The organism is Streptomyces sp. NPDC047072 (genome assembly GCF_040643855.1).
In the GTDB taxonomy this organism is placed as follows: domain Bacteria; phylum Actinomycetota; class Actinomycetes; order Streptomycetales; family Streptomycetaceae; genus Streptomyces.
The window spans coordinates 1-49,156 of the sequence record NZ_JBEYVC010000071.1; the positions used below are offsets into that span (position 1 = coordinate 1).

General features: G+C 70.1%; 46 protein-coding genes and 3 pseudogenes. 32 read left to right on the plus strand and 17 right to left on the minus strand.

Features of this window, described 5'->3' with window-relative positions:
- Positions 1-73: 73 nt before the first annotated feature.
- A pseudogene (locus ABZ896_RS27215) lies at positions 74-382 on the minus strand (helix-turn-helix domain-containing protein); the annotation flags it as partial.
- A gap of 234 nt (positions 383-616) precedes the next feature.
- On the opposite strand from ABZ896_RS27215, the gene ABZ896_RS27220 reads away from it, so the two are divergent.
- A complete protein-coding gene (locus ABZ896_RS27220; protein ID WP_360934402.1) occupies positions 617-886 on the plus strand; it encodes a DUF2637 domain-containing protein in 270 nt (89 codons plus the stop codon).
- A 325-nt stretch (positions 887-1,211) separates the two neighbouring features.
- On the opposite strand, the gene ABZ896_RS27225 is transcribed toward ABZ896_RS27220, so the two are convergent.
- A complete protein-coding gene (locus ABZ896_RS27225; RefSeq protein WP_360934405.1) occupies positions 1,212-2,021 on the minus strand; it encodes a DUF1932 domain-containing protein in 810 nt (269 codons plus the stop codon).
- A 76-nt stretch (positions 2,022-2,097) separates the two neighbouring features.
- On the opposite strand from ABZ896_RS27225, the gene ABZ896_RS27230 reads away from it, so the two are divergent.
- The 10 genes from ABZ896_RS27230 to ABZ896_RS27275 all read left to right on the plus strand — a co-directional run bounded on the left by ABZ896_RS27230 (position 2,098) and on the right by ABZ896_RS27275 (position 13,238).
- Entirely contained in the window at positions 2,098-2,769 is a 672-nt protein-coding gene (locus ABZ896_RS27230; protein WP_360934408.1) for a GntR family transcriptional regulator, read from the plus strand.
- Positions 2,770-2,868: 99 nt separating this feature from the next.
- Positions 2,869-3,819, plus strand: a complete 951-nt coding sequence (locus ABZ896_RS27235; RefSeq protein ID WP_360934411.1) for a DUF6282 family protein — start codon at positions 2,869-2,871, stop codon at positions 3,817-3,819.
- Positions 3,816-4,577 (plus strand): ABC transporter ATP-binding protein, encoded by a 762-nt coding sequence (locus tag ABZ896_RS27240; protein ID WP_360934414.1) that lies wholly within the window; start codon positions 3,816-3,818, stop codon positions 4,575-4,577. The genes ABZ896_RS27235 and ABZ896_RS27240 overlap by 4 nt, the downstream gene beginning before the upstream one ends.
- Positions 4,574-5,458 (plus strand): ABC transporter permease, encoded by an 885-nt coding sequence (locus tag ABZ896_RS27245; protein WP_360934416.1) that lies wholly within the window; start codon positions 4,574-4,576, stop codon positions 5,456-5,458. The genes ABZ896_RS27240 and ABZ896_RS27245 overlap by 4 nt, the downstream gene beginning before the upstream one ends.
- Positions 5,455-6,480 (plus strand): ABC transporter substrate-binding protein, encoded by a 1,026-nt coding sequence (locus ABZ896_RS27250; RefSeq protein ID WP_360934419.1) that lies wholly within the window; start codon positions 5,455-5,457, stop codon positions 6,478-6,480. Before ABZ896_RS27245 ends, ABZ896_RS27250 begins: the two co-directional genes overlap by 4 nt.
- Positions 6,477-7,874, plus strand: coding sequence for an FAD-dependent tricarballylate dehydrogenase TcuA (tcuA, locus tag ABZ896_RS27255; RefSeq protein WP_360934422.1), 1,398 nt, complete (start codon positions 6,477-6,479; stop codon positions 7,872-7,874). The genes ABZ896_RS27250 and tcuA overlap by 4 nt, the downstream gene beginning before the upstream one ends.
- Positions 7,861-8,856, plus strand: coding sequence for a tricarballylate utilization 4Fe-4S protein TcuB (gene tcuB, locus ABZ896_RS27260; protein ID WP_360934425.1), 996 nt, complete (start codon positions 7,861-7,863; stop codon positions 8,854-8,856). Before tcuA ends, tcuB begins: the two co-directional genes overlap by 14 nt.
- Position 8,857: 1 nt before the next feature.
- Positions 8,858-10,465, plus strand: coding sequence for a thiamine pyrophosphate-binding protein (locus ABZ896_RS27265; protein WP_360934428.1), 1,608 nt, complete (start codon positions 8,858-8,860; stop codon positions 10,463-10,465).
- A 15-nt stretch (positions 10,466-10,480) separates the two neighbouring features.
- Complete coding sequence (locus ABZ896_RS27270; RefSeq protein ID WP_360934431.1) at positions 10,481-11,809, plus strand: MmgE/PrpD family protein; 1,329 nt, start codon at positions 10,481-10,483, stop codon at positions 11,807-11,809.
- A gap of 4 nt (positions 11,810-11,813) precedes the next feature.
- Entirely contained in the window at positions 11,814-13,238 is a 1,425-nt protein-coding gene (locus ABZ896_RS27275; protein ID WP_360934434.1) for an aldehyde dehydrogenase family protein, read from the plus strand.
- Positions 13,239-13,965: 727 nt separating this feature from the next.
- On the opposite strand, the gene ABZ896_RS27280 is transcribed toward ABZ896_RS27275, so the two are convergent.
- A complete protein-coding gene (locus ABZ896_RS27280) occupies positions 13,966-14,451 on the minus strand; it encodes a hypothetical protein (protein ID WP_360934437.1) in 486 nt (161 codons plus the stop codon).
- A complete protein-coding gene (locus ABZ896_RS27285) occupies positions 14,342-14,686 on the minus strand; it encodes a hypothetical protein (protein WP_360934537.1) in 345 nt (114 codons plus the stop codon). Before ABZ896_RS27285 ends, ABZ896_RS27280 begins: the two co-directional genes overlap by 110 nt.
- Here ABZ896_RS27285 and ABZ896_RS27290 point away from each other — a divergent pair.
- A pseudogene (locus ABZ896_RS27290) lies at positions 14,625-15,071 on the plus strand (hypothetical protein); the annotation flags it as partial. The gene ABZ896_RS27285 and the pseudogene ABZ896_RS27290 overlap by 62 nt on opposite strands.
- A gap of 12 nt (positions 15,072-15,083) precedes the next feature.
- Here ABZ896_RS27290 and ABZ896_RS27295 read toward each other — a convergent pair.
- Positions 15,084-15,749 (minus strand): TetR/AcrR family transcriptional regulator, encoded by a 666-nt coding sequence (locus ABZ896_RS27295; protein WP_360934440.1) that lies wholly within the window; start codon positions 15,747-15,749, stop codon positions 15,084-15,086.
- Between the two features lie 146 nt (positions 15,750-15,895).
- On the opposite strand from ABZ896_RS27295, the gene ABZ896_RS27300 reads away from it, so the two are divergent.
- Positions 15,896-17,176, plus strand: a complete 1,281-nt coding sequence (locus ABZ896_RS27300) for an NADH:flavin oxidoreductase (RefSeq protein WP_360934444.1) — start codon at positions 15,896-15,898, stop codon at positions 17,174-17,176.
- 2 nt (positions 17,177-17,178) lie between these two features.
- Complete coding sequence (locus ABZ896_RS27305) at positions 17,179-18,042, plus strand: SDR family NAD(P)-dependent oxidoreductase (protein WP_360934447.1); 864 nt, start codon at positions 17,179-17,181, stop codon at positions 18,040-18,042.
- On the opposite strand, the gene ABZ896_RS27310 is transcribed toward ABZ896_RS27305, so the two are convergent.
- On the minus strand, positions 18,035-18,625 hold the full coding sequence (locus tag ABZ896_RS27310) for a TetR/AcrR family transcriptional regulator (RefSeq protein ID WP_360934450.1): 591 nt from the start codon (positions 18,623-18,625) through the stop codon (positions 18,035-18,037). The two genes, ABZ896_RS27305 and ABZ896_RS27310, sit on opposite strands and share 8 nt — an antisense overlap.
- Positions 18,626-18,756: 131 nt before the next feature.
- Here ABZ896_RS27310 and ABZ896_RS27315 point away from each other — a divergent pair, with 131 nt between their 5' ends.
- The 8 genes from ABZ896_RS27315 (at position 18,757) to ABZ896_RS27350 (ending at position 26,470) form a co-directional block, all read left to right on the plus strand.
- A complete protein-coding gene (locus tag ABZ896_RS27315; RefSeq protein ID WP_360934453.1) occupies positions 18,757-19,893 on the plus strand; it encodes a VOC family protein in 1,137 nt (378 codons plus the stop codon).
- The gene (locus ABZ896_RS27320; protein WP_360934456.1) at positions 19,890-20,837 is read left to right on the plus strand and encodes a fumarylacetoacetate hydrolase family protein; all 948 of its coding nucleotides are present in this window, start codon (positions 19,890-19,892) and stop codon (positions 20,835-20,837) included. The genes ABZ896_RS27315 and ABZ896_RS27320 overlap by 4 nt, the downstream gene beginning before the upstream one ends.
- Positions 20,834-22,714 carry an acyl-CoA synthetase gene (locus ABZ896_RS27325; protein ID WP_360934459.1) on the plus strand — a complete coding sequence of 627 codons (1,881 nt, stop codon included), beginning with the start codon at positions 20,834-20,836 and terminating at the stop codon, positions 22,712-22,714. The genes ABZ896_RS27320 and ABZ896_RS27325 overlap by 4 nt, the downstream gene beginning before the upstream one ends.
- Position 22,715: 1 nt before the next feature.
- Positions 22,716-23,066, plus strand: coding sequence for a DoxX family protein (locus ABZ896_RS27330; RefSeq protein WP_360934462.1), 351 nt, complete (start codon positions 22,716-22,718; stop codon positions 23,064-23,066).
- Between the two features lie 8 nt (positions 23,067-23,074).
- Positions 23,075-24,829, plus strand: coding sequence for an FAD-dependent monooxygenase (locus tag ABZ896_RS27335; RefSeq protein ID WP_360934465.1), 1,755 nt, complete (start codon positions 23,075-23,077; stop codon positions 24,827-24,829).
- Positions 24,830-24,915: 86 nt separating this feature from the next.
- Entirely contained in the window at positions 24,916-25,701 is a 786-nt protein-coding gene (locus ABZ896_RS27340) for a hypothetical protein (protein ID WP_360934468.1), read from the plus strand.
- Complete coding sequence (locus tag ABZ896_RS27345; RefSeq protein WP_360934471.1) at positions 25,698-26,090, plus strand: SDR family NAD(P)-dependent oxidoreductase; 393 nt, start codon at positions 25,698-25,700, stop codon at positions 26,088-26,090. Before ABZ896_RS27340 ends, ABZ896_RS27345 begins: the two co-directional genes overlap by 4 nt.
- Positions 26,087-26,470 (plus strand): SDR family NAD(P)-dependent oxidoreductase, encoded by a 384-nt coding sequence (locus ABZ896_RS27350; RefSeq protein WP_360934474.1) that lies wholly within the window; start codon positions 26,087-26,089, stop codon positions 26,468-26,470. The genes ABZ896_RS27345 and ABZ896_RS27350 overlap by 4 nt, the downstream gene beginning before the upstream one ends.
- A 7-nt stretch (positions 26,471-26,477) precedes the next feature.
- Here the strand turns inward: ABZ896_RS27350 and ABZ896_RS27355 are convergent, their stop codons facing one another.
- A complete protein-coding gene (locus ABZ896_RS27355) occupies positions 26,478-27,107 on the minus strand; it encodes a TetR/AcrR family transcriptional regulator (protein ID WP_360934477.1) in 630 nt (209 codons plus the stop codon).
- Positions 27,108-27,230: 123 nt separating this feature from the next.
- Here ABZ896_RS27355 and ABZ896_RS27360 point away from each other — a divergent pair, with 123 nt between their 5' ends.
- The 3 genes from ABZ896_RS27360 to ABZ896_RS27370 are packed head-to-tail and all read left to right on the plus strand — an operon-like array spanning position 27,231 to position 30,717.
- Positions 27,231-28,841 carry a bifunctional 3-(3-hydroxy-phenyl)propionate/3-hydroxycinnamic acid hydroxylase gene (locus tag ABZ896_RS27360; protein WP_360934480.1) on the plus strand — a complete coding sequence of 537 codons (1,611 nt, stop codon included), beginning with the start codon at positions 27,231-27,233 and terminating at the stop codon, positions 28,839-28,841.
- An 8-nt stretch (positions 28,842-28,849) separates the two neighbouring features.
- Positions 28,850-29,713 (plus strand): alpha/beta fold hydrolase, encoded by an 864-nt coding sequence (locus ABZ896_RS27365; RefSeq protein ID WP_360934484.1) that lies wholly within the window; start codon positions 28,850-28,852, stop codon positions 29,711-29,713.
- Positions 29,710-30,717 (plus strand): VOC family protein, encoded by a 1,008-nt coding sequence (locus ABZ896_RS27370; protein ID WP_360934487.1) that lies wholly within the window; start codon positions 29,710-29,712, stop codon positions 30,715-30,717. The genes ABZ896_RS27365 and ABZ896_RS27370 overlap by 4 nt, the downstream gene beginning before the upstream one ends.
- A 61-nt stretch (positions 30,718-30,778) precedes the next feature.
- Here ABZ896_RS27370 and dmpG read toward each other — a convergent pair whose 3' ends face one another.
- From dmpG to mhpD, 3 genes are read right to left on the minus strand one after another with little or no spacing between them, the layout of a single operon-like run.
- Positions 30,779-31,792, minus strand: coding sequence for a 4-hydroxy-2-oxovalerate aldolase (gene dmpG / locus ABZ896_RS27375; RefSeq protein WP_360934490.1), 1,014 nt, complete (start codon positions 31,790-31,792; stop codon positions 30,779-30,781).
- Positions 31,789-32,718: an acetaldehyde dehydrogenase (acetylating) gene (locus ABZ896_RS27380; protein WP_360934493.1), complete on the minus strand. Its 930-nt coding sequence runs from the start codon at positions 32,716-32,718 to the stop codon at positions 31,789-31,791. Before ABZ896_RS27380 ends, dmpG begins: the two co-directional genes overlap by 4 nt.
- On the minus strand, positions 32,715-33,524 hold the full coding sequence (gene mhpD / locus ABZ896_RS27385; protein WP_360934496.1) for a 2-keto-4-pentenoate hydratase: 810 nt from the start codon (positions 33,522-33,524) through the stop codon (positions 32,715-32,717). The genes ABZ896_RS27380 and mhpD overlap by 4 nt, the downstream gene beginning before the upstream one ends.
- A 99-nt stretch (positions 33,525-33,623) precedes the next feature.
- Here mhpD and ABZ896_RS27390 point away from each other — a divergent pair, with 99 nt between their 5' ends.
- A complete protein-coding gene (locus ABZ896_RS27390; RefSeq protein ID WP_360934534.1) occupies positions 33,624-34,346 on the plus strand; it encodes an IclR family transcriptional regulator in 723 nt (240 codons plus the stop codon).
- Positions 34,347-34,453: 107 nt separating this feature from the next.
- On the opposite strand, the pseudogene ABZ896_RS27395 reads toward ABZ896_RS27390, so the two are convergent.
- From ABZ896_RS27395 to ABZ896_RS27405, 3 genes and pseudogenes are all read right to left on the minus strand, one after another.
- Positions 34,454-35,014 (minus strand): annotated as a pseudogene (locus ABZ896_RS27395) (amidohydrolase family protein); the annotation flags it as partial.
- A 275-nt stretch (positions 35,015-35,289) separates the two neighbouring features.
- On the minus strand, positions 35,290-36,096 hold the full coding sequence (locus ABZ896_RS27400) for an SDR family oxidoreductase (protein ID WP_360934499.1): 807 nt from the start codon (positions 36,094-36,096) through the stop codon (positions 35,290-35,292).
- Between the two features lie 48 nt (positions 36,097-36,144).
- Positions 36,145-36,714, minus strand: a complete 570-nt coding sequence (locus tag ABZ896_RS27405) for a TetR family transcriptional regulator (protein ID WP_360934502.1) — start codon at positions 36,712-36,714, stop codon at positions 36,145-36,147.
- A gap of 119 nt (positions 36,715-36,833) precedes the next feature.
- On the opposite strand from ABZ896_RS27405, the gene ABZ896_RS27410 reads away from it, so the two are divergent.
- The gene (locus ABZ896_RS27410; RefSeq protein WP_360934505.1) at positions 36,834-39,056 is read left to right on the plus strand and encodes an MMPL family transporter; all 2,223 of its coding nucleotides are present in this window, start codon (positions 36,834-36,836) and stop codon (positions 39,054-39,056) included.
- 168 nt (positions 39,057-39,224) lie between these two features.
- Here the strand turns inward: ABZ896_RS27410 and ABZ896_RS27415 are convergent, their stop codons facing one another.
- Genes ABZ896_RS27415 through ABZ896_RS27425 form a run of 3 tightly spaced genes read right to left on the minus strand, consistent with a single transcriptional unit; the run spans position 39,225 to position 42,114 of the window.
- Positions 39,225-39,818: a TetR/AcrR family transcriptional regulator gene (locus tag ABZ896_RS27415; RefSeq protein ID WP_360934508.1), complete on the minus strand. Its 594-nt coding sequence runs from the start codon at positions 39,816-39,818 to the stop codon at positions 39,225-39,227.
- A gap of 29 nt (positions 39,819-39,847) precedes the next feature.
- Positions 39,848-40,939: a hypothetical protein gene (locus tag ABZ896_RS27420; protein ID WP_360934511.1), complete on the minus strand. Its 1,092-nt coding sequence runs from the start codon at positions 40,937-40,939 to the stop codon at positions 39,848-39,850.
- On the minus strand, positions 40,936-42,114 hold the full coding sequence (locus ABZ896_RS27425) for a DUF4331 family protein (protein ID WP_360934514.1): 1,179 nt from the start codon (positions 42,112-42,114) through the stop codon (positions 40,936-40,938). Before ABZ896_RS27425 ends, ABZ896_RS27420 begins: the two co-directional genes overlap by 4 nt.
- Positions 42,115-42,388: 274 nt before the next feature.
- Between ABZ896_RS27425 and ABZ896_RS27430 the strand changes: the two genes are divergently transcribed.
- The 5 genes from ABZ896_RS27430 to ABZ896_RS27450 all read left to right on the plus strand — a co-directional run bounded on the left by ABZ896_RS27430 (position 42,389) and on the right by ABZ896_RS27450 (position 48,213).
- Positions 42,389-42,997, plus strand: a complete 609-nt coding sequence (locus ABZ896_RS27430; protein WP_360934516.1) for a hypothetical protein — start codon at positions 42,389-42,391, stop codon at positions 42,995-42,997.
- An 11-nt stretch (positions 42,998-43,008) separates the two neighbouring features.
- Positions 43,009-44,349 (plus strand): peroxidase, encoded by a 1,341-nt coding sequence (locus tag ABZ896_RS27435; RefSeq protein ID WP_360934519.1) that lies wholly within the window; start codon positions 43,009-43,011, stop codon positions 44,347-44,349.
- A 24-nt stretch (positions 44,350-44,373) separates the two neighbouring features.
- Positions 44,374-45,462, plus strand: coding sequence for a catalase family protein (locus tag ABZ896_RS27440; protein ID WP_360934522.1), 1,089 nt, complete (start codon positions 44,374-44,376; stop codon positions 45,460-45,462).
- Between the two features lie 101 nt (positions 45,463-45,563).
- The gene (locus ABZ896_RS27445; RefSeq protein WP_360934525.1) at positions 45,564-46,190 is read left to right on the plus strand and encodes a TetR family transcriptional regulator; all 627 of its coding nucleotides are present in this window, start codon (positions 45,564-45,566) and stop codon (positions 46,188-46,190) included.
- 103 nt (positions 46,191-46,293) lie between these two features.
- A complete protein-coding gene (locus tag ABZ896_RS27450; protein WP_360934528.1) occupies positions 46,294-48,213 on the plus strand; it encodes a PASTA domain-containing protein in 1,920 nt (639 codons plus the stop codon).
- Positions 48,214-48,390: 177 nt separating this feature from the next.
- On the opposite strand, the gene ABZ896_RS27455 is transcribed toward ABZ896_RS27450, so the two are convergent.
- A complete protein-coding gene (locus tag ABZ896_RS27455) occupies positions 48,391-48,975 on the minus strand; it encodes a hypothetical protein (protein WP_360934531.1) in 585 nt (194 codons plus the stop codon).
- Positions 48,976-49,156: the final 181 nt, after the last annotated feature.

Genomic DNA, 49,156 nt, shown 5'->3' on the forward strand with positions numbered 1-49,156 from the left:
GCATTCGAGTAGCCACTCACGCTCGCCGAGGGCGGGTGGAGGAAGCTCTGCGAGAGGCCGGAACATGGTTGGGCTCCTGGAGGACCGCGATGTTGACCGTCTCGCCGATCTCCTCGGCGAGACGCTCGCAGACCGGGCGGCCCTGCTGGGTGATGTCGATCCGCCCGGTGACCGCACCGGCCAGGCGCACGATGCCGAAGCCGAGCCGGTACTTGCCCCGCTCCCCGGCCTGCTCCACCAGACCGCGCGCCTCCAGCGCGCCGAGCAGGCGGAACGCCGTCGACTTGTGAACATCGATCTCCGCCGCGACCTCACTGACGCCCGCCTCGCCACGCTGAGCGAGGATCTCCAGGACACTGATGGCACGGTCGACCGACTGCACTCCGCCGGCCTGCGAATGGGACGTCTCGTTGTCCGGACTGTAGTTGCTCACAGTGAAACTATACGCGTAGTACGGTACAAGCTGTTTACCTTTACGACCCTGACCAGCACTTTTCTGGTGATACGTGCTGGTTGGAGGTCCGGAAGGCGCACAGCTTCTACCTGGGAGTTCTCAGAAGTTCCCGCGAAAATGTGCACTGGCGCTGGGTGCTGTGTGGGCGGGGTGGTGGGCCCGATGAGAACGGCCGCACCTGCAAACACAGATGCAAACCAGAGGGAGTTCGCGCGCCAGGGCGGAGCGGACGCGGTTAGCGCCTCCTTGTGGCCGCTGTCGGTGGACGGGCTGTTGCTCCTGGCGACGGTCGGACTCCTCAAGTCGTCGGGACGAGGGTCGCGCCGAACTCGTGGTGTGGTCTGGTCGGCCTTTCTGCTGGGGATCGCCGTCTCACTGGCTGCGAACGTCGCGGCGGCACCGGTACTGGCGTTGCTGCCGAGGCGTACCTGAGGGACGGGGAGGACAACTTCCACGAGTTTGGCGACGCACTCTTTGAAAGGGCCCGGACGCTCGGGGCTGCCAGGTCGAGGGAGCTCGCGGCACAGGTCAGAGGGATCATCGGTAAAGGAGGGAGTTCATCTGGGTGGACAGGACTGAGTGACACCGACACGCCTGAGCGTTGCAGGGGATTGACGTCAACCGAAACAGAACGAGATGTACCTCGTCGTCGTTCCAACCTTGAGTTCCTGATAGGTCGCGATTCGGTCAAAATATCAAGATGCCTCTCGGGAGACGAGTTCGTGGCGGGAGGTCTTGGGATCCGTTCAACATCTCATTACCCGCACCTGCCCCCGCGAGACAGCCGTTGCAGCAGGTCCCTGCTGGCCGTGGCCATTGATGCGGGCACGCCGAGGTCACCGAGCATGTCGGCGGCCGCCTGCATCTCGCTGGTCCGGCGCACGGCGTGCCGGTGGCTGCCCTCGACGAGTCTGTTCAGGGTGGCGGCGTTCGCGCTGGTCAACTCCTCGGCGATGATCTCCCGCAGCCACTCCTCGCAGCCCGCGGCCCGGGCCGCGTCGAGCGCCTCGACGACGGCCGCCGCCAGGCCCTTGTAGAACACGCTGCGCAACAGCTTGCGTTCGGCGGCCAGACCGGCCGGTCCGTCGAGCACGTCCACCTTGACATCCACGTTCGTGCGAAGGGCGTGGAGCGTCTCGGCGAAGCGCCGTGCCCCCGACCCGGAGACGAGCATCGGCGTTCGCAGCCCCCTGCCGGGCACGGTAGCCATCAGGGACACGTCGGCGAAGGCGAGACCGGCGTCACCGGCGGTCTCGGCGAGATGCCGCTTCAGTGCGGGAGAGGCGGTGTTGAGGTCGGCCCAGAGGCAGTTGGACGACGTGCCGGCCAGGCCCGCCCGGAGGGCGTCCGCGGCGTCCGAGGCGCTGTTGACGCTGAGGACGAGATGGCTGCCCTCGGCGGCCTCCGCCTCGCTGCCGGTGTCCTCCACGCCCGGGGGAGCCGTGACCCTGGGGTCGTAGCCGCGCACGCGCACACCTGCGGTGACGAGGTCGTCCGCGATGGCGCCGCCCGCCTCTCCGAGGCCGAGTACCGCGACGCACAGATCCTGGACGCTGGTGAAACTCATGAGCACTCCGCAGAATTGGCGACAATATCGTTGCCAGTCTGCCCTCTGAGTGAGGGAGGCGTGGAGAGGAGGTCACGTGCCGGCTGCGCGCAAAATCCCGTCCGGGCCCGACCAGGTGGTCGAGGCGATCCGTAGAGCCATCGTGAGTGGGGACTACGTCCCGGACCAACGGCTTGTGGAGAGCGATCTGTCGGAGCGGTTCGCGGTCAGTCGCGGCGCCGTGCGCTCCGCGCTGCTCCAGTTGGGCAACGAAGGCCTGGTGGAGCGCATTCCGAACCGGGGTGCCCGGGTGCGGGCCGTCTCGCTGGCCGAGGCGATCGAGATCACCGAGGTCCGGATGGTGGTCGAGGGGCTGTGTGCGGCCAAGGCCGCAGGGCGGGTGACCGAGGCGGAGACGGCCGAACTGCGGGAGATCCGTGAGCAGATGGTCGCCGCGGTCGACGCGGGTGCGGTGATGACCTACTCGGAGTTGAACAACCGGCTGCACCGTCGTGTGATGGAGATGAGCGGGCAAGGTACCGCCGGGGGCGTGATCGAGCGGCTGCGGGGGCAGGCGGTTCGGCATCAGTTCCGGCTCGCGATGCAGCCGGGGCGGCCGGCTGTCTCCCTGCCGGAGCATCTGGCGATCATCGACGGCATCTGCAATCGCGATGCCGCGGCCGCGGAGAGGGCGGCGCGGCACCACGTCGGGAGCGTGATCGACGCTCTGCGCGGTACGGGCAACTCGCCTTCCTTTCCTGTGCGCTAGGTGGGACGAGCCTCCGGTATCACTTTCTGCGCGGACCATTGACGCCTCGTGGTTGATTGTCAACAATCTGGCTCACCAGATTGGCGACAGGAGCCGCATATGGCTGACCGCTCACCCACGCATCCGACGCCTTCGGTCCGGGCCCGCGCGCTCGTCGCGGGGGCCTATGACATCCACGTGCACATCGCGCCCGACCTGATGAAGCGACGGGTCGACGATCTGACTCTGGCAACCCGCTTCGCCGAGGTGGGCCTTGACGGGTTCGTCCTCAAGTCGCACTACGTCCCGACGGCGGAACGGGCCGAGGTGGTCCGCACTGCCGTGCCCGGTTTCGGCGCGGTCGGGGCGATCACCCTGAACGGTTCCGTGGGCGGCATGAACCCGGTCGCCGTGGAGATCGCCGGCCGCGGCGGGGCCCAGTTCGTCTGGCTGCCGACCGTGGACAGCGCCAACGAACGGGCCTGTACGGAGAGCAGCCCCGAGGGTGCCACCCCGCCCATGTGGGTCCAGCTCCAGAACGAACTGCGGGCCGCGGGCATGACGGCGGACCCGGTGGACGTGGTCGGCCCGGACGGCACCGTGCTCGACAGCACCCGGCAGGTGCTCAGGGTCATTGCCGCGCATGACATGACCCTTGCCACCGGCCATCTCCACGCCGACGAGATCGCCGTCGTGGTGAACGCCGCGGCCGAGGAGGGGGTGCGCAGGATCGTGGTCACGCATCCGGAGTTCACTTCCCAGCGGGTGGGCGTCCAGCGGCAGCGTGAACTCGCCGCCCAGGGCGCCCTGTTGGAACGCTGCTTCACCACGCCGTACACCGGAAAGGTCTCCTGGGAGCTGTGGCTGGAGAACATCCGGGCGGTCGGGCCCGAGCACTCCGTGCTCTCCAGTGATCTGGGCCAGCCCTTCAACCCTCCGGTGGAGGACGGCCTTCCGCTGCTCGCCGACCGGCTGCTCGACGCGGGCTTCACCGAGCAGGAGATCCACACCATGGCCGTGGACAACACACGGTGGCTCGCCGGCGTGACGAAGGATCGGCGGCAGCGATGAGCAACGTCGTGGAAGTCCGGAGGCTGACCAAGCAGTTCGTCAAGGGCGATCTGGGGATCGTGGCGCTGCGTGAGTTGAGCCTCGGGGTCGAGGAGGGGTGCTTCGTCACGGTCCTCGGGCGCAGCGGCTGCGGCAAGTCGACCATGCTGAACATGATGTCGGGGCTCATGGCCCCCACTTCGGGCGCTGTCCGATTCCGGGACCAGCCGGTGTCCGGACCGCGCACCGAGGTCGGCTACCTGACCCAGTCCGACACCCTCATGCCGTGGCGCGATGTGCGGCGCAACGTCGAAATGCCCATGGAGATCAAGGGAGTCGAGGCGAGGACGCGCCGCGAACGCGCGACGGACCTCATCGAGCGGGTCGGCCTCACCGGCTTCGAACGGCACTACCCGCGCGAGCTCTCCGGCGGCATGCGGCGCCGGGCGAGCCTGGCCCGGATGCTCGCCGGTGACCCCGAAGTCCTGCTGCTCGACGAGCCGTTCGGGGCGCTGGACGCCCAACTGCGGTCCGTCCTCCAGGCGGAGCTGCTGCGGCTGTGGCAGGGCAGCGGGCAGACCGTGGTGTTCGTGACCCACGACATCGAGGAGGCGCTGCTGCTCGGTGACCGGGTCGTGGTGCTCGGCAGGATCGGCCGGGTGGTCCTGGACCGTGAGATCGATCTGCCCAGGCCTCGTGACGCCGACGAACTGCGGGTCGACCCGCACTTCGTCGCCTTGCACAAGGAGATGTCAGCGGCGCTCCGGGAGGCACAGTGAACACGGTCGACGAGAAGAAACGGAAGAAGAGCTCGGCGGACTCGACGACGAGTCCCGAGAAGAACACCGGTCAGTCGGTCACTGTGCCGTTGGACCGCGGCTGGTGGGACAAGCGCGGTGGCGCGGTGATCATCTGGGGCGGCAGGCTGGTCTTCGTCGTGGTGCTGCTGGTCGCCTGGCAGCTGTGCGCGGGCCGCCTGTTCGACGTCACCTACACCAGCAGGCCGCTGGACGTCATGCACCGGTTGGCCGACTGGCAGCGGGAGGGTCTGCTGTGGTCCAACACCTGGGTCACCCTCCAGGAGGTCATGCTCGGGTTCGTCTTCGGTGCCGGCGCCGGTGCGCTCACCGGGTTCGTCCTCGCCTCGTTGCCGACCTTCTACCGCGTGGTCGACCCGTTCATCGTGGCCCTGTACTCGCTGCCCAAGGTCGCGCTCGCGCCCCTGTTCATCGTCTGGTTCGGCATCGGCCTACAGATGAAGGTGCTGCTCGCCGCCGTCACCGTGTTCTTCCTGGTCTTCCTCAACACCGCGGTGGGTGTGCGCGAGGTGGACCGCGGGCTGATCGACGCGGTGCGGCTGATGGGCGGACGCCGACGCGACGTGGTGTGGAAAGTCGTCGTCCCCGGCGCGATGACGGGGCTGCTCACCGGCCTCAAGGTCGCCGTTCCGTACTCGCTGATCGGCGCGGTGATCGGTGAACTCGTCGCGTCCAACCGTGGGTTGGGCTACCTCATCAGTGACGCGGCCGCCAACTACGACACGGCCGGCGTCTTCGCCACGCTGGTGGTGCTCGGGACGATCGCCACGATCCTCAACCTGGTCGTCGGCGTGCTCGATCGCAGGGCCAACCGCTGGAAGCCTCTGGAGGGCCGCCCATGAACCGTCGTCAACTCGTCAAGAGCGTCCTCGCGACCGGTGTCGTCACGCTGACCGGCGCGGGCTGCGCCGACGCCGGCGGCGCGACGAAGACCGGCAAACTGTCGATAGGGCAGGTCAGCACGTCGATCGCGTTCTTCCCGATGTTCATCGCGACCGAGAAGGGCTACTTCAAGGAGGAGGGGGTCACCTTCGACGAGCCGGCGGTGCTCGGCAACGGCTCCAAGGTGGCCGCCGCGCTGAAGTCCGGCAGCATCGAACTCGGGGGCGGGGTGATGACCGACGTCCTCAAGCTCTCCCAGACCGGTGACACCCTCAGCCTCGTCGCGGACATGGTCGACACCTACTACATCGACATCATCACCGGCACGAAGTTCGACGGAGCCGCCGTCGACGCCTCGCTGGACGAGCGGATCACGTCCCTGAAGGGAAAGAAGATCGGCATCACCGGGCCGGGCAGCGGCACCGAGGCGCTGGTCATCTACCTCTTCAAGAAGGTCGGCCTCGACCCCAAGAAGGACGCCGAACTGGTCAACCTGGGCAGTGAGCCCACGGCCGCGCTCGGCGCTCTGAAGGGCGGTCAGGTCGACGCCCTCTCCTTCGCCCAGCCGCTCGCCCAGCAGGCGGAAGGGGCGGGTTCCGGCACCACCTACATCTCCCCGTGCCGCGGTGACGTCCCCGGACTGCAACACGTCTCCCACGGAGTCATGTTCACCACCCAGAGCGTCGCGAAGAAGAAGGCGAAGGAGATAGCCGCCTTCCAGAGAGCTCTCGTCCGGGCCAGGCAGGACATCCACTCGGGCGACTCCGCGGAGATCAGAAAACTGCTCGCCGAGTACCGCAGCGGCATGCCCGAGGCGGCCCTGGACGCACTGCTCCCCCTGCTCAAGGAAGAGATCCGGGCGACCAACGGCTTCCCGCGCTCCTCCTTCGACGCCGCGGTCGCCTTCCACAAGGCGTCCGGCCTGATCACGAAGGACCCCGACTACGACCAGCTCGTCCCCGCGAACCTCCGCGAGACATGACCGAGGACAGCGCGGACGTCGTGGTCGTCGGCGGCGGCAACGCGGCGCTCGTCGCCACGCTGACCGCCGCCGACGCCGGGGCCCGGGTGCTGCTGCTGGAGCGCGCTCCCGCGCACTTCCGAGGCGGCAACAGCCGGCACACCCGCAACATCCGCTGCGCCCACGACACGGGCGACGCGTTCACCACCGGCCCCTACCCTCGCGCCGAGCTCTGGAGCGACCTGTGCGGAGTCGGGGAGGGATCGCGCGACGAGCGGCTCGCCGAGCTGACGGTCCGTCAATCCGCAACGGCACCCGCCTGGATGACCGCACACGGTGCTCGCTGGCAGCCCGCTCTCACCGGCACGCTGAACCTGGCCCGCACCAACAGGTTCTTCCTCGGCGGCGGCAAAGCACTGCTCAACTCCTACTACAGGACGGCCGAAAGGGCAGGGGTGGCCATCGCCTACGACCGCACCGTGACCCGTCTCGAATTCGACGGCGACACCTGCACCGGCGTGCTCACCGACGACGGTCGCCGCATCCGGGCCGCTTCGGTGATCTGCGCGAGCGGTGGTTTCGAGGCGAACCTCGACTGGCTCGGCCGCTACTGGGGAGACGCCGCCAAGGGCTTCCATGTGCGCGGACCGTCGTACAACGACGGCGGCGTGCTGCGCGAGTTGCTCGACGCGGGTGCTCAACACGCGGGCGAGGAAAGGGGGTTCCACGCCGTCGCGGTGGACGCCCGCAGCCCGAAGTACGACGGCGGCATCGCCACCCGCATCGACTCCATCCCCTTCGGCATCGTCATCGACCGCGACGGCCGCCGCTTCTACGACGAGGGCGAGGACATCTGGCCCAAGCGGTACGCCATCTGGGGACGCAACATCGCCCGCCGGCCGGGCCAGATCGCCTACGCCCTGTGGGACGCGAAGGTCCAGGGGGCCTTCCTGCCGCCCATGTACGGCACGTACAGCGCCCCGACCGTCGAAGAGCTCGCCACGTCGCTGGGCCTGGAGGAGCGGACCGTCGCCGAGACGGTCGACGCCTTCAACAAGGCCGTCGACCGGGGCGACGCGCCGTCCCGCCCCTTCAGCATGGCCCAGCCCGACGGCAGGACCACCGCCGGACTCGACCCGCCCAAGAGCAACTGGGCCCAGCGCCTCGACACCCCGCCCTACCACGCGGTTCCGATGCGGCCCGGGATCACCTTCACCTACCTCGGGGTCGCCGTCACCGAGCAGGCCCGGGTACGCCGGGTGGACGGCGGGGTCTTCCGGAACGTCTTCGCCGCCGGCGAGATCATGTCCGGGAACATCCTCTCCACCGGCTACCTCGCCGGATTCGGCATGACCATCGGCACCGTGTGGGGCCGTATCGCCGGGACGGAGGCGGCCCGCCATGCCCTTGGATGACCTCTTCGACGAGGCCCGACGGCAGCTCACCATCTGCAACTCCTGCCGCTACTGCGCCGGTTACTGTCCCGTCTGGCCCGCCCTGGAGCTGCGGACGACACTCGAACGCCGGGACATCACCCATCTCGCCAACCTCTGCCACGACTGCGGCGACTGTCTCAGCGCCTGCATGTACGCCCCACCGCACGAGTTCGCCGTGGACCCGCCGAGCGTCCTCACCGAGGTCCGCGAGGAGACGTACCGGCATTATGTGTGGCCGCACCGTACGCCGGGGCGACGGGCGACAGGTGTCGCCTTCGCCGTGGTCTGTCTCCTGCTCGCCCTGATGTCCTGGCAGTTCACCGGACGGCTGTTCGTCGTGGCGGACACGCCCGGCGACCCGTACGAGATCCTTCCGCACACCCCGATGCTGATCGCCGTGGGTGCGCCGAGTCTGTGGGCGGCCGGTGTGTTCGGCTGGGCGGCGCTTCGGTACTGGCGCGACATCCACGGCAGCCTCACCGACCTCCTGCGGGTTCGGGTGTGGCTGACGACGTTCACGCAGGCCGTGCAGCTGCGGCACATGACCGGCTGCGAGGTGCCCGGCCGACGCGGGTTCCACATGGTGCTGGTGTACGGCTTCGGGCTCTGCGCCGTCTCCACGACGGCGGCGGCGTACCTACAGAACACGCTCGGCGAGCACCCGCCGTACCCCTACCTCTCCGTTCCGGTGATCAGCGGCAGCGTGGGCGGGATCGCCATGATCGTCGGAGGGTGTGGTCTGTGGTGGCGCCGGGGCGGCTCCGGCTTCCTGTGGGCGCTCGTCGTCCTGGCGGCCTCCGGGATGCTCACCCTGCTGCTGCGGGAGACCGTCGCCTTCGGCCCGATTCTTCTCCTCCACGTCGCCGCGGTCGTCGTCGCGTTCGGGATCGTGCCCTACACCAAGTTCGTCCACTCGATCTTCCGGATGCTGTCCATCCACCACGACAACCTGGAGAGCTGACATGGGGAATACGGCCGCGGTGGTCGCCGGGTACGTCCGAGCCGCGGGAACCCGGTTCGTGTTCGCCTACCCGGGAGACCCGATCATCGAGCTGATGGAGGCGATGCGGGCCCTGGACGTCGAGGTCGTGCCCGGCAGCCGCGAGGGCACCGCGGTGTTCATGGCCGAGGCACAGGGGATGGTGACCGGGCGCCCGGGCGTGTGTCTGTCGACGCTCGGACCCGGGTCGACGGCGATCGTCAACGGGGTCGCCGCCGCCACCTGGGACCGGGTACCGCTGCTCGCGATATCCGGACAGATCGACCCCGGCCGGGAGGACGTGGTCACCCATCAGGTCGTCGATCACACACTGCTGTTCTCCCCGGTGACCAAATGGGCGGGGCGGATCCACCCCGGATCGGCCGACGCGGTGCTGCGCAAGGCGCTGCGCCTGGCCGTCGCCGAGCGGCCCGGCGCCGTCCATCTCACCGGCTCCGCCGAGACGTTCGCCGCGCCCGCACCCGACATCCCCGTCACACCGCCGCCGCTCGACGGCGCCGCCGGCGGCGTCCGGGTGCACCTGGCGACAGGCGGCCCCGATCCCACGGCGGTACTGCGGGACGCCCGGCGCCCGGTGGTACTGGCCGGTGCCGGCGCGGTCCGGTGCGAGGCGTCCGGCGCTCTCGCGCGGCTGGCGGAAGCCGTCGGCGCACCCGTGGTCGTGTCCCCGATGGCCAAGGGCGTGATCCCCGAGGACCACCCGCTCTACGCCGGAGTCCTCGACATGGCGTGCCACCAGGTCCTCTGGAACTTCCTGGCGGGCTGCGACCTCGTCGTCGCCGCGGGGTTCGACCCCGTCGAGCTGATCAAGCCGTGGTCCCTGGCCGTGCCCGTCCTGCACGTGGACACCACCCCCAACACCGACCAGGTCTACCCCAGCGCCTGCGAGGTGGTCGGGGACGTCGCGGCCGGCCTCGACTGGCTCGCCGACGGATGGCGCGGCGAGCCCCGCTGGACGGAGCGCGACATCGCAGCGCACCGGGACCGGCTGCGGATGTCCTACTACGCGGGGCGGGTCGCCGGTCGCCTCAATCCCACCGACGTCATCGACGTCGTACGGGCGAACGCCCCGGACGAGACGGTCGTCACCTGTGACGTCGGGTCCCACAAGCTCCTCGTCGGCCAGGGCTGGCAGGCCCGCCGGCCGCGCGGCGTCCTGATGAGCAACGGCCTGTCCTCGATGGGCTTCGGGCTCCCCGGGGCGATCGCCGCACAACTGACTCTGGGGGAGACCCCGGTGGTCGCCCTGATCGGTGACGGCGGGTTCGCCATGGCCGCCACCGAGCTCCGGCTGGCCGTCGCACGTCAACTCCGGCTCGCGGTCGTGGTGTTCTGCGACGGCAGCCTCAACCGCATCGAACTCAAACAGCGGGCGCTCGGCTATCCCGGTACGGCGACCCGGCTGGACCACATCGACCTGGTCGCCCTCGCCGGCTCCATGGGCTGCGACGGGGTGCGGGTGTCGTCGGTGGCCGAGCTGGAGAAGGCCACGGCCGGGCTGGCGGGGCTGAACCGGCCGCTGCTCATCGAGGCCCGGATCGAACCCGCCCAGTACGAGGCCCAGTTCTAGACACCGGGAGTCGACATGACCGTCGTCGAGCAACTCGCCGCCTTCGCGGTCGCCCAGAGAGCGACCCCCCTCGCGCCGGACGTACGGCACGGGGCCGTGCGAGCGGTCGTCGACTGGGCCTCGGCCATCGTCCCGGGCGCCGCCACCCAGGCCGCCCGCGGACTCGCCGAGGCCCTCGACCCGCCTCCGGGCCCCGCTCGCCTCATCCCCTCCGGGCGGGCCACCGACGTACGCACCGCCGCGCTCGTCAACGGAACCGCCGCCCACGCCGCGGAACTCGACGACATCTACCGCGATGCCTTCTACCACCCCGGTGCCCCGACGATCGCCGCCGCGTTCGCCGTCGCCGACCGACTCGACGCCTGTGGCGAGGACTTCCTGCGCGCGGTGACCATCGGTTACGAGATCGGCGCACGCATCGCCCTCGCCGTGGGGCCGGCCCACTACCGCAACTGGCACACCACCGGCACGGTGGGCACCTTCGGTGCCGCGGCCGCCGCGGCGGAGCTGCTGCGGCTCGACGCCGCCCGGTTCGCGGGGGCCCTGTCCCTCGCCGCGACCATGACGGCCGGGCTTCAGCAGACCTTCCGCTCACCGTCCACGGGGAAACCGCTGCACTCCGGGCACGCGGCCGAGGCCGGCGTGACGGCCGCGCTCGCCGCCGAACAGGGCCTGACCGGGGCCCTGGACGTTCTGGAGGGCCCGGCCGGTTTCGGCGTCGCCACCGCCGCGGTCACCGGCCTCGCCGTCACCCGCCTCGGCGACCCGTTCTGCGTCACGGCGGCCACGGTGAAGAACCACGCCTGCTGCGGCCACACCTTCGCCGCGATCGACGCGGCGCTCGAACTCCGCGCGGCCGGAGTGCGGTCGGAGGACGTCGCCGGTATCGAGATCGAGACGTACCGCACCGCCACCGAGGTCGCCGGGCGCACCGACCCGCACGACCCCGGCGAGGCCCGGTTCAGCCTCGCCTACACCGTGGCCGCCGCCCTGGTGCTGGGCAGCGTGCGGCTGCGCGCCTTCGAGACCGAGGCCCTCCGGGACCCGGCGATCCGCGCCCTCATGGCCCGCACCACCGCACGGGTCGATCCGGAGCTCGACAAGCTGGCCCCCGGCCGCCGAGCCGCCCGCGTACGCATCACCGACCGCCGGGGAATCCCGTACGAACGACTGCGTCTCACCCGCAAGGGGGACCCCGACGACCCGCTCACCGACAAGGAGTTGAGGGCGAAGTTCGACGAACTCGTGCCGGCGTTCATCGGCGGGTCGCGGGCCGAGGCGATCGCGAGCGCGCTGTGGAGCCTGCCGTCGCTTTCCCGGGTGAGCGAACTGGCCTGGGGGTGAGACGGTGGATCACGGAACGGGACTCTTCGTCGACGGGAACTGGGCGCGGGGGAGCGCCGTACTCCCGGTGGCGGACAAGTACACCGGCGACGCCATCGCCGAACTGCACGTGCCCGGACCCGACCAGGTGGACGCGGCGGTCGCGTCGGCGGCCCGGTCCGCCGGCGGACTCCCCGCGGCGGAACGCGCCGCGATCCTGCGCCGCGCCGCCCGGGCCCTGGACGTAGGCCGGGCCGCGATCCTCGCCTGGTACGTGGCGGAGACCGGCTTCACCCCGGCCGACGCCACCGGTGAACTCGACCGCACCCTCCTGATCTTCGAGCTCTGCGCCCAGGAAGCCGAACGGCTCACCGGCGAGATGGTCCCGGTCCAGGCCGCCGCCGGGCACGACGACTCGCTCTGCTTCACCCTGCGCGTTCCGGTCGGCGTGGTCGCGGCGATCACGCCCTTCAACGCCCCGCTCAGCACCGTCGCCCACAAGATCGCACCCGCGCTCGCGGCAGGCAACGCGGTGGTGCTGAAGCCCGCCGAGCAGACGCCGCTGTGCGCGATCGCCCTCGTGCGGGCCCTCCTCGAAGCCGGTCTGCCCGAGCGACTGGTCCAGCTGCTGCCGGGCCCCGGCGAGACGATCGGGGACCGACTGGTACGGCACCCCGACGTCCGCTATGTCACCTTCACCGGGTCCACCGCCGTCGGCCGTCACATCCGGGCCGTCAGCGGGCTGGCCCGCACCCACCTGGAACTCGGCTCGAACTCCCCGACCGTGCTCTGGCACGACGCCGACCTCGATCACGCGCTCCCGCTCGTCGTCCGCGCCGGATACCGCAAGGCCGGACAGGTGTGTACCTCCATACAGCGCCTCCTCGTCCACGAGGCGATCGCCGACGAGGTCACCGAGCGGCTCGCCGCCCTGGTCCGCGACCTCCCGTACGGCGATCCGCGCGCTCCCGGCACCCTCGTCGGCCCGTTGATCAGCGCCGAGGCGGCTGGGCGGGCCGAGGCGCTGCTCGCGGACGCCGTCGGCCACGGGAGCTACCTGCTCACGGGAGGCGCCCGAGCGGGTTCGATGATGGTCCCGACGCTGCTCAGCGGCCTGCCGGACGGCTCTCGGCTCGCCTCGGAGGAGGCGTTCGCCCCGCTGCTCGCGATCGCCTCCGTCGGCTCTCTCGACGAGGCGGTGCACCTGGCCAACGGCACCAACTATGGTCTACAGGCCGGGGTGTTCTGCCAGGACCTCGACGTGGCCCTCACCTTCGCCCGCCGCTTGGAGACGGGCGGTGTCGTCATCAACGACACGTCCAGCACCCATCCCGATCCCATGCCGTACGGCGGGGTCAAAGACAGCGGTCATGGGGTCGAAGGGCCCGCCTACGCCGTCCGGGACATGACCGAGTCGCGCACCGTCCTGGTCCGGCATCGGGGGCTGTGAATCTCGATCGTTGACCAGGGCGATGCACTCTTGAACCGGAATGTGACGTGACCGGTTCACACGCATCGGTGTGCCGATGCCAACGGTCTTGCTGCCTTCTCGTTGAGGAGGCCTCGTGTTGCTGCTTCCAAGTGACTCGGCTTCGTCCCGCCCCGTCCGTCGCACCCGCCGGGCCGCCCTCACCGTCGCCATCGCGGCCTTCGAAGCCCCGGACGCGGTCACCGCGTTCCTGGCCACGCTCAGCAGCACGCAGCAGTCGACCGTCCAGGCGTCCGCACTCAGTCCAACCTCTCCCAGTGGTCCGACCTCGGGTGCCATCAACGAACGTGTCACGAGCCGCAAACGGTGTGAGCTGACCCCCGTTTCGTGGAGTTCCTGAAGACACGCTTATGATCCTGGCCCGAAGGAGATTCACGAGCAGCCAGCACCACGGTGTCGAAGATGCCGTTCAAACCGTAAGTGGCCGGTAGTAGTTTCAAACTTCCCGACGTGAATTCTATTTCCCGGCCGTCATCATCCGGAACGCCCTCCGCGATCCGGTTGGCCAGACGCGTGCGCCGACCATCGTCCTTTTTGACGTCCTGGGGCAAATCTCGAGTTGGTCGTATATGTGCGACGCATGCTTTTCGAGTGCGGAATCAAGGACATTGGCCGCGAGCGCCATGGCCGCTTCCGCATGACTGGCTTCTGCGCAATCTGCCGCTTTGGTCGCGAAGGAAGCAAGCTCTTACCACTGATCCTCCTCTAGCTCCCAGAGGTTCTCCGGGAGCAGGTCTTGTAGCTCCATTGCGCGGCGGAGCGCTTCGAGGGGGAGCCACTCGCGGATATGTGACGGAAAGATGATCCTAGATCGCTCGGCTATTAGGGAAGCGATCGAATTACCCCGGAGCGGAGAGGTGGCCTGGATAGAATTGATTCGGGCGATAGCGTGCGAGCGGATATCTGATATGTCAAACCTCTCACCAGGAAGCGCCCTCAAGTGATCGTTCCCCGCGAGCTGCCGTATCGCCGCCGAACCTGAATAGATCTCCGAGGCTCGGGATTCCATGATCCGCTGAATCATTCTCTCCGTCTGGAGCATCTTCGAATATCTCCGTTCGGCGTCACAGAAGTATCGAGCGGCCGACGAATCGTATTCCGGGACCAGGGAGTTCGCTTCCTGATCGGTGACGCTGCTGAGCTGGGAACGGGATGATGGTGCCCGTGGCGTCATGTTCGGTCCGTAGCAGCTGGTTGTCGTGATGGAGCGAGGCGATGATCGTGCCGGCCGGGTTGGCGGCGTCGAACAGGCAGTTGTTCAAGGTTCCGAAACGGATGGAGATGCGGGCCTGCTTCAGCAGGGCGTGTTCGACCGTCGCGTCGCTCCCTTGGGCTGCAACGGTGTCGCTGATCGTGTCAAAGGTGCAGCAGAACAGCGGGGTGCCGGAGGCGGGCGACGCGGTCCCCACGCTCCCCCCGGAGCACCTGACCGATCCCGAGACCTACGCACGTGCGACCGTCATCCCGGCTGACGCGCCGAAGGAGGAGTAGGCGCGTGTCGCCCAGGCGCGGCGGGACCTCGCGCTGGAGGGCTACCAGGCACTGCGCGAGGCCGGCGGATCGCAGGCCCTGGCCGAGTTCCACCGGGCCGCCGCGGTGACCACCGGATTGCAACTCGACGCGCTGGGGAAGGGGGATTTCCACCACCTCGCCGATGCCGTCGTGCGGTCCGAACGTCCCCATGCGCAAGGGAAGTTCGGGGTGTGCGGTCGGCACGACGGCTACGAGGCACTGTTGCGGGAGGCCCAGGCCCGAGGCGGGGCACGTGGATCCTTGCCGGGCGGCCGGGACTGACGCCGGACTCGGCTATCCCCGGCTTCCGGCAGGGGGGCGGCCGTAGATCGCGCCCATGAAGACCGAGACGAGTGTGTCCAGCAGGCGGTCCTCGGGCACGGCCGGGACGTGGTCGCCGAACGTGCTGAACAGGGACCGCTCGACCATGGAGTTCAGCACGGTGGCCAGGTCGCGGGCCGGGATGCCGGCGGGGGCCGCCCCCCGTCGGCGCTCGGAGTCGATCGCCTCCGTCACTTCCACCACGAACTGGTCCATCACCTGCGACCACAGTTCCCTGACGGCGGGGCTGGTGTACTGCGCGGCCGCCGCTGCGGACGCGATCGTACGGTGGTCCGCGAACGTCGCGCAGAACGGGCCGATGGCATCACGCCACCCCTGCTCCTCGTCCTCGGCGAGCCGCTGGAGTGCGTCACCGCGGTTCGACCGGGCTTCCTCGACAACCCGGTCGAACAGCGCCAGCAGCACCTGCTCCTTGGACGTGAAGTAGAAGTAGAAGGTCGGCCGGGAGATACCAGCACCCTTGGCCAGCTGGTCCACGGAGATCTCGGACAGCGGCCGCTCGCCCAGGAGCCGTTCCGCCGTGGCGAGGATCGCCCGCTCACGGTCGTCTCCGCTGAAACCGCGTGCCCTGCGTCCCCTCGTCGACGGTGCGGGCGACGGCTCGATTGCGGAGTCCATGGCGGGAGCCTACCAATCACGTTCTCGACATGGCGTTGACTTAATCGACACCATGTCGAATGCTGTGACCCGGCCCCGTCGCCGCCCGTTCCCGGGCCGGCGGATCACGCCGTACGTCAACGTCGACGACTCAGGGAGCTGCGGACATGGCCCGACCGCCCCATCGGATACGCCTCGCTACACCCCTGGACATCGGCCCGATGACGGTCGCCGGACGACTGTTCAAGTCCGCCACCAGCGAGACCCGCGCCAGTGCCGACGGGTTCGTCACGGACGAGCTGCTCGCCTTCTACGAACCGATGGCCGAGGCCGGTACGCCGCTGATCGTCACGGGCAATCTGTACGTCTCCCCGCAGGGCAAGTCGGCCGGCCGCCAGGCGGGCATCGACGCCGACGACAAGATCCCCGGCCTGCGGGAATGGACCGGCCTCGCTCACCGGCACGGTGTCCGGATCGTCGCCCAGCTCAACCACGGTGGCCGGCAGATCGCCGAGGCGGCGCCGGGTGCCGACCGGATCGTCTCCGCTTCCGATGTACGAGAGCCGCTGTACGGGACGAAGCCGTCCCCGCTGCGGCTGGACGAGATGCCGGGGGTGGTGGAGTCGTTTGCGGCTGCCGGTGAGCGTGCCCGGGAGGCCGGATTCGACGGTGTGCAGATCCACGCCGCCCACGGCTATCTGCTCAGCCAGTTCCTCACCCCGCACACCAATCGCCGCACCGACGCCTACGGCGGCAGCCTCGACAACCGAGCCCGGCTGCTCGTCGAGGTACTCAAGGCGCTGCGCGCACGGCTCGGCGACGACTGTCCGATCCTCGTCAAGATCAACGGCACCGACGACCTCCCTTTCCGCAGGGGAGCGACGACCGAAGAGCTCGTCCGGGTCGCCGTACGACTGCGGGACGAGGGCGTCGACGCCGTCGAGATCTCCCGCGGCCACTACGAGTCCTGGCCCGGCATGATCCAGGGCAGGTACCGGGGGTTCATCCGGACCAGCCTCACCGAGGGAGCCGGACAGCACGTGTCCGCCCGGCGCAGGGCGGCCACCCTCGCCGTCGCACCGGTCGTCGAACGCGTCGCCGAGCGACTGCGTCCGCCGCTGGAAGGCTTCAACCTGCCCCAAGCCGAACAGTTCACCCGCGCTCTCGACATTCCTGTCATCTGCGTCGGCGGCTTCCACACCAGGACAGGGATGGAAGCGGCGGTCGCGACCGGGAGGACCGACGCCGTCTCGGCCGCCCGCGCGATGATCGCCGACCCGTACCTGTACCGGAACGTCCTGGGCGATGTCGCCGACCGGCCGGTCTGCGGCTACTGCAACGGCTGTATCGCCCGTTTCAGCGGCCTGCCCGTGGACTGCTACAGCGACGAGATCCGCCGCGACCGTGACGTCATGATCGAAAAGCGCCGTGCCAGGACCGGAGAGTGACCATGCGCACCAGACGACAAGAAGCCATCGACTTGGCCGGACGTACGGTGGTCATCACCGGCGGCGCCCAGGGCATCGGGCTCGAAACGGCACGTGAGGCCGTGCGCCGCGGCGCACGCGTCGCCCTGCTCGACATCGACGCCGAGGCGGTTACCCGGGCCGCGGCCGGCCTGGGCGACACGACGACCGCGCTCGGCCTGACCGCGGACGTGTGCGACGCCCCGTCCCTGGAGCGGGCGTTCGCCCAGGTGACCGCGGCCTTCGGTGGCTATGACACGGTGGTCGTCAACGCCGGTGTCGGGACCGGTATGAGGACCTTCCGGGCCACCGTGCCGGCCGACTTCCAACGCATCATCGACGTCAACCTGCACGGCTCCGCCAATACGGTCAGGGCGTCCCTCGACCAAGTCCTCGCCGCACGCGGCCAGTACGTCCTGGTGTCGTCGGTTCTCGCCTTCAACAACGGTGCTCTTCAGTCCCCTTACGCCACCTCGAAGGCGGCCGTCGAGTCCCTCGGGCGTTCGCTGAGGAGTGAGCTGGCCACTCGGCAAGTCGACGTGACGATCGCCTACTTCGCCTACATCGACACCGCCATGAACTCGGCCGTCTGGGCCGACGAGGCCGGCCGGAGCTACGGCGCGTCGATTCCCGGCTTCCTGAAGACCCCACTGAGTCCCGCCGCGGCAGGCCGGGGCCTGGCGGATGTGATCGCCGTACCACGCAAGACCCTCGTAGTTCCCGGACGTTGGAAGGGGCTGCTGCTTCTGCGAGGGCTGTGGGGCCCGCTGTCCGACTGGACGCTCGGGCGCGACGAGGGCTTCACCCATGCCGTGCGCCTCGCGGACCGACCGGGGACCCTCAGGTGACGACGAGGGCGTCGACCAGGTCGAGGTCGGGCAGTTCGAGTGAGCAGATCCGCGTGGCTTCGTCGACGGTCATACCGAAGTGCCGTAGCAGTCCCCGCACGATCAGGTCCGAGGACCGCGCGTCGTCACGCTCGGGCTGGGCGTGCAGCAGCGTACCCAGGGCCAGTTGGGCGCTGACCGTCATCGCCAGCGCGAGGTCCAGGTCCTCCACCTCGAAGCGTCCGGCTCCGACCGCGTTCTGGATGTCTCGGCGTGCCCGGGGACCGAGGCCTCGGTCGGAGTGGACCACGTCCAGCCCGTGCTTCAGCAGGACCCCGCTGAGCTGCGGGTAGCGGCGGTGCAGGCGGCCCGTCATGCGGAAGCTCTGGGCGTATGCGACCGCTGGGTCGTCGATCTCCGCGGTGAGCTGGTCCAGGAGACCGCCGAACCACTCCATCGCCTCCTCGACCGCGGCGCGGAAGAGGTCTTCCTTGGTGGTGAAGTGGTTGTAGAACGAGCCGACCCCGACGTCGGCCAGCTCCGTTATCTCCAGGACCGCGACGTCGGTACGCCCCTCGGCCAGCAGGCGCTGTGCCGCGCACACCAGCGCGTTCCGCGTCCGTGCCCGTCGCTGGTCGACTCGCCGGGACGTGGTCCTCTCGGCGTGATCCGACCCCGCGGACGCGACCGCCTCGTTTTCTGAATGTTTCGTCAGTTCTATTGGAAGTGGTGACCATGGCTGTTCACCCCGGCACCCACAACGACCTGCACTCCGAGCAGGGCGCGCTGCCTGGAGAGCATCCGGGGCGCGCGGCGAACCCATTGATCAAGGTCCACGACATCGCGTGGCTGGAGTTCTCCAAACCCGACCTGGACCGTGCCGAGGTCTTCGGCAGGGCGTTCGGCTTCGTGACGTCCTACCGCGACGGTCGCGAGCTTCATCTGCGGGGCACCCAGGCGGGAGCCCCCTGCGTGATCATCCGCAAAGGCCGCCGATCACGGTTTCTCGGTCCGGCCTTCCGGGCCGTCGACACCCGCGATCTGCTGCGACTGGGAGACGCGCTCGGCGCCCAGGTGCGCCCACTGCCCGAGGCACTGGGCGGGTCGGTGGTCGAGCTGTCCGCCCCCGATGGGCTGCGAGTGCGGGTGATCGCCGACACGGACGAGCTGCCCGCCCTGTCGGGTCAGGATCCGCAGCGGTTCAACTTCGGCGGTGACATCGACCGGGTCAACGGCACCCAGCGACCGCCCCGTGAGCCGGCCGGCGTGCGGCGCCTGGGCCATGTCGTCCTGCAGTCGACGACGTACCGGCGCACGCTGGACTGGTACCTGGAGCACCTCGGCCTGATCGTCAGCGACTTCCTCTACTACGAGGGGCAGCGCGAGCGCGGCCCGACCATGAGCTTCATCCGCTGCGACCGCGGCGGCACGCTCACCGACCACCACACCCTCGCCCTGACGCTGGGGCCCTCCAACCGGTATGTGCACTCGGCGTACGAGGTCACCGACCTCGACGCGCTCGCCGCCGGGGGCCAGTACCTGCTGCGGGAGGGCTACCGGCGTTCCTGGGGGATCGGCCGGCACATCCAGGGCAGCCAGATCTTCGACTACTGGCGCGACCCCGACGGCTTCCTCGTCGAGCACTTCACCGACGGCGACATGTTCGACAGCACCCTCGAACCGGGCTGGGCCCCTATGACGGCCTCCGGCCTTGCCCAGTGGGGGCCGCCGGCGACCAGGGACTTCCTGGGCATCGCCCCGGGACGGGAGGCGCTGGCCGAGCTGCGCTCGATCCTCACCTCTCTGCGAAAAGACGACAACGAGTTCGACCTCGACCGCCTGCGCGGCCTTCTGAAAGTGGCTTCTTCGTGAGTATCACCGTCCTCCGTACCGCCGACTCGTGGTGGGTCGCGCTCGACCAGCGCGAAGCCGTCCCCGTCGACACCACCGCGACCACGACCGCCGAGCTGCTGACCGACCTGACGCCAGTCAGCGCGGCCCGTTCGGGCGGATCGTCCGCGCAGGCGCGCAGCATCAGCACCCTCCAGCTGGTCTCCCCGGTCACCGCGCCCTGCCGGGTGGTCGCGCAGATGACCAACTTCGTCTCCCACGTGCGCGATTCGGGCATGGATCCCGCGACCGTGCCGCTGACCTTCTTCCGTAAGACCTCCGGATCGATCAGCGGCCCCTTCGACGAGATCGTGAAGCCCGCCCATGTCCGGTTCCTGGACTACGAGATCGAACTCGGCCTGGTCATCGGACGCCCGCTGAAGGTCGGCGCCACCGTGACCCCCGTCAACTGGAAGGACCATGTCGCCGGCCTGGTCATCACCAACGACATCTCCGCGCGCGACGTCCAGCTGCCCAAGACCCAGTTCTACGAGGCCAAGTCCTACCCGACCTTCACGCCGGTCGGCCCCTCGCTCGTCCTCCTCGACGCCGACGAACTCGACCGGCTCTCCCAGCTCAGGCTCGTCCTCAAGGTCAACGGCGAGATCCGCCAGCACAGCGACCTCACCGAAATGATCTACAACCCGCTCCAGGCACTCCAGGAACTGTCCCGCTTCCAGGCCCTCGGGACCGGTGACCTCGTCCTCACCGGCACCCCCGGCGGGACGGCCCTAAAGGCCCCGCCGAAGGTGGTGGAGATCATCGGCTCCCTCCTGCCCCCCGCGGCCAAGTGGAAGGCGTTCTTCAACTCCCAGGCGAAGAACGCCAAGTACCTCCGCGACGGCGACGTGGTGGAGCTGTCCATCCGTACCCCCGACGGAACCATCGACCTCGGCATCCAGCAGAACAAGGTGAGGTACGCGTGACCACCAGCACCGACACCGCCATGACGTGGCCACGCTACGACCGACCCGACGACCTGGCCGCCATCGAGGCCACACCGCTCGCCGAACGCGGCCTGCCCGCCACCTCGTACGACCTGCTGCGCCGCGCGGCCGAGCAGTGGCCAGAGCGGACCGCGCTCACCGTCCTGCCCGACGCCGCGTCCTGGCGCACGCCCAAGAACCGCACCTACGCGGAACTGCTCGCCGACGTGCACCAGACGGCCAACGCCCTGCAACGGCTCGGCATACGCCGCCACGACACCGTAGCGCTGCTCTCGACGAACTGCGACGAGCTGCTCACCGCCCTCCTGGCCGCCCAGCTCGCCGGCATCGTCACCCCCGTCAACCCGGCACTCGCCCGCGACCACGTCGCCGAGCTGATCCGCCGCTCCGGCGCCCGCGTCGTCGTCACCGCCTCGCCGGAACTGGACGCGGAGGCGTTCGCAACGAGCGCGGCGCTGGCCGAGGAGGGGCTGGTGGACCACGTACTGGTGCTGCGCCCGACCGCCGCCGAGACTCCCGCCGTGCTGCCGACGGTGGAGAACGCCACCGTGGCGTACCTTGCCGACGCTGTGGCCGACTGCCCGCGCGACCGGTTCCTCGGAGCACCGCCCACCGCCGCGGACCTCGCCTCCTTCTTCCACACCGGCGGCACGACCGGGGCACCGAAACTCGCCGCCCACACCCATGCCAACGAGATCGCCGATGCCTGGACGATCGCGGCCAACTCGCTGCTGGACGAGAACTCGGTGGTGTTCGCCGCGCTGCCGCTCTTCCACGTCAACGCGCTCGTCGTCACGCTGCTCGCGCCCCTGTTCCGGGGCCAGCGGGTCGTGTGGGCGGGGCCGCTCGGCTACCGGGACATCGCGCTCTACGGCGAGTTCTGGCGCATCGTCGAGCACTACCGGATCGCCACGATGAGCGGCGTGCCGACCGTGTACGCCGTCCTGGCCACCGTGCCCGTCGGCGAGGCGGACATCAGCTCGATGCGCGGCGCGGTGGTCGGCGCCTCCGCACTGCCCGAGGGCGTGCGGACGAGCTTCGAGGCGGCGACCGGGATCACGCTGCTGGAGGGTTACGGCCTGACCGAGGCGACCTGCGCCAGCGTCCGCAGCTTCCTGGACTTCCGTCGGCCCGGGTCGGTCGGGCAGCGGATGCCGTACCAGCACATCCGGATCGGGGACGGACTGCCGCCCGGGGAGGTCGACACCATCTTCATCAGCGGGCCCACCGTCTTCCCCGGTTATGTCGAGGGGCGCGACGAGAACGGCTACCGGATCAGCGGGCAGGGCAAGATCGTCGACGGCTGGCTGGACACCGGCGATCTCGGCCACCTGGACGAGGACGGCTTCCTCTACCTCACCGGCCGCGCGAAGGACCTCATCATCCGCGGCGGCCACAACATCGACCCACGGGTCATCGAGGACGCCCTGCTCTCACACCCCGCGGTCACCGGCGCCCAGGCCGTCGGCCAACCCGACCAGCGGGCGGGCGAGGTACCGGTGGCCTACGTGACGGTCGGGAACGACATGGTCGGCGAGGCCGACCTCCTCGCCTGGGCAGCCGAACACGTCGGCGAGAAGGCCGCCGCCCCCAAGGCCGTACGCATCCTCGACGCCCTGCCTGTCACCGCGGTCGGCAAGCCCTACAAGCTCCCGCTGCGCGCCGACGCCACCCGCCGTGTGCTGGCCGAAGCCCTCGTCGACATCGACGACGTCGAAGAGGTGCGTGCCGATGCCGACTCCGGGACGGTCACGGTCACCGTGACTCTGCGGACGCGGGCGGTCGAGGCCGAAGTGGCGCGCAGGCTCGGCGACTTCGCAGTGCCCTGCCGCATCGTCACGCTGGAGGACGCCTGACATGAGCGCCCTCGACACCATCCTCACCTGTCTTCTGGCCCTCTGGTTCACGCTGCTGAGCGCCGGAAAGCTGCTCGGGACGGCTCAGATGGCCGAGCGAGCCGCCCATCTGGGATTCACCGTCGGCGGCTACCGCGTCATCGGCGCGCTCGAACTCGCCGGTGTTCTCGGCCTCTTCGCCGGATGGTCGGTCACCGGCCTGGGGATCGTCGCCGCGGCCGGCTTCCTCCTCCTGCTCGCCGGCGCGGTCCTGGCGCACCTGCGGGCCGGAGACCGGCTGCCCGCGGCGGCACCGGCGATCCTCTCGGCCGTCCTCGTCGTGGCCTACCTGATCGCCCTTCTCCAGAAATGAGCCACGAGATGAGCCACGCGACGAACGAGCCGACACCTCCGGCGGTCGAGCAGACCGCGGTGCTCGTGGTCGGGGCGGGCCCGGTCGGCCTGACCCTGGCCCTGGAGCTGGAACAACAGGGAGTGCAGACTCTCTTGCTGGAGCGGAACGCCTCCACAACCCGGCATCCCAAGATGGACGTCACCAACGGCCGCAGCATGGAGCTGTACCGCCGCCTCGGCATCGCGGACGACCTGCGCAAGGCCGCCATCCCCGGCGACCGCCGTACGAAGGTGACGTGGGCGACGAACGCGGCCGGCTGGGAACTGGCGTCGTTCGAGTACCCCAGCGTCGACGACCAGCGCGCGAAGAACCGCGAGCGCAACGACGGCACAGGGCCCTTGGAGCCCTGGATGCGGGTCTCCCAGGTCATCCTCGAACCGGCGCTGCGTGACCTGCTGCTGGACCGGGCGAAGCACGTGACCGTGCAGTACGGGTGGGGGCTGGAGAGCTTCGAGGAGGACGCCGACGGCGTCACCGCGCACCTGGTCTCCGCCGATGGCGCGAGCCGTCGCACGGTTCGCGCCCGCTACCTGGCCGGCTGCGACGGCGCGGGCAGCCGCACCCGCAGACAGCTCGGCATCGGCCTGGACGAGATCGACCTGCGCAAGCTGGTCGTCAAGGAGATCGGCCTGCCCCGCACGGTGGCGGCCCTCGCCCGCGCCTTCCGGGAGCGGGGTGAACGACCGGCGGACGGCCGCTTCTACTTGGTGCACTTCACCACGAAGGACCCGGCCGTTCTGAACCGGTTCGGTACCGTCTGGCACCTCCAGTCCCCCGACGGCTGGACGCTGATCTCGCAGAACGACGGCGACACCTTCACCCTCCACGCCCCGCTGGGCGTGGGCACGGACGCCGACCGCATCGACCCGCGCGAGTTCCTCTTCGAACGCCTTGGCTGCCGCTTCGAGGCGGACGTGCTGGTCGCCAACGCCTGGACACCGCGCCTGACCGTCGCCGACTCCTTTGGCCGCGGCCGGGTCTGGCTCGCGGGCGACGCCGTCCACCAGGTGACCCCGACCGGCGGCTACGGCATGAACACCGGCGTGGGCGATGCCATCGGCCTGGGCTGGGCGCTCGCCGCGGTACTCCAGGGCTGGGGCACCCCCGACCTCCTGAAGGCATACGAGCACGAACGCCGGGCCGTGGCCCTGCGCAACCGCCAGGCTGCCGCCCGGCACGCCCTCGTACGGGCCGCCATCATGACCGCCAACCGGGCCGAACTGCACAGCGAACGCTGGCTCGGCGCCCGCACCCGGCAGCGCGTCGGTCGCGAGATCCTCGACCTGGGCAACCTGGAGAACGAGGCCCTCGGCATCGAACTCGGCTACCGCTACGACGGCTCACCCGTCGTCTGCCCCGACACCGCACCCGGCGCCCGGGCACCCCGCCAGACGATGGACGAGTACGTGCCCGGCACTTGGCCGGGCGCGCGGCCGCCGAGCGTTCTGCTGGCCGACGCCAGCGCGCTGTTCGACCTCTTCCACCCGGCCGGCTTCACCCTGCTGCGCTTCGCCGACCACGACGTCACCGCGCTCACCGACGCCGCCACCGAACGCGGCGTCCCCCTGGAGGTCGTCGACGTGCGAGACCCGCACGCCCGCGCCCTGTACGAACGAGACCTGGTCCTCGTACGACCCGACCAGCACGTCGCCTGGCGTGGAGACACCGTGCCCGCCGACCCACTGCGCATCGTCGACCGCATCCGGGGCGCCCGCCACTGAGCGTGCGCCCCGGCGAGCGGCAAGTGCCCGGTCGGGCCCGGGACTTGCCGCTCCCCAGTCCGTACAGGATCCGTACAGGAGCAGACATGAGCCGACCTGTGAAGACCACCTCCTACATGTCCCCCGTCTGGTTGCGCGCGGATCTGCCGCGGGAGTCAGCCCTCGGGTACTGGGCCGGGCCGCACGCGCAGATCGCGGGGCGGCTGCCCAACATGGCCGAGTACGTGCAACGGCACTTCTCGCCCACCGACCACGGCTACTGGCCGTCGTCGCCCACCGTGGGCACGGTGATCCCGCCGAGCTGGCGGTGCGACGGCGTGGCCGAGGTCCGCTTCGGCAGCACGGCCGCCGCGCTCGGCATGCCGATGCACATGCGGGAGGTCTACCTGGACGAACAGAACGTCTTCGAACGCGTCCTCGGACAGGTCACCGGCCCGGGCGGAGGCCGCTGGTGGACCGACGGACACGACGACGCCGTAGGCCACCGCACGGTTCTGCTGCTGCGGCGGCGCCGAGGTGTGAGCGGCCGTACCTTCCGGCGTTTCGTCCACGACCGCATCGGCCCGGCGCTCCACGAGGCCGGCGCGCGGGATCTGCGGACGTACACCTTCCTGCCGTGGTCGCGGTTCGTGCACCCCACGCTCGGCGTCTGTCACGACAACCCGACCTTCCGCCGCTATCACGCGAGCGTCGTCGTCGGTGCCGACAGTCGTGCCGCCATGGACGATCTGCTCAAGTCCGAGCAGGTCGCCGGGATCGTGGCCGAGCAGCGGACCGTGCTGACAGCCGTCCACGCCTACACCGTGGAGCGGAGCGTGCCGGTCATCCGCGTCGGTCCGGCGCTGGTCACCGGAGGGCAGGTCACACAATGAGTTCGGTCAGAGGCAAGGTCGCGGTCGTCACGGGCGCCGGCTCGGGCATCGGCCGCGCGGTCGCGTTGGAGCTCGCGCGCCGCGAAGCAAGCATCGCCGTGTCGGACGTCGATCCCATCGGCCTGTGGGAGACGGCCGACCAGGTCGCGGCACTCGGTGCGCGCGTGCATCAACAACTGCTGGACGTGAGCGACGCCGTCGCGTTCGAGACCTACGCGCACACGGTCGCCGAGCACTTCGGTGTCGTCCACCAGATCTACAACAACGCCGGCATCGGTGCCGGGCGCGCCTTCCTCGACAGCGAGTTGCGCGACTACCAGCTGGTTCTCGGGGTCAACCTCTGGGCCTCAACGGATATATGGCCCAACCGGATCACGGCCCGTATGTGACCTCGAAATTCGCCATTCGCGGGTTCACGGAGACGCTGCGGATCGAGATGGCGTTCGCCAACCACCTGGTCACCGTCACGTGCGTCCATCCGGGCGGCGTCAAGACCAACATCGCGGTCAATGCCATCGCCGCCGCCGAGAGCGAAGGCCTGGAGCCCACCGCGGCGGACCGGGCCCGCGCGAGGGTCATCAACGACAAGGTGCTCAAGATGGACCCGGCCAAGGCGGCCAGGATCATCGTCGACGGCATCGAAGCCAAGCGTCCGCGGATCCTCGTCGGCACCGACGCGAAGATCGCCGACCTACTCGTACGGCTGATGCCGCGCCGGTACACCAAGCTGGTGGTGACCCTGAACCGCCACCTGCTCGCACCCAGGTAGGACTCCGTCAGGAGTCCCCCGCTGCCATGCGCATGGCCGCCTCGTAGACCAGTCGCGCATGCAGTTCGAACATGGCCACCAGGTCGACGGCGTCGCCGCCGATCTCCCGCTGGACGAACAGCCCGTCGGCGCCGGCGACGGCATAGGTCGTGAGGGTGCGCACGGCGCCTTCGTCCAGGGCGGGAAGCAAGGTCCGGATGACTTGGGTGATCTTTTGGCTCGCGATGCCGCGGACCTGGAGGAAGGCAGTCCGCCCCCGGGGCTCCGTGGGCCGCCGCTCCAGGGCGAGCATGAGGCCCAGGCGCAGGAAGTCCGGCGCGTCGACCAGGGACTTCGCCACGTTCGCCGCCATGGCCGTGACCCGCTCCAGCGGCGTACCTGTCTCCTCACCCGGCATTTCGACGGCCGCGAGCCAGGTCTCGAAGCTGCGCTCGATGACCGCGGCGATCAGGTCGTCCTTGTCCTTGAAGTGCCAGTAGATCGAGCTGGCGGGCAGTCCGCACTTGGCGCTGACCGCCGCGATGGACGTGCCCTCGTATCCGCGCTCGCCCGCGATCTCCACGGCGGCGTCGAGGATCCGCAGCCGCGACTCGACCCCGTTCGCACGCTTCTTGCGAGCCGTCTGCGCACTGGTCATGAAGGTGCCCTTCCCGTCGCCACGGCCCTTGACCGTCCCTGCCGTTCAGCTTACCGTAGCGGCCATTCCAACTGGAGTGAACGCTACAACAAGAGCCGCAAGGGACGACAGTGAGGTGGCCTGGTGAGCGGTGTCAGTGCCGAGGAAAGAGCCGAGGGCAGCGAGGCCGACACGTACGACGTGGCGGTGATCGGCTACGGGCCGACGGGAGTGACCGCGGCGAACCTGCTCGGGGCGATGGGCCTCAGGGTCGTCGTGCTGGAGCGCGACGCCGAGGTGTTCGCCCGCGCCCGGGCCATCTCCACGGACGAGGAGGTCGTACGCATCTGGCAGCGCGTCGGCCTGGCCGAGCGGCTGAAGCGGGACATGTTGGCGGAGCGGCCGCTGGACTTCGTGGACGCGCGCGGCCGCGCCTTCATCAGCGCGCACCCCACCCCACGCGGCCATGGCCATCCGCCGCAGATGTTCATCTACCAGCCGGCGCTGGAGCAGGTACTGCGTGCGGGAGTCGACCGCTACCCGAATGTGGAGGTGCTGCTGCGGCACGAATGCGTTCGCCTCCAACAGGGCGTGGACGACGCGGAGTTGACGGTCCTGAACACCGCCGACGATGCGGTACGACGGTTGCGTGCCGCGTACGTCGTCGCGGCAGACGGCGGCTCCAGCCTCACCCGCGCACAGCTGAACGTGGGTTACGAGGGACGGACGTACGAGGACCGCTGGGTGGTCATCGACACCAAGATGCTCAGGCCCTGGCCGGACCACGACCGCCTGCGCTTCCGCTGCGACCCGGCCCGCCCGGCAGTGGACTGCCCGACGCCCCTCGGTCACCACCGCTGGGAGTTCCCGATCCTGCCCGGTGACGACGAGACGTACCTGACCACCGACGAGGCGATCCACTCGATGGTGGCGCGGTACGGGATCGGCCGGGACCAGATCAAGATCCTTCGGGCGACCGTCTACAGCCACCACGTCCGCTTCGCCGCCCGTTTCCGGGTCGGCCGGGTCTTCCTGGCGGGAGACGCGGCCCACGCGATGCCACCGTGGATCGGCCAGGGCATGGCGGCCGGCGTGCGGGACGTGGCCAACCTGTGCTGGAAGCTGGACGCCGTCCTGCGCGGCGAACTGCCGGAGAGCCTGCTCGACAGCTACGAGGCCGAACGCAAGCCGCACGTCAAGGAGATCACCGAACGCGCGGTGTTCGTCGGGCGGATCATCACCGAACGACGCCCGGCCGTCACCCGGGTCCGCGACTCCGTGCTGCCCGTCGTGAACCGAGTCCCGCGCTTCAGCCAGTGGCTCCAGGACTCCAACTGGATCCCGGTAGCCCACTACGCCGACGGCTTCCAGGCCCGCCCTCGCACCAAGGCGACCGGGCTCCAGATACCGCAGCCCTGGGTGACCGTCCCCAACGGCAGCCGGGCCCGCCTGGACGACGCCCTGGGCGGCCGGTGGGTCCTCCTGCTCGGGGACCTCGCCGCGCCCCAGCCCGCATGGGAGCGCCTCGGCATTCCCTCGCTCGGGGTCACGCCCGCCGGCTCCCGCCCGGCCGAGGGCACCCTCGTCGACGATGACGGTGTCCTGCTGCCCTGGATGGCCAAACGCCGCGTCACCACCCTCGTCCTGCGCCCGGACGGCTACGTCTACGCCGCCGCGCCCGCAGGTGCCGAACTCCCCCCGCCCCCGGCCGGATTCAGCCCCGCACCGCGCAAGTCCGCCTCCCTCACCCGGTAAGGACCGTCATGACCACACACACCGAACTGCCCCCGATGCGGGAGTCCCGGCTCGACGTCGCAGGCAAGAAGATCTTCGTCGCGGAGACCGGTGACGGTCCTCCCGTCGTGCTGCTGCACGGCGGCGGACCCGGCGCCTCCGGCGTCTCCAACTACAGCCGAAACATCGAGGAGTTGGCGAAGGAACACCGGGTCATCGTCCCCGACCTGCCCGGCTACAGCCGCAGCTCCAAGGGCATCGACCCCGCCGACCCCTTCGGCAGCCTCGCCGCGGGCATCCGCGGCCTGCTCGACGAACTCGGTCTGGACAAGGCCCACCTGGTCGGCAACTCCTACGGCGGCGCCTGCGCCCTGCGCCTCGCCCTGGACACCCCGGACCGGGTCGACCGCATGGTCCTCATGGGCCCCGGCGGCATCGGAACCACCCGCGCCCTGCCCACCCCCGGCCTGAACAGCCTGCTCAACTACTACACCGGGGACGGGCCTTCGCGGCTCAAGCTGGAGAAGTTCATCCGCCAGTACCTGGTCTTCAACGCCGCCGACGTCCCCGACAGCGTCATCGACGCCCGCTACCGGGACAGCCTCGACCCGGAGGTCGTCGCCAACCCGCCGCTCCGGCGTCCGAAGTCGCTGCGCGCCTTGTGGAGGATGGACTTCACGCGCGACGCCCGCCTGTCCCGGTTGCCCGTACCGACCCTGGTCCTGTGGGGCGCCGACGACAAGGTCAATCGGCCCTCCGGCGCCCGGATGCTGGCCGACCGCCTGCCCAACTGCGACCTCTACATGGTCGCCAACACCGGCCACTGGGTGCAGTTCGAACGAGCCGACCTCTTCAACCGGCTGTGCGCCGACTTCCTGGCCGGCCGCCGATGAACAGCACCACTTCTGTCTTCGGCGCTGTCCATCTCGGTTACATCGTCATCGAGAGCAACCGCTTCGCCGACTGGCGCCGCTTCGGCACCGACGCCATCGGCATGCACCACGACGCGGTGGACTCGCACCTGATGCGCTTCCGCCTCGACGAGCAGGAGTGCCGATTCCTTGTCCGCCGCGGCCCTGCGGAGGACGTCGTTGCCACCGGCTGGCACATCGACGACCACGCCGGTTTCGAGCAGATCGAGGCGCGGATACGGGCCCACGGCGTCCCTGTAGTCGAGGGCACGGCTGAGGAAGCGGCCCTGCGCGGCGTCGAACGCCTACTGCGCTTCCCCGGACCCAAGGGCATCACCCAGGAGATCTACACCACCCCGCGCATGGCCTCCGAACCACTGCGCATGCTCGCCTCCGGCTGGGTGACCGGCGACTCCGGCATGGGACACATCGCGATCACCTCCACCAAGCCGACGCAGTTGCGCGGCTACTTCAGTACCGTCTTCGACGCCCGTCTCACCGACTACATCGACGAGGCCATCAGCGGCGTCAAGCTCAAGGTCCGCTTCCTGCGGGTCAACGAACGCCACCATTCCATCGCGATCGCTGCCGTCCGCGGCCTGCCCATCGACCCGATCCGCACCCGCGTCCAACACCTCAACATCCAGGCCGCCTCACTCGACGACCTGGCCCGCAGCTACGACCGCGTGCACGAACTCGGCTTCGACATGGCCCTGTCGGTGGGGCAGCACACGAACGACAAGGAACTGTCGTACTACGCCCGTACCCCGTCGGGCTTCGAATGGGAGGTCGGCTGGAACCCCATCGTCATCGACGAAGCCACCTGGCAGCCCAGCACCCACCAGGGCATCAGCATCTGGGGCCATACCCCGGTCGGGCAGACGATCATCGACAAGCTCGACCAGTTCCGGCTCGGAGGCCTCTCCCTCTCGCGTCGCGAGGACACCGTGCCCTCGCTCAGCGGTGCGGGTATCCCCGACGACTGACCGGCTCCACGCGAAGGGCCCAATGCGCCGATCCGCACTGGGCCCTCCATCCGCTGCCCGATCACGCCTCGGCGCGGGCGACCAGGTCCAGCGCGATGTCGGTGATCATGTCCTCCTGGCCGCCGACCATGCCCCGGCGGCCGACCTCGACCAGGATGCTGCGCGTGTCGAGCCCGTACCGGGCGGCGGCGGTCTCGGCGTGTCGCAGGAAGCTGGAGTAGACACCCGCGTAGCCGAGGCTGAGCGTCTCGCGGTCGACCCGGACCTCGCGGTCCTGGAGCGGTCGTACGAGATCGTCGGCGGCGTCCATGAGCGGGAACAGCTCGCACGCGTGCTGCCAGCCCATCAGGTCGGCGACCGCGACGAACGCCTCCAGAGGGCAGTTGCCCGCGCCGGCGCCCTGGCCGGCGAGGGAGGCGTCGACGCGGACGGCTCCGCTCTCGACGGCGACCACGCTGTTGGCGACGCCGAGTCCGAGGTTGTGGTGGGCGTGGATGCCCAACTCCGTGGCCGGGTCGAGGACTTCGCGGTAGGCGCGGAAGCGGTCGCGGACGCCGTCCATGGTGAGCCGTCCGCCGGAGTCGGTCACGTACACGCAGTGGGCGCCGTAGGACTCCATCAGCTTGGCCTGGCGGGCCAGTTCGGCCGGTCCGGCCATGTGGGACATCATCAGGAACCCGGCGACGTCCATGCCCAGGTCGCGGGCGGCGGCGATGTGCTGGGCCGAGATGTCGGCCTCGGTGCAGTGAGTCGCCACGCGGACCGAGCGGATGCCGAGGCGGTGTGCCTGGCGGAGGTCGTGCAGGGTGCCGATGCCCGGCAGCAGGAGGGTTGTGGGTACGGCGTGATGGCCGACGTCGGTGACGGCCTCGATCCACTCCCAGTCGGTGTGCGCGCCGATGCCGTAGTTGATGCTGGAGCCGGCCAGTCCGTCGCCGTGGGCGATCTCGATGGCGGCCACGCCCGCCGCGTCCAGGGCGGCGGCGATGGTGCGGGCCTGCTCGACGGTGTAGCGGTGCCGGACGGCGTGCATGCCGTCCCGGAGGGTGACGTCCTGGATGTACAGAGCGGTCACTTGGCCGCCTCCCTGATGTGGGCGGCCATGCGTTCCGCGGTGCGCAGCGCGGCCGAGGTCATGATGTCGAGGTTTCCGGCGTAGGCCGGGAGGTAGTGGGCGGCGCCCTCGACCTCAAGGAAGACGGAGATTTTCAGGAGTTCGCCGCCGGGGGCCAGGGTGCGCAGCGGGTCGTCGGCCGCGACCCGCTCGTACTGCACCTTCTGTTTGAGCCGGTAGCCGGGCACATACGTCTGGACGCGCCCGACCATCTCCTCGACCGACGCGGTGACGGCCTCTGTCGCGCACTCGGAGACCAGGCAGTGCACGGTGTCCCGCATGATCAGCGGGGGTTCGGCCGGGTTGAGGACGATGATCGCCTTGCCGCGCGAGGCGCCGCCGACCTGTTCGACGGCCGAGGACGTGGTCTCGGTGAACTCGTCGATGTTCGCCCGGGTGCCGGGACCGGCGGAGCGGGAGGCTATGGACGCGACGATCTCGCCGTAGTGCACGGGCGACACGGCGTTGACCGCGGCGACGATGGGGATCGTGGCCTGGCCGCCGCAGGTGACCATGTTGACGTTCGGCGCGTCCAGGTGGGCGTCGCCGTTCACAGGCGGCACCACGTACGGGCCGAGCGCGGCCGGGGTGAGGTCGATCAGGGTGCGGCCGAGCGGGCGCAGGATCTCGTCGTGGTGGCGGTGGGCGCCGGCCGAGGTCGCGTCGAAGACGAACTCCACATCCGCGAACTCGTCCATCTTCACCAGGCCCTCCACACCCTCATTGGTCGTGGCCACCTTGAGGCGGCGGGCGCGGGCCAGGCCGTCGGAGTCCGGGTCGATACCGGCCATCGCGGCTATGTCCAGGTTCTCCGAGAGGCGCAGAATCTTGATCATGAGGTCGGTGCCGATGTTGCCGGAACCGATGATGGCGACCTTGGTGGTCATGACCGCGCCCCTTCCTGGGCGAACCCGACCTGGACCGAGCCCAGGCCGAAAATGTGGGCGTCGAAGAGGTCACCGGGTGCGGCGGGGGCCATCGGGCCGAGGGCGCCGGTCAGCACGAGGTCGCCCGCACGCAACGGGTCGTCCCGCTCCGCGAGCGCCTGGGCCAGCCAGACGGCCGCGTTGAGGGGGCTGCCGAGACAGTCGGCGCCTGTGCCCTGGGAGACGGTCTCCCCGTTTCGGGTCATGGTCATCGACACCGACCGCAAATCCAGCCCGCTCAGCGGCACGGGGGTGCCGCCGAGGACGTACAGGCCGCAGGAGGCGTTGTCGGCGACGGTGTCGACGAGGGAGATGTCCCAGCCGGCGATCCGGCTGTCGACGATCTCCAGGGCGGGCAGCGCGAAGTCGACCGCGCGCAGCACGTCCACGACCGTGCACGCGCGGTGCGGGAGATCCTCGGCGAGGACGAGCGCGACTTCGGCCTCCACCTTGGGCTGGAGCAGCCGCCCGGCCGGCACCTCGCCGCCCTGCGGCACGGCCATGTCCGCGAACAGGGCACCGAAGTCGGGCTGGTCCACGCCCAGTTGACGCTGTACGGCCGGGGAGGTCAGGCCGATCTTGTGGCCGACGATCCGGCGTCCGGCGTCCAGACCGCGACGGACGTTGACCTGCTGCACGGCGTAGGCGGTCTCAAGGTCGCCGGTGTCGAACAGCGTCCGCACCGGAGGGCAGGCGGCCCGGGTACGGGCGGCCTCCTCCAGCAGGTCGGCGGCCTTGAGTACGGCCGGGGAGGCGGCGTTCGGCATGGATCCCTCCAGGGAGTGCGAGTGCTGACACCGATATAGACAGCTCGCCGCGAACGAGCCAAGCTTTGTTCCGTGTCACGGAACATCGCGAGCGGCAGCATGTTGGAGAAGGCCGCAGTCATCCTGGAATGCTTCACCCCAAGCGGCGGACCGTTCCGTCTGTCAGAACTTTCGGAGCGCACGGGGCTCGCCAAGCCGACCGTCCATCGGCTGGCGACGGACCTCGTCCGGCTGGGGTGGCTGGAGCGGTCCGGCGCCCAGTACCGGCTGGGCCCGAAGCTGTTCGAGCTCGGCTCGCTGGTCCCACACCGGCTCGATCTGCGTGAGGCGGCCCTGCCGTTCCTCCAGGACCTGTTCGAGGCCACGCGGGAGACCGTTCACCTCGGGGTGCGCGACGGCATGGACGTCGTCTACCTCGAACGCATCCACGGCCACGAGGCTCTCCAGCTCCCCTCTCGCATCGGCGGTAGCCTCCCGCTGACCTGCACCGGCGTCGGCAAGGCCCTGCTCGCCTTCTCCGGTGCCGAGCTGACCGAGGAATTGCTCACACAGCCCCTGCCGAGCCTGACCCCGCACTCGATCACCGACCCGGCGCGGCTGCGCATGGCTCTGGAGAAGATCCGGGTCTCGGGTCTCGCGTACGAGGAGCAGGAGGCGGCGCCGGGAGTGAGCTGTATTGCGGCACCGGTCTTCTCCGGCGGCACTGTGGTGGCCGCCCTCTCGGTTGCTGTGCCGCGCTCCCGCTTCAGCCCCGCCCAACTGGCACCGGCGGTGCGGACGGCGGCGCTGGGGCTGTCGCGGGTGCTGCGCGGGGGCGTGTGAGACGTCATCTCGGGCCGGGAAGGCGGGGCGGTCCCGCCCCCGAAGCGGGGGAAGAGGGCCTCGGCATTGGCACGGTTCACGGCCTTGAGCGAACCCGGCACCAGCGGATGGCTGTCGAGCCCGTTCGCGAAGTACTGCCCCGCCGCCGCAGGCGCGAACGGCCAGTCACTGCCGAACAGGACGTGCCCGGGCCGGGCGAAGGCCGGCAGCGTCGGCAGCGCGGCGGGGCTGGAGGACAGCGCGGTGTCGAAGTAGAAGTCGCGGAAGTCCTCCAGGACGTCCAGCGGGCTGCGCCCGGTGCCGGCGGCGGTCGCGACGGCCATCCGATGCGAGGCGTAGGGGATGAAACCGCCGGCGTGGCTGAGGATGAACCGGATGTTCGGGTAGCGGTGCGGGATGCCGTTGCGTATGAGCAGACAGGCGGCGCGCGTGGTGTCCAGCAGGAAGTCGGCGGCGAACGGAGGGATGCCCTCGACCGGCGAGGCGGGCAAGTCAGCCGGGTGCGCGAACACGACGGCCGCGTTCTCGTCGAGCGCCTGCCACAGCGAGTCCTGCCCGTCGGCTCCCGGATAAGTGCCCCGGTTGTTGGCCGGCAGGGTGACCCCGTCGGCCCCCAGCTCCGTCAACGCCCGCCGGGCCTCGGCCGCGGAGGGGGCCGCATCCGGCATCGGCGGAGTCGTCGAGGAATCCGGTGCCCGGGGTGGGTTCGGAGACAATCGCCGTCTCCGTGCCCAGCAGGTCCATCAGCTCCAGCGCCGACTCGGGACTCCAGTCCGGCAGCGCCCTGCCGCCCGTCTCGGCGATGCCGTGCTTGGCGAGGAGGTCCCGGTAGAAGGCGGGGATGAGGTGCTGGTGGACGTCGATACGGCGTGGCGTGGCGGCCATGAGGGATAGTCAGTGCCGTGTCCGCTACTTCAACCGCGCGGCTCCACACACGGGAAGGTCAGGCGCGAACCCGCTTCAGACCCGGGTTCTGCCGTACGAGCGCGGGCAGCAGGAGGCGCTGGGGAGCCAGCCGCATCAGTCGGCTGACGATCCTCATGGCCAGACCGGCGACGACCACACCACGGTCGCCGTCGAGCGCGTCGATACCGATCCTCGCCACCTCGCGGGACGGCATGTACAGGAACGGCGGATAGCCGTCGCTGTCCAGTCCGGCGGACTGGACGAACTCGGTGTGCACCGGACCGGGACAGAGCACCGCGACCGTGACCCCCGTACCCGCCAGCTCCGCGCGTAGCCCCTCGCTGTACCGCTGCACGAACGCCTTCGTCCCCGCGTAACCGGACTGGCCGGGCTGCGGAATGAAGCCGCTCACGGACCCGACGTTGAGGATCGCGCCACGTCGGCGGGGCACCATCTGCTGCACCGCGCGGGTGGTGAGGTCGATGACCGCCTCGACGTTCACCCGCACCTGGGCGATCTCGGCCTCTACCGGGGAGTTGGCCACCGCGTCGATGGTGCCGATGCCGGCGTTGTTGACCAGGATGTCAGCGGTGAGGCCCCGCTCGGCCACCGTGTCGAAGAGCCGTGCCCGCTGCTCGGCGTCGGCCACGTCGCAGGCGATGACCTCGACCCGGACCGTGCCGGAGAGTTCGGCGGCCAGGTCGCGCAGCCGGTCCTCGCGCCGGGCCACCAGGGTGACGCCGTGGCCGCGCCGGGCCAGTTCGCGGGCGATGTCCGCGCCGATGCCGGACGAGGCGCCGGTCACGATCGCGGTGCTGGTGGGGTGCGGCTTCGGTAGAGGCATACGTCGGCCCCTTCGCGGTAGACCTTGTTCGACAAGGTGTCGGGTGGACTAGACGGCGTCGAGCGTGCGGAGGCCGGCGCGCAGGAAGGCGATCGCCTTGTCGACATCGGCTTCCTGCGCGTGATGGCAGACCTCGCTGACGACCGCTGCCGCCGCGGCGGCGGCCATACGGGGGCCGAAGTCGTCGGGGGAGTCGCCCCGTTCCTCGGCGAGGATGCGGGCGCCCTGCTGGATCACCTCGGTGAGGCGGGCGTTGGTGACGGCCCGCAACTGCGGGTTGAGGTCGAGCATGCGGTCGTGCAGATGGTCCAGATCGCTGTGCTGGGCGATCTCGGCCCGTAGCCAGATCTCCAGCGCGTCCAGAGTCGTCTGCCCCTCCGGCCGTTCCAGCAGCGCGGTGGCCAGCCGGTCCGCGGCCGCGTCGAAGTGGGAGGTCGCCAGTTCCAGCTTCGAGGGGAAGTAGAGCGTGACCGTGCGCGGCGAGACCTCGGCCGCCGCCGCGATGTCGGCGATCGTCGTCGCCTCGAAACCCCGCTCGGCGAACAGTTCGTAGGCCGACCGGAGGATCGCTTCCCTGCGCCGCGCCTTGGAGCGTTCCCGCAGACCTTCGCTCATCATGTGCGCCACTTTACCATCGACTGCTATTTTACAGTCAAGTGCAAAAATGCCTTACGGTGTAACGAGCTGAGCTTCGGACAACTGTGGAAGCGACAATTGCGGAAGAGAGGGACACGGGCATGGCCTCACGCCTGTACACATGGGCGCGGTGGGCGGTACGCCGGCGCGGCAGGGTCGTCGCGGTCTGGCTGCTCCTGCTCGCCGTCGTCGGCGGCCTCGGGATCACCCTGCACGGCAAGGCGACCACCGAGTTCTCGGTGCCCGGGATCGAGTCCCAGAAGGCACAGGACCTGCTGGAGGAGAAGTTCCCCGAGGCGGCGGGCGGGGTGGTCCGGGTCGTCCTCGCGGCCCCCGAGGGCAGCACACTGACCGAGTCGAAGACCGCGGCCGCCGTAGAGGCGAGCCTCAAGAAGGTCGCCGCGGTGTCCGGTGTCGTGGACGTCTCCGACCCGCTCAAGGTGAAGACGGTCTCCCGGGACCTGCGCATCGGTTACGCGGACGTCCGCTTCCGCGAGCAGGCGAGCGACGTGCCCGAGAAGTCCAAGGACGCCCTGTCGGAGGCGATGGACCAGGCACGAAACGCCGGTCTCGAGGTCGAGTTCGGCGGCTCGGCGATGGAGGCCAAGACCGAGGTCGGCGGACCGGCCGAGATCGTCGGTGTGGTCGTCGCCTTCGCGGTCCTGGCCCTGGCCCTCGGCTCGCTCATAGCGGCCGGGCTGCCGCTGCTGACCGCCCTGGTGGGGGTGGCGATCGGTGTCCTGGGCGTGGAGTTCATGAGCCGGTACGTCGAGATGACGTCCACCGCCACCGTCCTCGCCCTGATGATCGGGCTGGCCGTGGGCATCGACTACGCCCTGTTCATCATCTCCCGCCACCGCGAGCAACTCGCCGACCCCGAACAGGACGTGGAGGACTCGATCGCGCGGGCGGTGGCCACCGCCGGGGGCGCGGTCGTCTTCGCCGGTGCGACCGTGATCATCGCGCTGGCGGCGCTGACGGTCACCGGCATCCCGTTCCTGACCGTCATGGGCCTGGCCGCCGCGGCCACCGTGGCGCTGGCGGTCCTGGTCGCCGTCAGCCTCGTCCCCGCCGCCCTCGGCTTCTTCGGCGAGCGGATGCGCCCACGCGACCGCCGTACCCGTACGACCCGTACGACCGAACGCGCCCCCGGCGCCTGGGGCCTGGCCTGGGCGCGTGCGGTCACCCGCAAGCCGCTGCTCGTCCTGGTCGCCGCGGTGATCGGCCTGCTCGCGCTCGCCGTCCCCGCCCGCGACCTGCGCCTCGGTCTGCCGAGCAACGCCTCGCAGCCGGTCGACAGCACCCAGCACAAGAGCTACGACCTGCTCACCGAAGGCTTCGGGCCCGGCTTCAACGCCACCTTGACGGCCGTGGTCGACCTCGACGGCGTTCCGGCCGCGGACCGCACGACGACCGTGACGCGGTTGAGGACGGCCCTCGCGGACGACCGCGGTGTGGCCGTCGCCGCCGCGCCGGTCACCAACACCGACGCGACCCTCGCCGTCATCGCCGTCGTCCCGAAGACCGGGCCCGACGCCCAGGCCACGACCGACCTGGTGCACCGGCTGCGGGAGAACGCGACCACGGTCGGGAAGGCGGGCGGCACCCTCTACATCGCGGGACAGACCGCCGCGGCGATCGACGTGGCGGGCAAGCTGTCCGACGCGCTGCCGCTGTTCATCGCCATCATCGTGATCCTGGCCCTGATCCTGCTGACCATCGCCTTCCGGTCCCTGCTGGTTCCCGTGAAGGCGGCCCTCGGCTTCCTGCTGTCCGTCGCCGCGTCCCTCGGCGCCACGGTCTGGGTCTTCCAAGACGGCCACCTGAACGGAGTGCTGGACATCCCCTCAGCGGGCCCGGTCACCAGCTTCCTGCCGGTCCTCCTCATCGGGGTGCTCTTCGGACTCGCCATGGACTACGAGGTGTTCCTCGTCAGCCGGATGCGCGAGCACTACGAGCACACCGGCGACGCCGCCGAGGCCGTCACGCAGGGCTTCGCCCGCAGCGGCCGGGTCGTCAGCGCCGCCGCGCTCATCATGGTCGCGGTCTTCGGAGGGTTCGTCTTCAACCACGACCCGATCATCAAGTCCATCGGCTTCGCCCTGGCGTTCGGCGTCTTCGTCGACGCTTTCGTGGTGCGCATGACCCTCGTCCCGGCCGCCATGGCCCTGCTCGGCCGCCGCGCCTGGGGCCTGCCCGGCTGGCTCGACCGCGTCACCCCCGACGTCGACATCGAAGGGGCGAAACTGCCGACCCGCACGGCGGAGCAGGGGGACCGGCAGGCTGCGGCCGAGGAGAAGAAGGACGAGGTCGGCGTGGGCTGAGCACCCCGGCCGTCGTAGAAGGAGCCATGAGCGAGCCCTCTGCCGAGGACGAGCAGGAAGACCAGCAGAAATGCGAGCCGTTCGAGCCCCATTACCCCCCTTACGATCCCTACGGTTCCTGCACCTGCCGGGCCCAAGGGGCCGATGAGGGTCCGGATGCCGGAGGCGCTACGGCGCCCAGGCCCGCAGCGCCGCGTCCACCACCGCGTCCACCGTGTCGTGACCGAGCCGGGCACCCACGAGAAACCGCTGGTGGACCAGCGGGCCGACGGTGGACATGGCGAACGTCTCGGCCGTGACGTCACCGCGCAGGCGGCCTCGGCCGACGGCCGTCGTGACGGCGGGGCGCAGGGCGTCGACGATCTGCGTCAGGAGGGTCCGGCGGAGGTGCTGCATCCCGTCGTCGTACTGGGCCCCGCCCAGCACGGCGGCGAGAACGGCCCCGGCCTGGGCGTCGTCGAGCCGCTCGCCGAGCTGGCGCAGGTAGTGGACCAGCTCGGCGCGCGGATCGGCACCTGAGGTGGCCCGTACGTCCTCGGGCGCAGGTGACAGGGGCGGCATGCCGGCCTCCAGCGCCGCCAGGCGGAGACCGAGCAGGTCGGGCCAGTGCCGGTAGACCGTAGCCCGGCCGACCCCGGCGCGGGCGGCCACCGCCTGGTGTGTGACGGCCTCCAGGCCGCCCTCGGTGAGCAGCGTGGTGGCCGCGGCCACCATGGCCTCGCGGCTGCGCACCTGGCGTGGATCGGCTCGCTCCTCCGGCATGGGGAACCCTTCGTGTGAGACAAGCTGCCTCACATGCTAGTCGCAGGGTGTCTGGATCCGGAGGCGTCGCGGGCCGGACCCCGGCTTGCCTCGTGGGCGCGCCGGACCAGGGCGTACGAGCGGCTGGTCGGGCGCATGACCAGGGTCTGGAGGGCGAGTTGGAGCCCTCGGTCCACATTGCCCCCGACCATGAGCCAGAAGCCGGCGGCGTGATCGGTGTACGCCTCTGGATGACGCGTCACCAGTTCCTCGTAGCGTTCCGCCGCCCGGTCCCGCCACGGCTGTGCCTCCTGAGGGCGGCCGGCCGCTCGCAGGGTGAGTGCGAGGTGCGCGGGGTACTCGGGGTCGTCGCTCGTCTCCACCAGTGGGCGCAGGCGGGCCACAGCGGTCTCGGGGTCGCCCAGGAGGAGGTCGACCTCGGCGAGATGACCGGTCGCCGGGGCATAGCCCGGCACCCGGCGCCGAGCCGTGTCGAACCAGGATCGAGCCGTGGGCAGATCGCCTTCGCGCATCCACATCACCCCGCGCCGGAAGTCGAGCTGGGCGAGAGGGAAGGGGGAGACTCCCCGGTACACGGCACGCGCCTCGTCGAACACGTGCTCCGCCTCGGCGGTCTCGCCCCGCTCCGCCTGGAGAACGGCCAGTGCCGACAGCATCGTGAAGTCGGACTGGTGGGGCGCCGCGCTCCGCAGCAGGCCATGGGCTTCGGCATGACAGCCGACCGCCTGGAGGATCGCGACCCGTTCCGCGTCCAGGGTGACCTGTGCCGCGCCGGTCCGGCCCGCCGCGTCGAGGTCGGCCATGGCCTGGGCGAACCGGTGCAGGGTCGCCCGTGTGCGGGCCCGGGCCAGCAGGGCGGCACTGTCGTCGGGCGCATTCCACACCATCTGTTCGGAGAGCTGTGCCGCCTGCTCGTAGTCGGCGACGCGGCCCAGGAGGTGTCCGCGCAGGGTCAGGAGGTCGACCAGGACCGCCTGTTGCGCGACGGCGAGCGGCGCGGCGGAGCCCGCCCGGCGTACGGGTGCCGCGACGCCGTCGATCTGGGCCGACAGGTTCACCAGGGCCAAGGTGCCGTTGGTCGTGACCGGTTCCCGGTCGGCGCGCACGGGTCGGTGCGTCACGCCGCTGTCTCCTTCCCCGGCTCCGGCTGGGCGAGCAGCGCGGTCATCACCGTCATGAGATCCGGCGGGGTCGGGTTGGGGGCCGCGAGGTAGGGGAATTCGTGCGTGGCCGGCCGGGTCGCATGGTCGACGCCGTCACTGATGCGCGGGCCGTCGACGCCGTTGACCAGCAGCGTGTACAGGGTGTCCACGATGTCGTCGTTGGGTGCCCGGCCGCCGCAGGTCGTGTGGGGGCGTCCGGCGAGCAAGGCCGTCTCGATCTCGAAGCAGCCGTCCTCGGAGAAGGGCTGGGAGAGGTCGACGACGAGGAAGTCGGCCAGGAGGAGTTCCGTCAGCGGGTGGCCGCCCCGGTCGTCCGGCGGCCAGACGCGGTCGCCGTCGAGGCGGTCGAAGAAGGCCAGGTTGGCGTCGAACCGCGCCCGGTAGGCCCCGGCGTAGTCCGGTCGTACGGCGAAGGCGTCCTCCTCGTTGTAGAGGTCGCGGATCTCCAGGTCGCTGTTGACGGGGTCGTGACTCTTGCTCGCCAGGACGACGTTCTTGATCTCGGGCCGGCCCATGCGCTCCAGGCGGACCGGGCGGCCGCCGGAGGTCACGGTCTCGCCGACGACGCCGAGCAGGGGGCCGCAGTCCAGGCCGAACACCACGTCGGGGTCGACCTCGACGACGATGCTCAGCACGTTCATCCCTTCGAGGACGTTGTCCGCGCCGGGCCGGAAGGCCAGCTTCTGTGTGGCGTCGGCGGCCAGGACGCCCGCGAGGTCGATGAAGAACGGGTCGAGTCGCGGTCCGGCGAAGATCCTCAGCCCTTCGGCCTCGGTGGGCCTCTCGTCGCCGACCTGGAAGAGGATCTGCTCGCCGCTCGGCGTCGTGCAGGTGCCTATCTGCACCGGCTCGTCGCTGCCCGGGATCTGGCCGGGCGCGGCAAAGGTGAAGTCCAGACCGTACTCGGTCTCGCCGACGGTGAAGGCGGCTCGCTCGGCCGCCCGGTCGACCGGCCGGACCCTGAAGCGGTAGGTGATCGCGTCGGAGAACAGCGCCGTGGGGGCGGCGGCCGGGAACACGTCCAGGATGAGCGCCAGACAGCCGGGGCGGTCCGGGCTGGGGAACGCGAAGACGTCGGCGACGTCGGACGCGGGGTCGAAGAGGATGCGCGGTCCGGAGAAGTGATCCGCCATCGGGAAACTCCCTCGAGTAGTGGATGGGGGTCGGTAGGCCATCTGTGAGACACAGTGACTCATAGGCAATTTGTGAGTCAACCTGTCTCACAGTGACGTGGGTCATGCGCCCCTCGCGTGGGTTGCGCGTTGACAAGCCGGGATGGCGAACTGATGATGTAATCAGTTATGCGGAGATGGTCAGACAATGGACTTCGTCCCGCTTGCGTGCCATCTCGCGAAGACCTATTTGTGACGGTATAGGCCTTACCGTCCATCCCCCAGGAGAGGTGCCATGAGCGAGCAAGCCCTGCACGCGAAGTTCCAGCAGTTCCCAGCCGCCGTCCGCGAGAAGGTCGACGCCGCACTGGCGGACGCCAAGATCGCGCTCAAGCTGAAGGCCGCCGAGGTGCTGGCCGACAAGGCGGAGATGGCCGAGCACGCCGTCACCACCGCCGGCCGGATCGGCGCCAAGAGCGGCGAGGTGTCGGAGCTGACGACGATCCTGCCGTTGAAGCCGCACGGCGCCGAGCGGCTGCGGAAGTTCTTCCACCTCGTCGGGGGGAACCTCGCGGGCGCGGGCCAGGTCGGCACGCTGCACAACATGCGGTTCGTGTTCCTCGACAACGACACGAAACTGCTGTTCGCGACCGCTTTCGACGGCGAGTGGGACCCCTACATCGACGACTTCGCCACCAAGATCCCCGAGTTCATGGACTACCTGTTCAGCAACGTCGAGGGCTGGCCGGGCATCACCTCGCCGGACGTGAAGGACTTCATCGTCAAGTACCAGCTCCCGGCGGAGGCGTGGTTCGTCGCCCACCCGAACCTCACCGTCGCGGAGGGCCACCGGCTCAGGCGGCAGGAGGCCGCCGTGCAGCGCTTCCTGTCCGACCTGAACTGAAGGCGGGCGCCATGCCTTCTCCGCTGTTCAGGCGACTGCGCCGGCCTCCCGCGCTGGACCTGGACGACATCCAGGCGACCCTGCTGCGGGCCCGGCCCGAGCCCTACTTCGGCACGCACGCGATCCTGGAGATCACCGACCCGGCGGCGGGCAGGGAGTTGCTGCGGCGGCTGGCGCCCCGGGTGACCTCGGCGGCCCGCTGGGACGAACCCCGGCCGTCCTGGCTGGCTCTCGCGATCAGCTACCAGGGCCTGGTGGCGCTGGGCTTGCCGGAGTCGTCGCTGGCCTCTTTCCCGGCCAACTTCCGTGCGGGGATGGCCGCCCGCGCCGAGCGGCTGCGCGACACCGGGGTGAACGCGTCCGAGCGCTGGGAGTTCCCCTTCGGCACCCCGCGCGTGCATGTCGCCGTCACGGTCTACGCCGCGAGCGAGGACGACTGGCGGACCGAAGTCGCGCTCTACGAGAAGGAGTTGGGCGAGGTTCCGGGCGTACGGCTGCTGTCGCACCAGGACTTCGCGGCCGACGGGTTCAACGTCTTCGGTTACCGGGACGGTTTCAGCCAGCCCGTGGTGGAGGGCAGCGGCGCCGAACCGCTGCCGGGTGACGGACGGCCCATCAAGGCGGGCGAGTTCGTCCTCGGCCACCCGAGCGAGACGGGCGTGCCGCTGCCCGTGCCGGCGCCGGACGTCCTGGGCCGCAACGGCACGTATGTCGTCTTCCGCAAGTACCACTCGCATGTCGCCGCCTTCAACAAGTGGCTGCACGACAACGCCGCCACCGAGGCCGAACGGGAGCTGCTGGCCGCCAAGTTGGTCGGCCGCTGGCGCAGCGGCGCGCCGCTCGCGCTCTCCCCGGAGCGCGACACCCCGGCGATCGGCGAGGACCCGAACCGCATCAACGACTTCGACTACTCCGCCGATCCGCGCGGACTGCGCACCCCGCTCGGCTCCCACATCCGTCGGATGAACCCGCGCGACACCCGGCTGACGGTCCTGTCCGACGTCAACATCCGCCGGATCATCCGGCGCGGCACCTCCTACGGCACCCCGCTGCCCCCGGACCGCCTCAAGGACGACGGGAAGTCGCGCGGACTGGACTTCATCGCGCTGGGCGCGCGGGCGATCGACAACGTCGAGTTCCTCCAGAGCGAATGGGTCGGTTCCGGCAACTTCATGGGCCTGGGCAAGGAGAAGGACCCGATGATCTCGCTCCAGGACAAGGGCGCCTACTTCACCGTGCCCGGCACCCCGCCGCGCCGGGTGCAGAACATCCAGTCCTTCAACACCCTGCTCGGCGGTGAGTACTTCTTCATGCCGAGCCTGTCCGCCATCCGCTGGCTCGCCGGCAGCTGACCCCCACTTCGCGCGGAGGCCGTCATGAACTCGTACGTCCGTTACAGCCCCGACCTCGAACAGCCCTTCCCCGACGAGGAGGAACTCGTCCGCCAGGTCGTCGCGGCCATGGGCAGGGCCAATCGGCAGGTCGCCGACAAGCACCGCCACGGCCTGCGCGACGCCCACGCCAAGAGCCACGGCGTCCTCGCGGGCGAGCTGCGCGTCCAGCCCGATCTCCCCGCCCACCTCGCCCAGGGCCTCTTCGCCGAACCGGCCACCTACCCGGTGATCGTCCGCTTCTCCACCGCCCCCGGCGACCTGCGCTCCGACCAGGTGCCCGTCCAGCGCGGCCTCGCGATCAAGGTGATCGGCGTCCCCGGGGCCCGCGCCCTCGACGACGGTTTCACCACCCAGGACTTCCTCCTCGTCAACCACCCCACGCTGCCCTTCGGCAACATCGCCGAGTACGCCAAACTCCAGGACCTGCTGGAGAAACAGCCCCGCCAGAGCGACCAGCAGCTCCAGCTCACCGGTACGGCCGCCCGCGTGGCCGCCAAGGCCCTCACCCGCGCGGGACGCCCGCTGCCGCCCGCCGTCGAGACACTGGCCGCCGCCAACGACCACATCCTCGGCGAGACCTTCCACTCCATGGCCGCGCTGCGCTACGGCGACCACGTGGCGAAGATGTCCGCCGCACCCCGCTCGGCGAACGTCAGGGCCCTCACCGGCAGCCACGTCGACAAGAAGGCCGGTGAGTCCGCCCTGCGTGACCTTGTCGTCGACTTCTTCGCGCACCACAGCGCCGAGTACGACCTCCGCGCCCAACTGTGCACGGACGCCGACCGGATGCCGGTGGAGGACGCGTCGGTCCTGTGGCCCGAGGAACTCTCCCCGCACCAGACCGTGGCTGTGCTGCATCTGCCCGCCCAGGACGCCTACAGCGACGCCCGCCGGCACTACGCCGACGACGTCCTCTCCTTCAGCCCCTGGCACGCCCTGGAAGCACACCGGCCGCTGGGCTCGATCATGCGCTCACGGCGTGCCGCGTATCCGGCCTCCAGTGATTTCCGCCACCGCATCAACGGCATCGACCCGCAGGAGCCCACCGACATCAAGGAGCTGCCCGCCTGACCAGGTCCCGACCGACCCCGGATGCGGTCGCGGGGCGGTCGGGACCGGCGTGCCAGAATGGAGAAGTCCATTCTCCGTTCCGGCTTCTTCGAGGTTCCGTCGTGTCCCAGTCCGTCGGCCGTGTGCCCCAGCGTCGCAACGCACGGTCCAACCGGGCACGCATCCTCGCCACCGCCCGCCAGGAACTCGGGCGGAATCCCGACGTCACCCTGGAGGAGCTGGCCCGCGCCGCAGGGGTCGTACGGCGCACGCTGTTCGGGCATTTTCCCGGGCGCGCGGCCCTGCTGGACGCGCTCGCCGAGGAGGCAGCCGAGGCGCTCCAGGCCGCCGTGGCGGACGGGGCGGGGGCGGACGAGCCGGCCGATCGGGCGCTCGCGCAGTTCTCGTTGTCGCTGTGGCCTGTGGGCGACCGGTACCGGATGCTGCTGGCGCTGGCCCGGCGGGACCTCGGCATGGACCGGGTCGCCGGGATCCTGGAGCCCGCCCGGGTGCGGGTCACGGCCATCCTGGAGCGCGGCCAGCGGGACGGACTCTTCCACTCCCACCTGCCGGCCCCTGTGTTGAGTGCCGGTCTGGAGTCGATGACGGTCGCGCTGCTGGAGGAGGTCAACACCGGGGCGCTGGAGGACGACGGCACCCGGGTGGCCGTCACCACGCTCATCGCGGCCGGTGTGGCAGAGAAGCGCGCGCAGGTCGTCGTCGACGAGGTGGCCGCCGCCGAGGGGTGAGATCGCCCTGCATTCCGTACGTGACCCCGGTGCGAAGCGCCGGGGTCTTTCCGTGTCCGCCCTCACTTCTTTAGTTACCCTCAGATGTGCAATTATCTTGGGCATGAACTTCGGCGGACCAGATGATCTGGCCTTCTCCCACCCTGCGCCGGTGGCGGTCCTCGGCGACAGGTATGAACTGCGGCTGCTGCTCGGCTCCGGAGGCATGGCCGAGGTGCACCTCGCGCACGATCTCCGGCTCGACCGCGGCGTCGCGGTGAAGACGCTGCGCACCGACCTCGCCCACGATCCGGCGCTCCAGGAGCGGTTCCGGCGAGAGGCCCAGTCCACCGCCTCGCTCAACCACCCGGCCATCGCCGCCGTCTACGACACGGGCGAACACCTCTCGTACGGGGCGCAGTTGCCGTACCTCGTGATGGAGTACGTCGACGGCACGACCCTGCGCGAGGCCCTGCACTCCGGACCGCCGATGACCGTCGAACGCGCCCTGGAGGTCACGGCCGGCGTCCTGGAGGCGCTCGCCCACTCCCACCAGCACGGCATCGTGCACCGGGACATCAAGCCGGCCAACGTCATGGTGACCTGGTCCGGCCAGGTCAAGGTCATGGACTTCGGCATCGCCCGTGACGCACGGGACATCGGCATGACCCAGACCTCCCTGGTGATCGGCACCGCGCAGTACCTGTCCCCGGAGCAGGCGATGGGGCACGCCGTCGACGCTCGTTCCGACCTGTACTCGGTGGGCTGTCTCCTGTACGAACTCCTCACCCTGCGCACGCCGTTCACCGGCGACTCACCGATGGCGGTGATGTACCAGCACGTCCAGGAGGAGCCGCGGCCGCCGAGTCTCTACAACCCCGAGGTCGGCCCCCAGGTCGACACGACCGTCCTGCGGGCACTGGCGAAGGACCCCGCGTATCGCTACCGGTCCGCGGGAGAGATGCTCGCCGCTGTCGAGGCGTGCCTCGGGGCGCGGACCGTCCTGGCCCCGGCGGTCGAGGGTGGTGACGAGGAGCCCGAGGGCGCTGACCCCGCGGAGAGCGACCGACGCGGCGCAAAGGGCGCGCTGATCGCGGTGGGGGTCGCGGTCGTCGTCGCGGCAATCGTGCTCGGCTGGTTCATGTTCGGGCGCGGTACGGCCGACGACGGCAAGGCGGACGTACCCGATCTCGTCGGACAGACCCTGGAGGAGGCCCGACGTACGGCGGACAACGTCGGGCTCACGCTCACCGTCACCGAGAAGGAGCCCTGTGCCGACCAGCCCAAGGGCCACATCTGCGAGCAGACCCCGCTCGACGGACGGCTCGACAAGGGCGAGGCCGTGTCGGTCACCGTCTCCACCGGGGCGCCGAAGGTGGAGGTGCCGGACGTCACGGACAAGGACGAGGACGACGCGTCCCGCATCCTGGAGGACAAGGGCTTCAAGGTGAAGCTCCGGCACAAGGTGGCCACCGAGGACGCCGGGACGGTCCTGGAACAGGACCCGGCCGGAGGCGAGTCGGTCGAGAAGGGCACCGAGATCACCCTCACGGTGGCCAAGGAGGCCGAGAAGGCCACGGTTCCCGACCTCACCGGCAGCACCCTCAGCGAGGCCCGCAGGCTGCTCGCCGAGCATGACCTCGAACTGGGCGATACCACCGAGGTGGAGAGCGGTGCCGAGGCCGGGACGGTCGTCGGGCAGAGCAGTACCGCGGGTCAGGAGGTCGACCCCGGCTCGTCCGTCGACGTCCGGATCGCCAGGTCGGTGCAGACCGTGCAGATCCCGACCGACATCGTCGGCAAGACACTTGCCGAGGTCCGGAGCGAACTGGGTGGCCTCGGCCTCCGGGTGACCGTCGCCTCCGGGTACTCCCAGGCCTCCGACGCCGTGGTCACGTCGAGCACCCCGCAGGCCGGGAGCGAGGCCGAGGCGGGCAGCACGGTGGCCGTCGTCACCGAGGAGCCCCAGGACACGTCGTCGGACGACGGAACACCGGCCGCCGACACGGCGACCACGCCGGCCTCGACGACAGACGGCCAGTAGGGCGTCGCCGACACCGAGTCCCACCGTCCTGCCCGTACCGAGACCCGCGCGCCGAAACAGCCCCGTTCATGCGGCAGTACGGGCAGCTGCCGGTGCGAGGAGGGCACAGGCCTCCCGGCTCGCAGTGCCGAGTCCGATCACGGCCTCGGCCACCTCGGATCCCATCTCCACCTGGCGTCACAGTTCCCGCGGGGCTGCGGAGATGTGCCCGCCGTCCGCGAACCGCCGCTGCGCGATGTCCAGGTCGCGCAGCCGGCCGTCCAGACACGGGTCGGCCGTCAGCCGGGACACGTACGCGTCGATCCGGGCGGCCAGACGCGCGCTCAACCAGGCCCCACTGGTCTCCAGCAGCCTGCCGCGTACGGTCGTGTCCAAGAACGACCAGTGCGCCGCACCTTCCCCCACCACCGACACCACCGCGCCGCCCGGACGCACCGCGGCACGGAACTCCTCCTGCGCGTGTTCCAGCGTCCCGTCTGTGAGCTGCCGGCGGACCGCGGCGAGAGCGCCGTCGTCCCGGTTCGGCTTCCAACCCTTGAGTGCCGCCTGCGCAGTCCGCTCCATCGCCGGGAGCGCGGCGGACCCGCCTTCAAGACGAGCCCCGGGCCCGGTGACCAGCCGGGGCACGGGCGCGGCGGAATCACCGGCCACCCGCGTGGCCGGATGCCGCCCGGTACGTGCTTCCACCACCCCGGCCTGCACCATCGCGACCCGGTTGAGGAGCATGAGGGCCAGCGGGACGCCGAACGAGGCGGCCGTCACGGACGAGAAGACCCGCCCGACTCGGCGTCAAGCCGGCGGTCGCGAACCGAGCCGCTTTTCCGTAGCCACCTCGGCCACCCGGGGGCGGACATACGCCGGAGAGTAACAAAAATGAAGTCAGTTCAGTATCGGACGGTGGGGTGGTGATCGTGCGTGAGCGATGGACCCGGAAGGCGCTTCG

Excerpts from the sequence above, each read along its gene's own strand:
- ABZ896_RS27220 (WP_360934402.1), top strand. The coding sequence starts at position 617 with ATGAGAACGGCCGCACCTGCAAACACAGATGCAAACCAGAGGGAGTTC.
- ABZ896_RS27225 (WP_360934405.1), bottom strand. The coding sequence starts at position 2,021 with ATGAGTTTCACCAGCGTCCAGGATCTGTGCGTCGCGGTACTCGGCCTC.
- ABZ896_RS27235 (WP_360934411.1), top strand. The coding sequence starts at position 2,869 with ATGGCTGACCGCTCACCCACGCATCCGACGCCTTCGGTCCGGGCCCGC.
- ABZ896_RS27240 (WP_360934414.1), top strand. The coding sequence starts at position 3,816 with ATGAGCAACGTCGTGGAAGTCCGGAGGCTGACCAAGCAGTTCGTCAAG.
- ABZ896_RS27250 (WP_360934419.1), top strand. The coding sequence starts at position 5,455 with ATGAACCGTCGTCAACTCGTCAAGAGCGTCCTCGCGACCGGTGTCGTC.
- tcuA (WP_360934422.1), top strand. The coding sequence starts at position 6,477 with ATGACCGAGGACAGCGCGGACGTCGTGGTCGTCGGCGGCGGCAACGCG.
- tcuB (WP_360934425.1), top strand. The coding sequence starts at position 7,861 with ATGCCCTTGGATGACCTCTTCGACGAGGCCCGACGGCAGCTCACCATC.
- ABZ896_RS27265 (WP_360934428.1), top strand. The coding sequence starts at position 8,858 with ATGGGGAATACGGCCGCGGTGGTCGCCGGGTACGTCCGAGCCGCGGGA.
- ABZ896_RS27270 (WP_360934431.1), top strand. The coding sequence starts at position 10,481 with ATGACCGTCGTCGAGCAACTCGCCGCCTTCGCGGTCGCCCAGAGAGCG.
- ABZ896_RS27280 (WP_360934437.1), bottom strand. The coding sequence starts at position 14,451 with ATGACGCCACGGGCACCATCATCCCGTTCCCAGCTCAGCAGCGTCACC.
- ABZ896_RS27295 (WP_360934440.1), bottom strand. The coding sequence starts at position 15,749 with ATGGACTCCGCAATCGAGCCGTCGCCCGCACCGTCGACGAGGGGACGC.
- ABZ896_RS27300 (WP_360934444.1), top strand. The coding sequence starts at position 15,896 with ATGGCCCGACCGCCCCATCGGATACGCCTCGCTACACCCCTGGACATC.
- ABZ896_RS27305 (WP_360934447.1), top strand. The coding sequence starts at position 17,179 with ATGCGCACCAGACGACAAGAAGCCATCGACTTGGCCGGACGTACGGTG.
- ABZ896_RS27315 (WP_360934453.1), top strand. The coding sequence starts at position 18,757 with ATGGCTGTTCACCCCGGCACCCACAACGACCTGCACTCCGAGCAGGGC.
- ABZ896_RS27330 (WP_360934462.1), top strand. The coding sequence starts at position 22,716 with ATGAGCGCCCTCGACACCATCCTCACCTGTCTTCTGGCCCTCTGGTTC.
- ABZ896_RS27335 (WP_360934465.1), top strand. The coding sequence starts at position 23,075 with ATGAGCCACGCGACGAACGAGCCGACACCTCCGGCGGTCGAGCAGACC.
- ABZ896_RS27340 (WP_360934468.1), top strand. The coding sequence starts at position 24,916 with ATGAGCCGACCTGTGAAGACCACCTCCTACATGTCCCCCGTCTGGTTG.
- ABZ896_RS27345 (WP_360934471.1), top strand. The coding sequence starts at position 25,698 with ATGAGTTCGGTCAGAGGCAAGGTCGCGGTCGTCACGGGCGCCGGCTCG.
- ABZ896_RS27355 (WP_360934477.1), bottom strand. The coding sequence starts at position 27,107 with ATGACCAGTGCGCAGACGGCTCGCAAGAAGCGTGCGAACGGGGTCGAG.
- ABZ896_RS27365 (WP_360934484.1), top strand. The coding sequence starts at position 28,850 with ATGACCACACACACCGAACTGCCCCCGATGCGGGAGTCCCGGCTCGAC.
- ABZ896_RS27370 (WP_360934487.1), top strand. The coding sequence starts at position 29,710 with ATGAACAGCACCACTTCTGTCTTCGGCGCTGTCCATCTCGGTTACATC.
- ABZ896_RS27380 (WP_360934493.1), bottom strand. The coding sequence starts at position 32,718 with ATGACCACCAAGGTCGCCATCATCGGTTCCGGCAACATCGGCACCGAC.
- mhpD (WP_360934496.1), bottom strand. The coding sequence starts at position 33,524 with ATGCCGAACGCCGCCTCCCCGGCCGTACTCAAGGCCGCCGACCTGCTG.
- ABZ896_RS27390 (WP_360934534.1), top strand. The coding sequence starts at position 33,624 with ATGTTGGAGAAGGCCGCAGTCATCCTGGAATGCTTCACCCCAAGCGGC.
- ABZ896_RS27400 (WP_360934499.1), bottom strand. The coding sequence starts at position 36,096 with ATGCCTCTACCGAAGCCGCACCCCACCAGCACCGCGATCGTGACCGGC.
- ABZ896_RS27405 (WP_360934502.1), bottom strand. The coding sequence starts at position 36,714 with ATGATGAGCGAAGGTCTGCGGGAACGCTCCAAGGCGCGGCGCAGGGAA.
- ABZ896_RS27410 (WP_360934505.1), top strand. The coding sequence starts at position 36,834 with ATGGCCTCACGCCTGTACACATGGGCGCGGTGGGCGGTACGCCGGCGC.
- ABZ896_RS27415 (WP_360934508.1), bottom strand. The coding sequence starts at position 39,818 with ATGCCGGAGGAGCGAGCCGATCCACGCCAGGTGCGCAGCCGCGAGGCC.
- ABZ896_RS27425 (WP_360934514.1), bottom strand. The coding sequence starts at position 42,114 with ATGGCGGATCACTTCTCCGGACCGCGCATCCTCTTCGACCCCGCGTCC.
- ABZ896_RS27430 (WP_360934516.1), top strand. The coding sequence starts at position 42,389 with ATGAGCGAGCAAGCCCTGCACGCGAAGTTCCAGCAGTTCCCAGCCGCC.
- ABZ896_RS27435 (WP_360934519.1), top strand. The coding sequence starts at position 43,009 with ATGCCTTCTCCGCTGTTCAGGCGACTGCGCCGGCCTCCCGCGCTGGAC.
- ABZ896_RS27440 (WP_360934522.1), top strand. The coding sequence starts at position 44,374 with ATGAACTCGTACGTCCGTTACAGCCCCGACCTCGAACAGCCCTTCCCC.
- ABZ896_RS27450 (WP_360934528.1), top strand. The coding sequence starts at position 46,294 with ATGAACTTCGGCGGACCAGATGATCTGGCCTTCTCCCACCCTGCGCCG.